The organism is Maribacter sp. R86514 (genome assembly GCF_044597005.1).
Classification (GTDB): Bacteria; Bacteroidota; Bacteroidia; order Flavobacteriales; family Flavobacteriaceae; genus Maribacter.
In genome coordinates this window covers 3,986,827-4,044,497 of record NZ_CP138999.1, presented here as the reverse complement: position 1 = coordinate 4,044,497, position 57,671 = coordinate 3,986,827, and the positions used below count along the sequence as shown (strand labels likewise).

The window sequence follows — 57,671 nt, the reverse complement described above, 5'->3', positions numbered from 1 at the left end:
ATAATCTTATTTTTTATCAATTCGGTTCTATGCTTTTTCTTCAACGCAAAAACCTGAAACATCCTGTTCTTGTTTTCGATAAAATAAAGATACCTGTCGATTTCTATGGTCGTAATGGCGTAAAATGCAATATTCATTACGCTAAATGTAAGCCATTGATAATCGCCTATCAGGGTGCAGACGGGAAGCAATGCAATGCTTGATGCGCCAATTAATGAAAGTTTGTTCCTTCTCAAGATAACGGGCTTAGGATTATTTGGTATTGATATTCGACGATAGAAAATGACTAGAAAAATGAAGGCAATTATCGAAATCGGAATCGTAAAAAAAAGTCTTGCCGTATCAAGATTGTCCGTTAGCAAATAAGGAATTATAAATAATATTAAAAAACAGACTGCTACCATTATAGCAACATTCCGAACAGATGATTTGAAGGATAGAACTACTATATCGTATTCTTTATATAAGTGGTATATTATGAAAACGCAAAGAGTAATGGCCACGCTGTAGGTAACGATATATTGAAGAATAATTGGATCTGGTAAGCTATCTACAGGAAGTAAACCGCCTGTAATATTGTATGTAATAAAAAGTAAGCCAAGACTGATAAAACGTTTAAGGCTCCTACAGTTCTGTTTTCTGGAAGCGTAAATTGCAAACAATACAATGAACGTATCTAGCAATAGATAGAAAAACGTTGTCCAATGTATAGATGTCCCAAACATTTATAATGTTACTATTCATTATGCTCAAATTTGTTGGTTTCTAAGTTTTTTGAAACATTGTTCCAATGAAATACTTTTCCGTTCATAGCAATATAAACATCTGGCTTTAGAAATTGTAGTGAGCTAATTGCATACCCTAAATTAAATGGGGCATCCGTATTAGCAGACGACCCTAAAATGAAAGACCCAACTAAAACTATAGTTTTGCCAATATTGAGCTTTCCTATATAGTTTGCGGTAGCTTCCATCGTGAAAGTACCGTGTGTAATTAATACTTTGGTCGCATTAGTTCCAATTATCTTACTGAGAAGCAATTCAAGGTCATTTTCAGTAATAGCTCGACTATCCTTTTTAAAGATACTTTCGATGGTATATTCAAAGTCAACATTTGCACTATCTAAAAAGTCTTTAATTGTTATATTAGTTTCTGTAACACCTTGGTCATTTTCATAATCCAAACCTTCGATTGTGCCGCCCGTTGTGAATATATGTATCATAATTAATTGTCATTGTAATACTTTTAAAGTTAACCGAAATATTTTATAATGGTTTTGAGGGGATTTAATGTAGATAAATTTTAAGATTAAACATACAAGTATGATTAGAAATTAATGACACTATCAAGCGCATCATCAGTATCTTTATTGATGAAGTTTGCTTGGTAGCGTATTGTTGTGGTCACCGAAGAATGACGATATAATTTTTGTAACATTTGAATTGGTATTTTATCCCCAGAAATATTTCCGAAACTATGTCGAGCTATATGCATACTTATGTTTTTAGTTATGCCTAGTTGCTTTGCTGCAATTTTTAGCCTTCTGTTTAGGTTTCTGGTAATGGATTGTGACCTTTTTGAAACTTCCTCGGTATTATTTAGGTCTATATGATTCAATTGAGGAAACACCAATCCGTTGCTTTCTGATTCATCCTTATAATTTTCGAATATTTTAATTGCTTTTTCAGGAATTTTTAGAGAAACCAGTTTGCTATTTTTATTCATTCTATAAAGTAGCCTACCATCATTAAAATCCGACCATTTTAGTTGAAGTACATCCCCAACTCGTATGCCAGCGAAATAAAAACTAATAAGCCAAATATGAATTGCCTTTTGTTGGGCTTCCGTTATACCTTGCGCATTTTCAAGTTTTTGTATTTCATCGGCGGTAAACCCTATTTTTTGAGATTCAGGAATTCTAATGGTCATCTTACCTTTCCCAAAAGGATACAACCCCCTATCTACAATAGATTCTGAAATAGCTAAATTATAAATGGTTCTTATAAGAATCAGATAATTTACAACAGTTCTAGGCGATAGGTTTTTGCGATGCAATAAGTGTGTTTCAAACTTCTTTAGAATTGTAACGTCCAGCTTATTAAAAGGAAGTGAATCCTTACCTAGAAACTCTTTAAACTTTTTCAATCGACCAAATTCGGTATCGTACTGATGGTGTTTGTTTCTGTTCTTAAGATTTTGAAGATGCATATCCGCAACCGTAAAAAAGTCTAAACCCTTCTTCTTAATTATTTTATTTCTTATTTCTGATACAGTTTCATACTCAGATTTCATTTCCGATTTGAGAACCTTGTCATTTGCTTCGGCCAGCTTACCTATTATAAAATTGTTGAGGACTTTGGAGTTAGGGTGGGATTTTCTTACATTACGATTCCTTTCATCCCAAAATTTTTCATCGATGTATTGACCCGTATTTAGAAAAGTACTTTTACGGTCTTTTGTGATTCGAATAGCAATAGGAAGCTGTCCAGCTTTGTTTTTTTTCTTTCTCGTAACTGCTCTAATTGTTGCCATATCGAATTTATTAAATCTTCAGTATAAAGGTAATCATTTTGGGTACAACATAGGTACAACATTTGTTGATTTCGTTTGATATTATTTGATACCAAATTGTATTAATTTTTAATTAAATAATTGAATATCAGTATGTTTATATTATTACGATGCATTAGTATCAAAAACTCATAACCCGAAGGTCGCTGGTTCGAGTCCAGTCCCCGCTACTAAGAAAAAAGCCACTGAAAATTCAGTGGCTTTTTTGTTATATTCTAATTGAATAAAGTAATTACAAATATAGATAACCCCATATTATTTAATCTTCTTCTAGTTCAAAAGTTCCATTAAACTTTGCCATTTCTTGTTCTTCCCAATCTTTTTGCAACTCTTCTGGATCAAACCATTGCGGTTCCGTATGGGTCTTGCTCCAGTTTTGAGCCTTTGAAACCATTTGTCTTAACTGCTCTGGGTAATCGTTGCTAAGGTCATGATTTTCTCCCAAATCATTTTCAATATTGAAGAGTTTCCATGGGTCTTTATTTGTTTTTAAAGCCTTCCATTCATTTTGCCTTATGCCTACATCACTATACCCAGCTCTATGTCTTAGCACAAATATGGGTTCATCTTTTCTTGGATTATTGCCATGAATTAAATCTTGCCAAATATCCTTACCATCTAACTTTTTATCTTTTGAAATAGTGGTTTGTGCCAATGTGGCAAAAGTAGGATATAAATCTAGTGCCGATATAGGGTAATTGAACTTTTTGCCGGCAGCAATTTTACCTGGCCAATGGAAAAACATAGGTACTCGATAACCGCCTTCGGCAGTGCTACCTTTTCCTTCTCTTAAAGGATAGTTTGTTGCTCCCTTTGAGAGTTTACCTCCGTTATCACTTAAGAATACTATAAGCGTATTCTCATACTCTTTTTTTTCCTTGAGCGCTTTTACCAATTCACCCACTCCTCTATCAACCGCATACACCATGGCAGCATAGGTTCTTCTATCTTTATCTTCAATATACTTAAACAACTCTAAATCTTCTGCTTTTGCTTCAAGAGGTACATGTGGGGCATTATAAGCCAAATACAAAAAGAAAGGATTCTCGTCAGTACTGGCATTCATTACAAAATCGAAAGCTTTTCTAGATAGCTCATCTGTTAGATATTCTGTAGGGTTTGCTACATTTACCCCATTATGCTCTAAAGGTTTTAGGTAATCGAAAATAACCTCTCGCCCTTCTGCTTTTTGCTTATTATAGGTTGCCGTATATTCCTCTGGAAAATACTTATGACCACCACCTAAAAATCCATAAAAATCATCAAAACCTCTTTTATTCGGATGGTAATCTGCAACCGCACCTAAATGCCATTTGCCAATAGCACCGGTGGTATAGCCAGCATTTTTAAGCATTTTACTCATAAAAACCTCTTGTAACGGTATTCCTTTACCAACACTAACCTCGCTATTTGCGGGCAAGTTAAATTGAGACCCTATCCTATGCGGATATCTACCGGTCAACAAGGCCGCCCTACTTGGACCACAGAAAGGATGGGCAACATAACCAGAAGTTGCAATAGTACCATTGGATGCCAGTTCGTCTAATTGCGGAGTAACAATATCTTTGGAGCCATTAAAACCAACATCTGAATATCCTAAATCGTCTGTGACAATGAGTATTATGTTAGGTTTAATTTTTACATTTTCCAACTTTGAATTTTTTTTCATCTCGGCATCTTTACACCCTGTAACAACGAGTAATACCAATACTGCCTTTATACTGAGACTTAAATTTTTTATTCTTTTAAACATAAATCTTATATTTTTTTGCTGTTCTTTTTCTTAAAATTTTTGAGTTCTAATTCTGATTCTTCAGATAAATTTTGCCCTGACAAATACCAGTACACCCTGCGCGACATTAAAAAATTAGTGTGCTGCAATATCGAAATCAAATCATTATGTATTGGCGGATATGTTATGGATTTCGTTTCTAATATTGTAAGAAACACTTCTAATTGTTGGTATGAATTTGAGTTGATAACGTATTTACCAACCGATTGTAAAAACTCATTTGGCATTTCATGAGCTGAATTTAACATAGACCGCAACGCCAGGTGTGCAAACTGATCGTTTCTTTTTTCCAATAGATACCCTATACCTATCATATAATTTTTTTTTGAAACTTGACTTAAGTATTTTATGACAAGTTTTTGTAATCTTAAGTTCTCGCCCGTTCGTAAACCCAAAACAGCATTTTGTATTTCCATACCAAAATGCTTTAACCGAATAAGCTGTTCTAAAGCAAATATTTTATTGATAGGCGACGTGTCTTTTAATAATGCTACCAGTTCTTTTACGGTCATTGAATTTCCCGTTTTATTTTGAATAATTGGAACCACCTCTCCATTTGCCCAATGCCATAACGTATAGCAGGTCCAAACCGCACCTTTAACATATGATTTCGTATTCAAGGCTATAGTCTCGCCCGCCATAGCATCTACGCCCTCACTGGTCTCTGAACCAGTAACTTCATATTTTTGAACATCTTTTAAACTTGACTTTTTATTACATAAAATACGGTTTAACTTTTCATAATCTTCTTTTGAAAATGATATACCTCCCGCCTTTTCTAAATCTACCCCAGTTGGCAATTCTATTCGCTTAAAAACCCCAAAAGCATCCCAATACATTCTTATTACATCAATTCTACATTGAGAATCGCCACAAACTACAGATTCCACATCCATATAAAACAATACCGGCTCTAAGGAACTACAAGTTGACCTTACCAATACTTTCTCTGCAGGCTCACTACTTTCCATACCGGAGTGATGCACTTTTACACGATACTTTTTTTCACATACAACCGTCCGATCCGAAATCGACCATCCAAAGAAAAAAAACGCTATAACTATCTGTAATCTTAAAAAATTCATCAATCTTGGTAAGCTCTTATCTCAAATAATTTTGCATTTTCATGACCATAAGTTTCTTTTAAAGTAACTCTAACGGCTGAGGTTCGTACCTTATCAATTGTAAATTTCACAAGTCGGGTTTTATTTTTATCAAGCTCGCCAATGTTCACCCACCTACCACTTATTCGAGCTTCTAACGATATTGATTTCATTAACTCTTCTGGAATATTATTTCTATATATGCCTTCGTTACTAGAATCTTTACGCATCATAATATTTCGTTTTACATTGGTATCGCATTTCAGTTCTACCGTTGACAACAAAACCGGCTCTTCCCATTCGATTTGTACCGTTGCAGGCAAACCGTCTGACTGCCAGTGATGAATATTACCGGCTATATCTCTAGACATACCATCTGTCAAAAAATTGGCATCGCCAGACAATGTTGACGAAGCAAATATCAAACTTGCATTTTTAGCTAGATCATTTGAGTCTTTCGCAGGTCTTTTAGGTATAAAGACATCGTCACGCAACAGCTGCTCCTGTAGCTCATCAATATATTTTTTACCAATTTCCCTAGGGTTTGCCTCATGCTTTAAACAAAGTGCGGCCGCCGTACCTACCGCTTGACCTTCAAGCGCACAGGTAGCCATAATTCTAGATGAGGATAAAGCCATATGGGTCTGACTTATATTTCGACCGGCAAATAATAGATTTGATACATTTTTTGAGTACAAAGAACGAAATGGAATCTGGTATACCTCTGCAAACTTGGAATGAAAATAACTTGGCGGTTCCGATAAATTTTCGATACCACCAGGGTTGTGCTCATCTAAAGACCAACCACCATAAGCAACGGCATCATCAAAATTACGATTGTTCAACAAATCACCTTCCGATAAAATGAAATCACCGATAAACCTTCTTGATTCTCTTTTACCAGGTAAAGAACATACCCAGTCTAACGCGTAATTTTCGGCTTCAGGAAATTTACCCGAATTTTTTACGTGGTCCCATACACCATAGGCATACCCCATCAACTTATGCCTATTTTCTTCATAATCGCCAATAATATCATCATCACTACCCAATTCTACCCACCAAAACCCTTCTACAAATGGTATTAGTTTTCTACCTTTATGAGATTCTTCTGCATTATATTCCCTAACGAACGAAGGCGGTTCAAATGGCATTGGTCTGCCCATGTCTTTTGAAGATAGTAAAACCGTGCCGCCCATTTGCCAACCGTCTGCTTCCTTAGGGGCATATTTCTCGTTGAATTCAGCAGCTGCTTCACGACCTGTTCTATATAATGCACCTGCCGTCGCCGCTAATAAACCATCGCCAGAACAGTCAATAAACTGTTTTCCTTTGATAGTGAACTCCATCTCTGTTGTCAGCTGAAAACAATACGCAGAAATAATTTTTCCATTTTCAGTATTGGCTCGCATTGCCGTTGTATTCAGCATTAAATCTAAATTCGGCTCTCTTGTTACGAAATCATACAATACATGATCCCAAACGGTAAAAGATTCTTGAGGATTCTGAAATCTGTTTAACAACAATATTTCTTCAATGATTCCTGTTTCTCGCTCCGGAAGTCCGTCTTTTAGATGATTTACCCCATTCAAATGCACTCGTATTTCACTAGATGCGTTACCACCAAGCACAGGTCTATCTTGTACCAAAACAGTTCTTGCACCGTTTCGAGCTGCTGCAACCGCTGCACAAATACCCGCTGCACCACCCCCAATAACCACAACATCGTAATCAAGATCTTTTTTTCTATCTGGTCTTGGTCTCTTGCCCGTACCCATCTGATGCCATTGCTCTGGATTTTTATCTGTAATAGTAGAATAATGCTCTTTTGATATGAGATCACTATCTTCAGAAATAGTTTTTGATATACCGGTCATTGGTAACATACTAGCAGCTATGGCTCCTTTTGTTCCTTTCTTAAAAAAATTTCTTCTTTTCATACCGCCTTATTTATCTTTATTAGTGAACCAACTTTCATAATTTTCATTGAACTGTACCAAGAGCTTATCGACAATTAACGTATTTTCTTTGGCTATATTCACACTTTCGGCAGGGTCTGTATTATGGTCATAAAGCTCAATGAAAAGGGGATATTCATGAGGTGTTTTCCTATTTTTCCAAGCTACCAATCGATATTGTTCTGTTCGCATAGCATAGCCTACCAAATCATTTTCGAATAACTCTCTGTTCCATTTTTCTTTTTGTTGAATTATAATTCGCTCTTCTACTTCTTTTAATAAAGGCCCGAAATAAGTTTCACGCATTCCCTGACGTAAAGGAATAGATCCCCATTCGCGTAATGCGGGAGAAGGAAATTGACTAAATACCGCTGTTTTCCAAGGCATATACGGCTGCTTTATAAGCGGCATAAAACTGGTTCCGTCAAGGTAATTTGGCTTATCCAAACCAGCCAATTCACATAAGGTCGGGTACATATCAACCAGTTCTACCAAGGCATTTGTCTTTGTACCTCGATTCTTTTCTATCATATTGGGTGTCCAGATCATCATAGGCACCCGGGTTGCTATTTCGTAGTTGGTGGCCTTGCCCCAAACACCCATGTCACCTAAATGATAACCATGATCGCTCCATACTATTATAATGGTATTGTCACGTACGCCAGCTTCTTCCAAAGCTTTAATCATTCGCCCTATTTGTGCATCAACATAGCTAATACATGCTAAATATGCATGCATAAGTGTACGCTCTAATTTGGGGTCTAGGTTTCCTTTTTTAGGAATACCGTCACGTACACGAAGCTCAAAAGAAGGATGCAACCCCATTGCCGCACCATCTTCTGGCCCAAGTTTCTGATTTGTCAACACAATATCATTTGGGTTGTACATGTCCCAGTACTTCTTAGGAGCGATCCAATTTAAATGTGGCTTGTTCATGCCTAAGCCTAAAAAAAAGGGTTTATCTCCCTTATTGACCATTTCTTTCATAGTCGCTATGGCCAAATCCGTATTATATCCGTCCACATAAGTATTATCAGGTACATCGGCAGACTCATATGCTGCACCCATAGCCAGACCAAACTTTGCTACATCGCCATATTTAGCGAACATTGCTTTTCTTACCTTATTCTTCTTATCTCTATTTTCCTGTAAAGCAAAACCACTTGTTCCTAAAATTTCTTGTTTTCCTTTAAGTGGATGAACTACCGGTCTTCTGCTCCAAGACAGCTCTTCATCTTTATCCCCATGGTGAAAAATCTTACCTGCATAGACCGTCTCATAGCCATTATTTTTGAAGTGCTGCGGCAAGGTTACAACATCAGGAAATTGATCGCGAATTTTTATGTAGTTATGCGTTACACCACTACTTTCTGGTCGCATTCCCGTTAAAACACTTGCACGAGATGGCCCGCAAATAGCTTGTTGACAATATGCATTATTAAACTGTAAACCTTGGGCTGCTAATTTATCTAGATTGGGACTAATAGCAATTTCAGAACCGTAACTACCTAGTTCAGGTCTTAGATCATCTATTGCGATGAATAATATGTTTGGTTTATTAACCTCTTTTGCATCTTTATTCTGCTTTTGCGCATACATGCTAACGGAAATTAACATCAGCAGCAAACCGATGGCTGTTCTACAGATAGATTTTATTTTTTGGTAATCACTCATATACATATCAAGGGATTAAATTTCGACAGAACCTTATGATTAAAACCACCTCTATTCTGAACTACTAAGTATTATTTGGCTTTATTACCTTGCCAACCCTTATTAAATTGAACCAAGAGTTCTTGTACTATCTCAGGATTGTCATTTGCTACATTTACCGTTTCCTTGGGGTCATTTTTGTGATCGTACAGTTCAAAAAATACAGGTTCAGATTCTTTGTCGGTATAATCTTTCCAGACCGTGAAACGATATTCGGCAGTTCTCATAGAATACCCCATAAGTCTATTTTCAAAGAGGTCTCTATTCCATTTATCACCTTGCTGTGCTATAATTTTTTCTTCAACCTCTTCTAACAAAGGACCAAAGGATGTTTCTCTCATTCCTTTCGATAGTGGATTAGCTGCCCATTCTCGTAATGCCGGACTAGGAAATTGGGTAAATGCAGCATCTTTCCATTCTCGGTCGGGATTACTCAATAAAGGTTTAAAACTTTGTCCCTCTAAAGTCGTAGGAATTGATACTCCCGCCAAATCACATAATGTTGGATACATATCAACCAATTCTACTAAAGCTTTGGTTTTGGTTCCTCTTACCGCTTGGGGCATGTTTGGCGTAGAAACAATTAATGGCACCCGAGTTGCTATTTCATAGTTTGTCGCTTTTCCCCAAATACCCATATCACCTAAATGCCATCCGTGATCGCTCCACAGCATAATAATTGTATTATCTCTTAACCCTTCATCATCCAAAGCTTGCAGCATCTTCCCTATTTGTGCATCAACATAGCTTACCGTTGCCAAATAAGCGCGTTTTAGATTTTTAGCCTGCTCTTCATCAATATCACCTTGGTTAGGAATATCGGCTCTTGCACGTAATTCGAACGAAGCGTGAAGGCCCATTGCGGCACCATTTTTCGGACCTTCATGTTGACCTGTCAATTGCAAATCTATACCCTCATACAAATCCCAATATTTCTTTGGTGCAATCCATTCTAAATGGGGTTTTAAAAAACCAAGCCCTAAGAAAAAAGGCTTATCGTTTTTTGCCATTTCTTTCATGGTCTCAATCGCCAACTCTGTATTATGACCATCTTCATAAGTATTATCCGGTGCATCTGCGAATTCATAAGCCGGACCTTTGCCTAAACCATTTCTTGGTGCATTTTTACCGTATTTAGCAACAACCTCAGCTCGGTTTTTCTTGAACATCTCTTGATTTTCTGAAAGTACATACCCTCTTACCCTTTCTGGCATTGCCGCCACATTAGGTCCTGAATATGCTTTTCTACTCCATGAGAGTTCCTCATCAGTATAACCAGGATGAAATATTTTACCTGCATAAACGGTCTCGTATCCTTCTGTCTGCAAGTGCTGTGGCAAAGTTACGATGTCAGGATTCAAATCCCTGAAATAAGAGAAATTCTCTATGACCTTAATAGTCTCTGGTCGGGCACCCGTCATTACACTTGCTCTAGACGGGCTGCAAATAGCTTCTTGACAATAGGCGTTATTAAATAAAAGGCCTTGAGCCGCAAGAGCGTCCATATTTGGGGTTATTGCAACTTCTGACCCATAAGCGCCTAATTCTGGACGAAGGTCATCTATCGCAATAAAAAGAATATTCGGTTTATTAACAGAGTCGTCTGATGGTTTTTCTATTTGAGCCTTACAGCTTAATAGTAATATATTTAATAGAAAAAAGAAGGTTATTCTTTTCATAATACTTCAGCTTTTAGATATTTTTTCTACTTCTTCCCTACAAATACCTTAGTATTCGTTTGAAGATCTTTACTTACACTTTCTCCATTGGTCCACGTGATTGTAACATTTACCTGTGCATTGCACTTTCCTAATCCGAAATGCAGATACGGATTAAAACTTGAAGAATAAACAGAACCTGTTGCACCAACTCTTTGTAGTTGTTTGTTTTTACAGCTAACCACACTTACCAGTGCACCTAAGGCAGTGGCTTTACCTGAAGGAGAATTACCTACCTCTATAGATATATTTTTTTTATCGGAACTTGATACTATATCATTCTCAAACAGATGCCATTTACCACGCTCATTACCGATTACCACATCAACATCGCCATCAAGGTCATAGTCCAATACCTCAACCGCCATACCCAAAGAACCTATATCTATGGTTGAGATACCATGATGACGCAACTGCTTAAATGTCGCATCACCTTGATTCAAATAGATAATGGCGTTATTTTCATATACCAATTCACCTCTTCTTATCATCAGTATATCTTGATGCCCATTGTTATCAAAATCGGCGACCGAAACGCCTACAGTGTGATCTTCTAGTAAAAGGTTCGCTTTTTTCGTGACATCAATAAACTTTCCGTTTCTATTTTCCAATAAAACATCGGTCAATCCTTCTGAATGTTTATATGCAGGATATTTTTTAACACCTACGACAGTCCCTGTAGTGGGCGACCATGTACTACCTGCAACACGCCAACGATCATTACCTACATACCCTACATGTATACCACCCTTTTCATTTAAAACATCGGGGAAACCCAATGCATTACTGTTTACCAAACGTATGTCTTTGCCTGAATGTGTTTCGCCAAGAAATTCATACTGATAAGCGGACTCGCCAATATAATAAGCATCGTTAAACGGCCATTGCGATTGAAAATTTTTCATATTCAACACATTGCCTGCCAGTAAATCATTAAACTGAAAATCGCCTCTTTTGGTAAAAAAGCCCCATGTTTCGGTTTCCTTATTAAAAAATGTTTCTCCTATTTCGAATTCTTTTCCCCTGGTCATAATTAAATCGAAATCTCCATCATTGTCAAAATCGATTTCACTTATTGCCGTAACATCTTTTAATTCAAAAGGTAATAGTTGCGATTTTTCATCATAGGTTAAATCACCATTACCTATATAAAGTCTAACCTTATCGTTACCAAATACTAGTATATCTATAATACCATCATTATTTACATCTGTTAAAGTGGTTTTTTGACCATTTGCCTTAATCATAGGCAGCGTAGCTTTTAAAAGAAGTTGGCCTTGGTTATCATTTTCATAAATGTAATTTTCAGATTGACCTTTTTTTTCTTTGGATGGAAAAGCGAAGTTCAACAGATCTAAGTCCCCATCTTGATCACCATCATAAAATTTTAAGGTTCTGCCTCTCATCATTTCAAAAGGCACCTTAAAATCTGGCATAGCAATGAACTCTCGTTGCTTGGTAACCTTGTACATTTTTGAATTACGTGCATTACTGCCCGAACCGCCACCTCTTGACAATACCATTTCATTAATACCATCAAAATCAAAATCACCAACGGCAACACCGTGTAAATCACCCATGATAACATCATAGGGTTTTTCGAATTTGCCTTGATTATTCCAACAAACACTGATTCCTAGACCATGATCATTTAGAATTAAATCAGGATAACCATCTTTATCCAAATCAGAAATAACCGGTGCATCCCATTTTCTTAGATCTACATCTTTTCTTGGGAAATCCTCAAAATTTTCTTTAAAAAAAGTCGTTGTATCCGATTTATCTTGTGACCATCCGCATACCAAGCATCCTAAAAAAATTAGACTGAAAACTACTTGCACTTTGGTTCCGTACCGCTTCATATCGCTCTTCATTTTAACACCGGAAACCCGAATTAATTCCAAATCATTGGCATAAAAACCGTCATTTCTCCAATACCTCTATTACTCCAAGCATAGTATGGTATTAGATGGGTTTTATATGTATCGAATTTTGGCATACCTACCTCTTGATACATACCCAAAGCTTTATCTTTACGAATCATAAGCTCACCATCTAATGTGGTCATACCCCCAAGGTAATCTGGTCTGTAAGTCGGTTTCAATTCGTTACTACCTTTCACATACACATCAAATATGCTAGTGTCTTTTGGTAAATCGGCAGATTCTACACAGTAAACCACTGGACCTCTTTTAACGGCAACTTGGTTACGTACTTCTTCAATTCTAGGATGCCCTTCAATAAACTTTACGTTCATTGGCATATCTAACGTAATAACATCACCTGCTTTCCACTCGCGTTCTATTTTAGCAAAACTGCCAGCTACTACATTTTCAATTGCTTTGCCATTAACATTAAGCGTGCTGCCTTCTGCCCAAGCCGGTATTCTCAATAACATTTCAAAGGCTTCTGGCTTACTTTCTTCTATCGTAATCTTTACTTCACCATCCCAAGGATAATTACTTTTTTGATTCAGTTTTATTGCCGAACCATCTAACAGGGTAGTTTCTAATTTGTTACCACCATATAAATTTACCGCAATACCATTTTCTGATTTACTATAGGCCCAACCTGGAGATTTTGCTATGGTACGCACTAAATTCGGTGGACAACAAAAGCATTTTAGATAAGGTTGACGCTCAGGAAACTCAACATTCATCTTTTCATAATCCAAGGCACCATCAACTTTTCGCAAAGGGTTGGAGTAGTAATAATCTTTTCCTTCAAGACTAATACCTGAAAGTCCGCTATTGTGCAATACCAACTCCATAACATCGGCATGCTTGGAATCGCCACTTAAAGTCAACATTCTGTAATTAAACATTGAATTACATATGTTGGCGCATGTTTCGTTATATGCGGTCATATTTGGCATCATATACTCATCAATGAAACCTTCTTCAATTTTATCTAATCGAGATGACCTACCATAATGTGTTTGCCCTACCGCACCGGTAACATACATTTTTTTATTTGTCACATTATCCCAAAGTCTGTTCAAGGCATCTATCAGCTCTTTCTCGCCCGTTTCTGCATAAACATCTGCGGCACCGGCATAGTAATACAGCGCAAGTACTGCATGACCAACTGCCTCTGTCTCTTCTCTCAACGGTACTCTTTCTTGAACCATATCACCAATAGGGTAACCCTTTGTCGTAGAATCTTCAACAATATCAAACGTACCCCTAAGGTTAATAAACTGTTCTGCAAGCTCTAAATAGCGTTCATCTTTTGTAGTGCGATATAGTTCTACCAAGCCCATTATTTGAGTCTGATTGAACCCGAATCTTTTTAACGGGTCTTTTATTGGCACGAATAACTCGTATAGATAATCTGCATGTTTAATTGCGATATCTAAAAAGTTAGTTTTTCCGGTAACACGATTATGAATACATGCCGCAGTCATTAAATGACCACTGTTATACAGCTCATGATACCTTCTATTGGTAAAGGGATTAATAGTGTCATTTATGATAATCGGGGTAGACAAGTAACCATCTTCTTTTTGCGCCTTGCCTATGACCTCTATAATCTCATCAAGTTCGTTAGCTATGGCTTCATCTTTATTAACGGCATATAGATATAAACTAGCTTCCATCCATTTATAAAAGTCACCATCGTGCCACCAAAAACCTTTATGTTTACCCTCTTTTAGCCCAGCAGCTATTTTAAAGTTATTATACCCGTGACCTACATCTCCTTTAAGGATTTCGCCCATATGCGGAATCATAACTTCTTCGGCGACCCTCCATTTATCTGCCCAAAAACCTTCGGTCCAACGGCATTCGCCTATGTCAATGCTTTTAAGTTTAACATGCGGACTGTTTGTATTATTGACTATACCACCGTTTTTATCTAGTGCTAAAACTTTGTTGTCTTTTATAATATCTATTGATGCCGTTTCTTTATTTTCTTTGCAAGAGAAGAATAAGGCAAATAGACATAAGCTGAGTAAAGTGATTTTTTTCATTTTATTGAGTGTTGAAATAAGGACTACAAGTAACGTATAATCACAGTAAAACATAATGTAATTATTAACTAAGACCTACACTATTTTACCCTTTTATTAAATATTTAGAATTATTTTTCAACCATTAAGGTTTACTCCCAAACAACTGGCATGAACACGGTCATTTCTGCTTGCCCCCTATTGCTCCATGCAAAATAAGGAACGAACTGCGTTTTACAAACATCCCACTGGGGCTTTGTGACCGTTTGGTACATACCATTCGCTTTATCTTTACGTACTAAAATCTCGCCTTTTATAACAGATACTCCGCCTAAAAATTCAGGTCTAAATTCCTCTTCGAGCTCAGTATTACCATTAAAATATACATTTAACACTTCTGTGTTTTTAGGTAAATCTGGAGATTCTACACAATACACAACAGGACCACGTTTTATCGCAATTTGATTACGAACTTCTTCAATTCTAGGATGACCTTCTACTAGATTAATCTCCATAGGTAAATCTAAAAGAACAACGTCGCCTATTTTCCAAACCCTATTAATTCTAGCAAAAGTCCCAGAATCTAGTTGTATTGAAGTAGGCTCTCCATTAACTTTTAATGTAGCAGATTTAGCCCAACCTGGTATTCTAAATGCAATTTCGAACGATTCAGCTTTACATTCCTCAACAGTGATTTTTATGCGACCTTTCCAAGGATAATCAGTTTCTTGACGAAGCCCAATGGCAGTTCCGTCAGATAGCTTTGTTTTTAAGTGATTTGACCCATAAAGATTTACGGAAACCCCGTTATCAGACACACTATATGCCCATCCTGAAACTTTTGATATAGTCCTTACCAAATTTGGAGGACAACAAAAGCACTCTAAATAAGGTTCCCTATTAGGTGTTTCTGTTATATTTTCATGGGCATCATAGTCTCGCGTATTATTGATCATTCGTAACGGATTGGCGTAGAAATACTCTTTACCCTCTACACTTATACCAGATAGCCCACTGTTATAAAGCACCAATTCTATGATATCCATATATTTAGATTCTCCATGTATACCAAACATGCGATAACTGAACATTGCATTACATAAATTGGCACATGTCTCGTTGTAAGCGGTCATATTAGGCATCATATATGCATCTATAAATCCCTCTTCAATCATATCTAAATTTGTAGAGGCACCGTAATGCGCTTGACCGACTGCACCGGTTACGTACATTTTCTTTTGGGTAACATTATCCCAAAGTACATCTAACGCATTTAATAATGACTGCTCCCCGGTTTCTGAATAAACATCTGCAGCACCGGCATAATAATACAAAGCTAATACAGCATGACCTACAGCTTCTTTAGATTCGCGTAAAGGAGTACGCTCTTGAACCATATCACCTATAGGGTACCCTATTGTGGTAGAATCATGTTTTACCTCATACTTACCACGGTTATTTATGAATTTTTCTGCTAACCTCAAATACTTTGCATCACCAACTGTTCTATACAACTCTACCAAACCCATAATTTGAGTTTGGTTAAATCCAAATCGTCCAAAATGTTTCGTTTCGGGCATGAATATGGTATAGAGTAAATTGGCATGTTTTATGGCGATATTCAAAAAATTATTTTGTCCGGTAACTTTATGATGAATACACGCACTTATTAATAAATGCCCTGTATTGTACATCTCATGATATTTTCTGTTTTCATAACGATCAGCATCTTTACGAAGTTGTATTTGTGTTTGCAGATAACCATCTTCTTCTTGAGCCTGTGAGATAATAGAAATATACTCATCTATTTCAGAAAGTAAGCCGGCATTTTTAGTATACGCATAGATATATGTTTTTGCCTCAATGAATTTATAAAAATCACCATCATGCCAAAACATCCCTTTATGCTCACCTTCTTTAAGACCAGCGGCAATTTTAAAGTTGTTTAAGGCATGCCCAATATCACCGCATAGTAAATCTCCCATGTAGGGTACCATAATTTCCTCTGCAGTCTTAAACTTATCTGCCCAAAAACCTCCTGTCCAATTACAATCTCCAATACCAATGCTTTTCAACTGGGTATTTGCATTAAAAGTCAAATTTCTGGCTAGTTGCTGATCTATTTTAGAAGTGCTCATATTCAAAGGATATGTTTAATTACGATATTAAATTTATTTTTTTAGAAGTGCCAATTGTATTTCTTCAATGCTCATATTCTTGGTTTCTTTTAAATACCTCCATATAATAATCACACCTACGGTAACGGTAGCTGCATAAAAAAGAAAAATAGCACTACCACCCATTGTGGCTAATTGCCACGGAAAAAATTGTTGTACTACATAGTTGGTTAAACTTGTAATTATAGTAAAGAAGGGTATGGCAATACCCCGTATAGAAATTGGGAATATCTCAGAAAACAAGACCCACATGATCGGTCCGACAGAAAAATGGAATGCCGCAATAAAACTTAAAAGACCAATTAGAATTAAAGTAGCGTTTAAATCTGCCGCTTTTTCCAAGAGCATGCTGCTATTATTACGCGCACCCTCTTCCCCTAACACTTCTTTTAAAGCGCCTTTAAACTCAGTATCACTACCAAATTCTTTACCCACAAGTACATGAAGTTTATCAACACCCACCATATCCGTCATTTGAGAAATAGCATCTTGGGTAATAGTATAGCGGGCACTTTTAAATCCGTAAGAACACATACCTAAACTAATGATAATCCATATCATGCCAAAAATAATCATTGGTTTACGCCCAATCCTATCAATCAACAAAATGGCAAGTACGGTAAATATAATACTGGTTAGTCCAATCCAAATAGCTTGAGCAAATGCAGCATCCGTTCCTAGACCTAACTGTTCAAAAACCGTAGGTGCATAAAACAAAATTGCATTTATTCCAGTAGATTGTTGCACAATGGCTATCGTTGTAGCGATGATTAAAATATTGCGCATTGGTTTACTGAAAATCTCCTTAAACTGAGCCACCATTGAACGATTTTCATCTCCCTTATCCAAACTCTTTTGAGTCTCTTGAATATGTTGGTCAATTTCATTAGAAGGAATAATTTTTGACAAGGTTCTTTTGGCATCGGCGATTCTGTTTTTATACACCAACCAAGCAGGACTTTCTGGTATAAAAAATAAAAGTACCAACCATACCAAGGCAGGTAATATTTCGGAAGCAAGCATCCACCGCCATGTATTTTCATTAACACCCCAACTTATTGCCCATTCTGCCCCAGACCCAATAGCTTGCAAAATCAAATAATTAATAAAATATGCCATTGATAAACCTACCACTATATTAATTTGGGTCATGGATACTAGTTTACCACGTAATTTTGGAGGTGCTATTTCACCAATGTACATTGATGCCAATGAGATGGAACTAAAAGCTAAACCACCTATAAAACGAGCAATAACCAAAGTCCAATAGTCTGGTGCCAATGCCGAAACTATAGCAGAAAAGAGATAAAGAACGGCCACAATCTGTAGCGTTCGTTTACGACCAAATTGATTACAGGCATAACCTGCAAAAGGTAATGCCAATAATACGCCTAGTGCAGGTGCACTTACAGCTGTACCTAGTTGTAAATCTGTTAAACCGAATTCTTGAGAAATAAAGTTTACCGTCCCCGATATTAATGCAGCATCTAACCCAAAAATAAATCCACCAATTGCAACTATTACAGCATAGGTAAATGCTCTATTATTCTGTGCTTTCATATGTTATTAATTAGCGATTTTGTATCTTTTTCTACTTAATATCCATCCGTTTTACATCGACAAATAGCGGTCCTGTTGCCAACCTTCCAATTTTGAAATAGGCATGAAAATTACCTTCTCCTTTTGGTAATGGGACATCGCTGAAAACAACGTTTTTTTGACCTTTACGAATTGGTTTTTTAAGATGCATGTCATTATATTTTAGATGAGCGACACCATCTGAAGTCACCTCTGGCAAATCTAAGCTTACCGAATACGCCCCTAATTCTGTGGTTACCCGCCAATGCCCCAATTCGTTTTTAGAAATTACTCGTGGTCCGCCCCAATCGAACCTCGATAGATTTACTTCTAATTGTTGCGACGTGCCTAAATGTATTCTTTGAATGCCTTTGGCGTCTCGTTCTTCTGTAACCTCATCGAACCAATTTTCATATTCAGCCAATAGCTGCTCTACCATTTCAGGATGTTTTGCAGCTAGATTGATTCGTTCGCTTGGATCATTTTCAACGTCATAGAGTTCTAAATTTGCAAGTACTTCTTGCAATTCTTCATCTTTAGGCTGGTACAAAATACCATGTGGAAAATCGTGCGGACTAATCAATTTATATTTTTGTCCCCGTACAGCAAAATGCATGTATTTAAAAGGCGTGGGCCCATAATGCATTTGGGTAAAGAACAAACTATTCTCAAAAGCATCTGCTTCTCCTTTCCATAATGGCAAAAGAGATTTACCATCTATATTCTCTGGAGCAGCTACGTCACAAGCATCTAATATGGTAGGTAAAATATCAATGACGGTACCCATGGTTTTTGAGGTTTGATCAGGATTTATTTTACCCGGCCACCTTACAAAAAAGGGCACTCTTATTCCGCATTCATATACACTTGTTTTAGTCCCTCTTAAATTAGCCGTCCAACGGCCAGGATATACGTCGTTTTTAGTTCTTCTATTTCTTGGACCGTTGTCAGATAAAAAAATTACAATGGTATTTTCCTCAATCCCCAACTCCTTTAATTTTTCTAATACACGACCTACATTATAGTCTATATTATCGATCATTCCATAGGTTAACGCATTGTCTTCATGCAATCCTTTTTTACGATATGGCTCAGCACGTTCATCAGGAACTTGTAATGGAAAATGCGGTAAATTGGTCGCTAAATAAGCTAAAAAAGGCTTTTTATTCTCTTGAGCAATGAAATCTATAGCGGCATCGGTAAAAATATCATCGCAATAGCCTTCATACTTTTTAGACACGTTATTATGCTCTAAAACTGGATCGAAATACGTGTTTCCTGCAGGACCTGCAGCCTGCCCTATTCCGCCGCCTTTATGCACCAAAGCTTCTTGAAATCCCTGATCTGTTGGTCTCATTGGAACATTATCGCCTAAGTGCCATTTTCCAAAAATGCCTGTTCTGTATCCGTTTTCCGCAAGAATTTCAGCCAAAGTTTCTTCAGAGGTATTCATGAAATGATCTACTTGAGTTACCGCGGTTACCCCGGTTCTATATGGATACCTACCTGTTAGTACTGCTGCACGAGAAGCAGAACAATTAGGGTATGCAAAAAAATGGGTCATCTCTACACCTTGCTCTCCAATAGATTCCATATTCGGAGTTTTTAAATACGGATTACCGTGAGCACCAATATCACCGTAGCCCTGATCATCGCTCATCATAATAATGACATTTGGGCGATCTTGTGATCGTAAAATTGAACCTGCAGCAATAATTGTTACCACTAACAATATTCTTGACCATTTGAACTTTAGGTGTGTACTCATAATTCTATTTCTTTACCAATTTGTATAAGATCCGTCTCTCTTTTTTAAACGAGGGGTTTCTACCGGAATAAATTTTTTGGACGAGGCTAATTCTTCATTAAACTCAACACCTAACCCTGGCACATTTGGGATAATATATTTGGCACCATCTAATTGGGGTTGTATCGGATAAAATTCAGCATCATTGGTACCCGGTTGCTCTGCAGGTGTATTAATTTCTTCTAACCATGCTACATTAGGGCATGCTGCCGCCAAATGAATAGAAGCCGCCGTACAGATCGGACCTAACGGATTGTGCGGCATTAAGTCAATATAATGGGCTTCTGCTATAGCAGCAACTTTCATCGCTTCTGTTATACCGCCCACATTACATACATCTACCCTAGCAAATTGTGTTATACCTCTTTCTATATACGGCAAAAATTGCCATTTACTTGCAAACTCCTCTCCTATGGCAAATGGTATATCTATCATATTACGAAGACTTTCATATGCTTCTGGCGTTTCATCTCTAATGGGCTCTTCGATAAAATCTAAAGTTCCATGCGGCATTTTAGATAGAAACGAAAAAGTCTCGGCGGCAGATAGTCGATGGTGATAGTCGATACCCACAACTGGATCAGGCCCTATTACTTCTCGCAATTTTGTAATCCACTTAGAGATTTTGGCGATAGATTCCCTTGGTTCAAAAAAAGCCCGACTGTTCTCTTCATATTCAGCTGGTGCCAAACGAAGTACTTTCCACCCCTCTTTAATTAAAACCCGAGCTCTATTGATCAGTTCTTCTTCTGTAGTAAATCTTAAAGAGGCAAAACAATCTACATGGTTTCTTTGTTTACCACCCAATAATTCATAAACAGGCACACCTAAAGATTTACCTTTAATATCATATAAGGCAATATCTATAGCAGAAATAGCCGCAGTTAACACACGACCTCCTTCAAAATATTGACCTCTATACAAATCTTGCCAAATGGCTCCAATTTGATTTGGATCTTTACCTAGTATATTAGGTCTAAAATGGTCTACTGCACCCATGACCGCTAGTTCTCTTCCTGACAAACCAGATGCACCCCAACCATAAATACCGGCATCAGTCTCCACTTTAATAATCAATTGGCTACCAAAACCTATATTGATCGGAAATGTTTTTACTGCTGTAATCTTCATATATTATTTTTAAACTTGGGATTTTACCACTTCAATTCTTTTTACTTTACCAACGATCAACAAAAAGGATAGGAAACCAAGCAGAGTCATTGCGCCTATAAAATATAATGCCGGACTAAAATCTCCATCCTTGACAAGTAACCCTATTACTACCGGAACTACCACTGCAGACAACCCGCCTATTAAATTAAATACGCCTCCAACCAAACCGATCAAATGTTTTGGCGCCATTAACGAAACAAATACCCATGTGATCGAAGCAAGTCCATTACCGAAAAAAGCAAGGGTCATAAATAAAATGACGTAAAAGGTATCATCTGTAAAATTGGCTCCGATAATACTGACCGATAACAATAAACCACATAATACCGGTGCTTTTCTTGCAATCTCCTTAGACTTTCCTTTTTTAATCAAATAGTCTGATGTGAAACCAGAAAGTAAAACACCTGCAAATGCAGCGAGAAAAGGAAGCGATGCCAAAAAGCCCGACTTTATAAAATCCAACCCTCTATATTCTACCAAGTAAGTCGGAAACCATGTCAAGAAAAATATGGAAACAGATCCAACACAAAATTGACCTAGATATACTCCCCACAATTTTCTGTGTTTAAAAGCTTGCGCTAAATCTGACCAACTAAATTTTGTTTTTTCGACAGATGTATTACTGGCTTTTACTAATCCGTCCCCTTCTCTAATATGCGCTAATTCTTCGGTACTTACAGATTTATGTTTCTCTGGGTCACGGTAAAATACATACCATACAATAGCCCAAAGTATACCTATAATACCTGATATTATAAATAACCCTCTCCATCCCAATTGATCTTGAATTACCGTAAGAACAGGAAATAAAAATGCCAAACCAATAAATTGCCCCGAAGTATAAATAGCTATTGCAGAAGCCCTTTCATTCTCGGGAAACCACTTTGTAACGATAGCATTATTTGCGGGATATGCCGGTGCTTCGAATATTCCGATACTTGCACGTAAGCCCAACAAGATTATAAATGAATTCACAAAACCTTGCAAAAGGGTAGCTATGGACCAAAAGAAAAGCATAAGACCATATAACAACCTAGCACCTATTTTATCTACAACAATACCACCTGGTATTTGCAGCGCAACATAGGTCCACCCAAAGGCAGAAAATATTAACCCTAACTGAACCGATGACAGATCTAAGGCTTCTTTTATGGCAGGGGCGGCAACAGATATATTGGTTCTATCCAAATAATTGATAACTACACTTCCGAAAATTAAAGCAAGTATGTTATAACGTTTCTTGGTCATAAAATTGACATTCTATTTTTGAGATTCTCCATTTAAATACTTTGATTGATCTCTGTACTCGTCCATACGATCTATATCGACTTTTTCAAAAGATTTTTTAAGCATCCATCGGGGTCTTTCTAAGGTAAGTTCCCAAGCAAAAAGCTCTTTGAAAAGTTCTTTCACCATTTCTGGATGATCGGCTACCACATTATTAGTTTCTGAAATATCTAACGGTATATTATAAAGTTCTGCAGGCCTATCTGGATATCTTATAAGTTTCCAATCTCCTTTACGAATAACACCTCTTGCATCTTTCTTCCAAAAAAGTGTTTCGTGAGGTCTTGCTTTATTATTACCATTGATAAAAGGCATAAGATTTACACCGTCAATATCTTTCAATTCCTTTTCATTACCACCTGCGGCTGCATAAAAGATAGGCAACAGATCCAATGTACTTATAGGATAATCATATACCGTATTCGGTTTTATTTTTCCTGGCCACTTCATTAGAAACGGCACTCGTATTCCACCTTCTAAATGACTAGACTTGGTTCCGCTTAACGGATAATTTACACCTGCATTCTTATCGGTAGGTCCGCCGTTATCATTCGTAAATATTACAATGGTATTGTCTTCAATACCTAATTCTTTTAATTTATCTAAAACCTTACCACAGGCACGGTCTAGTGCCAAGGTCATAGCGGCAACGGTCTTTCGCTTACCTTGTAAATTCGGAAATTGTTTTAAATCATCTTCCGTAGCATCCATGGGCGTATGAACCGCATTAAAAGATAATATGGTAAAAAATGGTTTTGATGCTTTTGCATTTCTTTCAATAAAATCTAGGGATTCTTTGGCAAGGGCATCTGTCAGATAATTTTCTGGCTCTACAAAATTCCCAAATCCGCGTTCCATTAGATCCAATTCACTTGCAGGTGCATCTGAATATGGAAAATAACTTCTTGCACCGCCTCTAAATCCATAAAATTCATCGAAACCACGCTTTGTTGGGTGAAATCTATCATCTCCCCCTAAATGCCATTTACCATAAAATGAAGTGGCATAGCCTTGTTCTTTCAAATAATCTGCAATGGTCACTTCTTCTACAGGTACGCCCATTTCTCGGTCATCTGCAGCGGAAACGGCACTCATGTAACCAGGCACATTATTTTCTTCAAAACCGAATCTTTGTTGATATTTACCTGTAATCAAACCTGCCCGTGATGGACCGCAGGTTGGATCAGATACGTAAGCTTGTGAAAAACGTACGCCCTGTTTTGCCAACTTATCTAGATTAGGGGTCTTCATTATCTTACTGCCATGAAAACCAAAATCGGCATAACCTGCATCATCTGAGAACAATAGCACAATGTTTGGTTTTTTCTGTGCCGAAGAACATAAAGCCATAAGACAAATTGCTACAACAACTATTTTTTTCATTACATTTTTTTTAGAGTTCTACATACTTTTTAGAAGGAAAGCCGGAGACATGCTCCGGCTTTGAACCTCTTAAATTAAACAAACTACTATTAATTAATATCCTTCATTTTGCACAAGTGCCTCAGTTCTATTTATTTCCGATTGCGGTATTGGTAAATAGTACTGCTTTTGATCAAATGGTCTTGTTTCAATCGTAAATTCTTCATATGAAACATTTTCGTCAAGCTCTTTTGTCCAGGCCAAACCTTTCACATCAAAACCAAGATTATCTTCATTTAACCAACGTCTTTCGTCAAAGAAGTTATGACCTTCAAAGGCAAGCTCAACCCTTCTCTCTCTTTTAATCGCCTCTAAAAGTTCTGGACCGCTTGCGGTAATGGCAGGTTGTAAAGCTCTTTCAGAAACTCTACTTACATACCTTCTTGCCGTCTCTTCATCTCCAGCTCTATACGAAGCCTCTGCATAATTTAAATAAATTTCTGCGAGTCTATATATGATATAAGGTCTTCCAGGACTTGCTTGTTTTACGTCTGTACCCAATGCCTCATTTTGAAATTTACGCATTGCATAACCTGTTGTAGAACCATGTCTAAAATTCCCTAAAGTTTGTTGGTCTTGCGAAAAAGAATCCAAACCATCTGGCACCACAGTGTTATCTACAGAAATAGAATAATCAATAGGTCTTCCTCTAAAAACCGCCCCTTGATAATTGATGTTGGCATAAAAACGCATTTCGCGGTTCTCGTAAGGGTTGGCAGCATCAAAAGAAGGACTTTCAGTAGTAGTACCATCTTCCATATTGTAGATCATAGTATAGTTGTGCAATGGTGTTGAAAGACCCCATCCATCAAAACCTCTAGGCGACTGCGCATTGTCTGGCTGTGTCGTAACATCTGTACCGAACCCAAAAACAGTACCGCCAAAAGGTCTAGCGAACAAAATATCTTGATTTGCCGATAAAAACAGTTCTTGGTAAGCCTTTGCATTTGGTGTGCTAATCAAATCTCTGTCACCGACCAAATCAATTACGGCTGCGGCAGCATCTGCGGCATCTTGCCATTTATTTGGCTTATCATATGTATACAACTCTAGATTAGATGATTGCGGTGCCATAGCCGGGTCGTGCAAATCACTGGCCGCATATAACAATGTCCTAGATTTAAGGGCCAATGCAGCTAATCTTGTAGCTCTACCAAATTCTCCACTATCTCTAGTCAAAGGTAAAAGGGGTGCAATTTCATCGATTTCACTTACTATAAATTCTACAACCTCTTGATAGCTGTTACGTGGTATATTAAAATCATCATCTAGTGTGGCAGCAGAAGTCAATAATGGTACACCGCCATAGAATTTTAATAATTTTGAATACTGATTGGCTCTCAAAAATCGCATCTCTGCCTTAAGTGCTTCAATTTCATCAGGATTATTTTGTTGTGCCTCACTTTCTTCGACCAATTCCAAAAATACATTTGCTTGCCTTACATAGGTCCAAAGATCTTGCCACTTTTGACCCAACTGACCTACATTCGCAGAAGTCCACCCTCTAACTACATTGAAACGATCTAGTGCTTGCGTAGCCGCGTTAAAATTCATTCTTGCTTCAAAAGAGGCAATTTCCACATTCATATAGCGCGCCCAAAACTGACTACCGGCCCCAAATGATTCTGTACTATTATATGTGGTAAGTAACAATAATTCTACTTGCTCAGGCGTACTAAGTACCAAATCACTGGCAAAAGAATCCCTCACATCTATTTCCAAACTATCTTCACAAGCACCCAAGCTAAAGAGGATGATTGTTAGTACCATGGTACTATATCTTTTAATCGATTTATATTTTTTCATGATCATTTTTTTTTAGAAACTAAAATTAACACCCAAAGTATATGTTTTTAGAGGGGTATATTGTGCTCCTCTAAAGTTGTTATAACCCGTAGCTTCCGGGTCAAGACCCAAATCCCATATATCCGAGAAGAAAGTGGCTAAGTTAAAGCCTCTAGCAAACAGGCGAACATCAGCAAATTTGACAACATCGCTTTTTAAAGTGTACGACAGTTCAACTTCTTTAAGTCGCACAAAAGAGGCATCAAAATAATATATGTCGGCAAAACCATCAACTCCGTCTACTTGTCCTCCACTAATTGCATCACCTTGCGCAAAGGCTCTTGGATAGATTGAATTTGTGTTGCTCGGTGTCCATCTTTCATTGAATACAAATTCTGGTTTCGCACCTGATTGATCAAAGAATACCAGGGTTTCAGCTTCAGCTTGTCCTTGGAACAAGAAATTCAAGCCAAAAGATTTATAATTAAAGCCCCCGTAAATACCATATTGTACCTGCGGAATGTTAGAAGTCGATGTTCTGATAAAATCATTTCCATCTACTATACCATCTTCATTTACGTCTACGTAAATTGGTTCTCCTGGCACAGTACCCTCTCTTTTTATTGCAGTAGCATCAACTTGCGCTTGATCTCTAAAAATACCATTGGTAGGGAAAACTCTATTATATGAATCTATAGGCTTACCGGCTTGTTTTTGGGAATCTAGAATATTATCACCTTCTGGTAATGAGATTACCTCGTTACGAGCGTTCGTAAAATTCATTCCTAAATTATAAGAGAAGTTATCGCTTACTTGATCATTCCAAGCTAATTCAAATTCGTAACCCCAGCTTCTGGTCTCACCTATGTTTTCAGCCGGAATTTGACTGTTCTGTAGTCCAATAAACCCAGGGATAGCTCCTGATCTGTTCACCAAAATATCTGCCCTATCTTGTTCATAGTAGTTGAAATCACCAGATAGTTTATTATCGAACAAAGTAAAATTCAAACCAATATTCCAAAGTTTGGCCGTTTCCCAGGTAACATCGGTATTTGCCAATCTAGAAAGGTTATAGGTATTGAAAAAACTTTCGCCTCCTTCACCCAAAACGTAGTAATTTGGAAATCTCGTCGCCAATGGGTTGTTTGCATTACCTGTATTCGTTCCAAGATCGAACAAGGAAAGGAATTGGTTTGGACCAATACGATCGTTACCCATTTCTGACCAAGAAGCCCTAAGTTTTAACCCGTCGATCCAACTTACATTCTCTAAAAAACCCTCTTTGTCTATTGCCCAGGAGCCTGCTACACTAGGGAATGTACCATAACGATTGCCTTCTCCAAATCTACTGGACCCATCATAACGCATGGTAAAATCAATGAAGTATTTTTTCTTGAAATCATAAGATAACGACCCAAAGAAATCTTGTCTCTTAAACTCAGAACTTGTTCCCCCAGACGACTGTCTATCATCATTGTTACCTTGAAACAATTCGCCTCTGCTAGCATCAGGAAATCCACCGACTTTCGTTGCAAAGAAATTATTAGAATCGTTGGTCAACCTTTCCATTCCTACGAAGGTGCTTATGGAATGATTACCAAAAGTATTATCGTAATGTAAACGTGCATTGTAAATTTGCTCATCAAACTTGCTAAAACTTTCCGTTAAGATACGTTCTGTTCCTTGCTGGTTAGATCCAATTCTAGGTTCAAAAGTACCATCATCCAATTGAGCATAAAACGTCCACGGAGAATACCAAGATTTTGAATTGGTTTCAATTTTTCTGAACCCTGTAAATCCTTTTATACTTAAACCCTTTAAAACTTTATCCAAGTTCCAATCTGCCGTGAAACGACCTGTTGTCGTGTTCGTGAAATTATCTTCAAAACCAGAGGCATTACTTGAGGTTAAAATAGGATTACCTTCATCCCCTCCTCTTGCCGGAAGACCATTAGGGTATCTTGCTATTTCGTTTGGCGGTAGTGCAAAAATTAGCTTATAAATATTATTTGCGTTAACACCTGGCGCAGTCCTTTTACCAAAACGTGTAGCCAAATCCACTCCTAGCTTAAAGCTATCCGTTAAATTGACATCGATATTAGAACGTAATTGATATTGCTTAAAACCCAAGTCTCCTGATTTATACAAACCCTTTTGGTCAATAAAATCTCCACTGACAAAATATTTAGCCTTTTCGGTTCCACCAGAAACAGATAAAGATGTTCTTGATTCTGGAGAAGTCTTTGCCAATACCTCATCGGCCCAGTCTGTATTTGGAAAACCTGCAATATCCCCAGGTGTAAATACAGGGTCTGCATCGGCACCATTAACTCTTGCATTTATTTCATTCTCGTAAGTTGCATACTGGTTTACATCCATCAACTTTGGACGCTTTGTAAAAGACGAAACGTTATAAGCATGCGAGAAATTTATTTTCGGCTTTCCGCTCTTACCTCTTTTTGTGGTTACTAAAATAACCCCATTGGCCGCTCTTGAACCATAAATTGCCGCCGAACCATCTTTAAGAACTGTAAGTGATGCAATGTCTTGTGGCGCCAATTGCGAGAACGATCCCGAAGGAACACCATCTATAAGTATCAATGGAGTGTTATTACCTAAGGTAGATTTTCCCCTGATCAAGATCGTAGTGGCATCATCATCTGTACTGCCACCACCGCCGTTGCCTGCACCTGGCACACCACCACGGTCACTAATAATTAGACCAGAAGCTCTACCTGCCAATGATTTGGCAACATCTTTACTTGATGATTGTTCAATTGCCTTACTATCAATAGTACTTACCGATCCTGTTACTTCTCCCTTTTTCTTGGTGGTATACCCTAAAACTACCACTTCATCTAATTTTGAAGCGTCTTCTTCTAAAGTTACGTTGATTACTGATTGACCGTCAACCGTAATTTCTTGGGTTGCATAGCCGATATAGGAAAAAACCAAAACCGAACCGTTAGCTACGGTCAAGGAATAATTTCCATCAAAATCTGACTGGGCTCCTGAAGTAGTACCTTTTACCACAACACTTGCGCCAGGCAAAGGACCTTGAGCATCTGATATAATACCGGACACCGAAACATCTTGAGCCAATGCATTAGTTACACTCAAGAACATAAATAGAATAGTGCAAAGCCATATTCCATGAATTTTTTTAAAATAAAAACAACTCCCCATAAGGTTGTTTTTATTTGCGACTGCTTTTTTCAATTTTTCCATAAAGCTTTCTCTTGTTGATTTAAGTTTAGTTTAAGTATTTCAATGTGTTTACATGTTTGAATTTGAGCTAGATACGCAATACCCTTAACCCACCTTTAACATTTACTTTACAAAAGAAGCGGAAGCTACGCTGTTTTAACACCAAAAAATTACCTAGTACTAGCATTATTTTAACCCTTTTGATTTCTTGTTAAATTTTAGGGTAAAATTTTGCGAATATAATATTATGATATGTGCGTTTTAAGCACATACTTAAAAAAAGAGCTATAAACAAAGAATAGTGTAAACAGAGGGTTTGAGAACCAGGTATTTATAGCCTTACCTAAAAAAACCGGTTTACTAAAAGTAGAAATGTAAATAATGTATAGTCTAACCTATTCGCTAATCTCCATGAATTCGACAGGTGAACCGTTATGCTTGATGAAGGCTACACGAACGCCATCAGCCGGAGAGAATGTTTTTACCAATATATCTTTACCTGATAATGCCTCATCAATATCATCTACCAAATAAGCCACATGAGGGACAGTACGCATCATTTCGGGCATTGGACTATCAGCATCGAATTTCACCCACTCTATCGCATACTCATCATTATTAAAATTCGTATAATGTATTTTACCGGGCTCATAATAGCCATCCCAGTCTTTCTCTTCTTGTGTTGGTATCCCTATATGACTGAACTGATAATTCATAATACTAAATTTTTGTAAATAGTTCGATTTCGTTTCTTATTGCCGTAAAATGATTCTGCAAAGCTTCAAAATCATTGTTTTTGATCATTTTCTTATCAAACAAAGAACTTCCCATACCAGCACCTACCACACCTGCTTCAAAAAAAGATTTGATATTATCTTTAGATACGCCACCTGTTGGCATTAACTTAATTTGATTTAATGGTGCCAGAACATCTTTTATGAATTTCGGACCTAATTGGGTTGCCGGAAATACTTTTACTGCAGATGCCCCTAAAGACCAAGCCCTATAAATTTCTGTTGGAGAATACGCTCCAGGGAAAATCGGAATCTGCATTTCTACACATTTCTTTATAACTTCTTCATCAAGTATTGGAGTCACTATAAATTGTGCTCCCGCAGCAATTGCAATATCTAAATCTGCCAGGTTACATACGGTACCCGCACCTACATTTAAATCAGGATAATTTAAACGTAACTCTGTTATGATCTTAGCCACATTGGGCGTATTCATCGTTATCTCTATCGTATAAAACTTAGCGGCAATATAGGCGTTGACAATATGCTTAACCGTATCTAAATCTGAACCTCTAACAATACCAACAATGGGTGTGTTATTATATCTCTGCCAAGAAAAAGCTGTATTATTCTGCATGAAGTTGTATTATTTTTTTCTGACCTATTAACAAAGCTTTTTCTAAAACCTTATCGCCAAAACATATTACTTGTGTTGCATTTAGAATAGTTTCTAACGCCAACTTGTACATACTGTAAAAAGGCTCGGTCGCCGCTAGAAAAACTTTCTGATCTTTGTTTTTTAAATAAGAAAGCTCATCTCCTATAAGCATACCGCTCAGTAGATAGAAGTTATCTTTTTTATTGGAATCGTTCAGTATATGCTTAGCTCTTATAGAAAATAGATTTGCACTTAATTCATCAGTAAAGCCAATTTCCAACCCTTGTTTAAATGCATCATGCCTTTTATTGATCCAATGACATTTCTCTACACTATTAGACAAAATGCTATGACGACTTAACAACTCAAAAACCTCGCCTGTCATATAGCTTTTTAAACCATTGAACTTGACTTTTTCATAGTTAATATGCTTACTATGGGTACCTGGCAATATGAGAATACCAGATTGATAAGACTCTAAATATTTTGTGAGCCCGAATGCTTGAATCTCTTCTCCACGCATCATCCCGGTTTCTGTTTTTACTCCAGAAACCAATACGATATCTAAATTTTCCTTAAACGATAATATTTCCCAATTTAAACCATCTCCCTTCTCATTAAAAGGTATCTCGCCATAAGACAACTCCTTCATTCCAATATTTGAAGATGCCATACCAGCCGCAATAATCAAGCCCGCCTTATGATGCTCATCAAGATTATTGATTTGGCTTTCGAGGTAATTCTTGAAAAATTGAGTTTGGTTTATATCATTTTGCTTTAAAAACTTTTGATAGACCACTTTTACACCTTGATCTGTTTTATGCTCGACCAAAACATTTAATGTATCTGTTTCTACCAACCTAAGCCTAAAGTTAGAGGTACCCCAATCGCAACTAATAAAATAATCAGGTATTTTCATGTATTCAAAGCCAGGGAGACTCTCTTTTTAATCAAATAATCATCTAATGCATATGTAGAACAGTCTACACCTATGCCACTATTTTTTACTCCGCCATGAGGCAGGTAAATATCATATTTAACTCCGTTTAGCTGCACCTCTCCAAATTCTAACTTTTCAGCAAAATAATTTAAGGTTTCTCTATTTTCTGAAAAAACATAAGAAGCTAGACCGGCGTCTGTATTATTTGCCAATTCTATTACTTGCTCTTTAGTTTTAAAAGGAACCACTATGGCTACTGGACCAAAAATTTCTTGTTGCAGTATTTCAGCATCATTGTTTTTCATGCGAATAAGCGTTGGCTCAAAATAAAATCCATCGCCTTCTATGGCCTTACCGCCATATATAAGTTCTCCACCTTGATTTACAGCTTCTTTTACTATACCCAGCACTTTTTTAACCGAAGCTTTATTTGCCAAAGGCCCCATATCGGGCTTATTTTCACGTCCAAATCCAATCTTGGTATTTCCGAACTTATTAGCCAAACCTTCAATAAACTTATCGATATTAGATTCATGAACGTAGAAACGATTTGGCGCAACACAAATTTGACCAGTATTGTCTGTTTTCAAAGCAGCGCCAAGGTTTATAGCCGACTCTAAATCAGCATCGTCCATTACAATAAACGGTGCATTACCGCCACACTCCATACTATATCTTTTGATAGAGGTTCGGGCGCTTTGAACTATAAGTTTTTGTGCCGTTTCCGTAGAACCGATCATGGTAATAAGTCTAGGTATTTTACTTTCACACAAAGGAATACCAACATCTTTTAAGTCGCCACAAATTACATTCACCACTCCTTTTGGAAAATTGATTTCCGCACAAAGCTCACCAATTATGTAGGCGGATAATGGTGAAAATTCAGATGGTTTCAATATGATACTAGATCCTGATGCCAGTGCCGGTCCCAGTTTAAAACCTAAATTTAATAGCGGAAAATTATATGCCAAAAATGCAACGGCAACCCCTAGTGGCTGGGATACCATTTTATGTTCATGACTACCCTCTTTATCTTCAATAGGAATATCTTTTCTTAATTGAATTTCGTCAGAATAATATTTTAACGAGTTAACGATACTGGTAAGATCTTCTTCTGAGCCTTCCCAAGTTTTACCCATTTCGTACATGATACTTTCACGCAAAAAATCGCTATTCTCTATTATTTTACTTCTTAGTTTATCTATCCAATTCAACCTTGTTTCCAAAGGCATTACTGACCAGGTTTCAAAACCTTTTTGAGCTGCTATTAACGCCCTTTGTGTATCTTCTTTGGTTGCCCACGCAATTGTAGCGGTAGCTTGCTCATCTGCAGGGCATATTACATCAAAAGTCTTACCATTAGAAGCCTCTACTAGCTGCCCGTCTATATATAATTTCTTATGACCAAATTTTAGTACTTTCTCCATTTTGTTCAATATCTCTATTCCTTATATTCTTCTAGTGCCTCAATATTTACATCTACTCCCAAACCTGGCGAATTAGGTACGTTTATTAAACCATTCACCACTTTGACATCGCTTTTCGTAACGATATCCCTTAGTGCATTTTCGGTACGATCTAGCTCCATTGTAGGCAATTCACAGTACATTCTACCTGGGTTCATATCTAAATTACCCACAAAATGTACGGCGGCACTTATAGCGATCCAGGTACCCCAAGTATGTGGAACAACATCTTTACTGTACGCTTGTGCTAAAGTTGCTATGCGCTTTGCCTCTGTCAACCCACCCGTTGCACAAATATCTGGCTGAGCGATATCTACGCACTCATTCTCTAACAAGCGTTTGAAACCAAATTTTAGATATTCACATTCACCGCCTGCTATTGGGATAGTAGTACTCTCTCGTAGCCTTCTATAGCCTTCGTAATCTTCTGGAGACACTGGCTCTTCAAACCAAGAAATATCAAATTTTTCTACTTTTTGCGCGAGCTTTACAGATTCACGGTAATTATAGGCGTGGTTAGAGTCGATCATCAATCTCATATCTGAACCGATAGCTTTTCTAATGGCAGATATATATTTAATGTCCTCATTAACCCCAAGACCAACTTTCATCTTTATGGCCTTAAAACCTTGACTTTTATACAATAGCGCCTCTTCAACCAAAGTTTCTTCGAGATTCTCTACCCTAGTAAAGTAAAGCCCGGTGGCATAAGGTTCTATAATCGGATTCTTTATTCCTCCCAACAACATAGAAACCGGCTGATTCAATAATTTACCTTTTAGATCCCATAGCGCAACATCTATTGCACTTATTGCCGCTTGTAGACTTCCACTACGAGCATAATCTAATGAACGCCTATACATTTCTTGCCACAATATCTCATGACCCAAAGCATCTTTACCTATTAAAAATGGTGAAAAGAATTCTATACCTGACTTAATAACACCTGCCGGACCATAGCCTTCTCCCCAACCATAAGTACCATCCTCTAAAGTAACTTTTACAATACAAATTCTACGCGTATCATATTGCCATTGAGAAAAATAAAAAGGAGTGTCTAACTTATGTACTATGATATAAGGTTCGATTTTTGCTATTTTCATTTTATATATTGTTTACTTCTTGTGATCTATATGATTTTATCATCTAACCCTATCTTCTTCAATAATTTGCATAGCCTAATATGCATATGGCCAGTATTAGAACAAACAGCCCCATTAGAAGTATTGAAAAAGGCTTTTTCGCATTCTTCCATTCACCTGCCCTATATGCCCATATATTACTTATTATCAATGCCAAACCAAGCAATATCGGCCAACCGATCACCGGCCCCATTTTACCCATTAATGCCGCGCCTTGCCCGTAGACCCCTAAGGCACAAAACCAAAAAATACCTGATGCAATAGCCCATGTGTAAGCTTTACGGCTATCAACGGTTTTGAATGAAGACCATGAATTGTTTTTCGATAATTTAAAGATGGCATAACCACCATTCATTATAAACGCTCCTATTAATACTACCACCCACGATGCCAAGCTTGCATTCTGAGCGCCTACTCCATAAAAGTCGGTGGCCGTATTCGCCACAGGAGCAGCATTCGCAAAACCTACATTTAAAAAAGCAGAAAGCACACCCGATGCTACAGCAATAAGTACCCCGGTTTTTATAGCTCCCTTCTTAGCGTCTTTAGTAATATTCAGTTGATCCCTTTTAACACCGGCAACGGCGGTAATTGCCACGCCTACCAATAATAATGCTACTCCTAATAATACAATGGGAAAAGTAGGTTGTGCCATTGCCCCCTCTATTTGGAACAACGGTATAATCGATCCCATTGAGGCCGCAAGCCCCATTACAATACCGTATGTAATTGAAATACCTGTTTTTTCAACGCTAACACCAAAGAGAATTCCACCAATACCCCATAAGAATCCATAAAAAGCAGCTAGTAGCAATACACTACTTTCTGTACTCATAATGACACCGAACAAATCTGGTATCACCAAAAAAGCCCAAAGCATAGGCACAAATATCATTGCAACAAATGCATGTACCAACCACCATGCCTCCCATTTTAAAGGAGCCATATACTTCATGCCCAAGCCAAAGGTTCCTTGAAAGAAACTTGCCAAAAGCACCAATACCAACGGAAGAAATTCAATATTCATAGTTCATCTTTACACAAAAAAAGCGCTACATAATGCACATATATGACATAGACCAACCATGTACAAACACTATATTACCCTAGATTTAATTTTATATACCAATATGGATATTAAGCTGATTTACCGGCATCTTTAATCAATTGACCGATGTATTAAGCGGTAGGAATTCGCAAATAAAACACGGCAATATTTCTCAAGTATTACCGTGCTTATATGCAACTACTAACTCAACGACTATAAAAGTCTTAATTCAACTAACGATTCAAAGTACGTGGTTAATGAGAAGAGCTACTATGCAATTATTAACTTAGGACTGCACAATATTATCAATTTGACAAAATTTCAATAGACAAATAGATAATATCAATAAATTTTTATGATTTTAAAATGTAATTCAAAGATATCTAGGCTTTTACTAAGATTATTCTTAGTAAAAAAACCAAAATAGTAACATAACCAGCATACCTCCACTAATGGCCACCACGCCAGATAGTACGCTAAACGACCTCAATAATTTGGTCACCGAAATATCATGGACTTCTTTAAACAACCAGAAAAAGCTGCTATTTACATGAATAATACCCAAAGAACCTGCACCAATGGCGGCGGCGGTTAATTCCGGATTCAATACTCCGCCTGTTACCAAGGGAGCAGCTATTGAAGCTGTAGTTATTAAAGAAACGGTAATAGAACCTGTAACCGTTGTAAAAAGAAAGCTCAATAAAAATGGTATGATAACACCTAAAACAGAAAGACTAACCGTATTCACTTCTGTAAACAATGAATTGACTATTTCGGTATCTTTAATTACTTGACCAAAGGCACCACCTGTACCAGTGATAAGTATAACTATGGCACATTTGGCTCCTGCAGATTGAAAATATGTATTTAAGCGTGATGAGAATTTTTTCTTACCAATTAAAGGAAGCGCAAAACAAACCCCGATCATTAATGCCCAAACCGGATTTTTAATAAAATCAACAAGCGGATTATCTGCCGGAAAAATATTCCCCACCGACATTAAAAGCAAAGGAACCAGTAATGCTGCAAAAGGTAATATTCGCTTATACCCAATTAATTCTTTTTTATTTATAATTTCGGTATCACTTTCCAATGAATTTGAGCTTTGCAAATTCAGCTTTTTTGCATTTAGCTTTATCCATACCAACCCTCCAATAACCGCTACTAGCGCAACCATAACATTAAACGGTATCATATCGCCAACATTAATATCAAGTAGCGCTGCTACCGCCAATGGACCCGGTGTTGGTGGAATAAGTGCATGTGCCACCGTTAAACTCATTGCAAGCGACAAACCTAATACCAGAATAGACTGACCAGATCTCTTTGACAACGCTACCATAGTTGGCAACAACGTCAAATAGGCAACATCCATAAAAACAGGTATACCTACCAAAAAACCGATTACCGCCATGCCCAATGGTAAACGATTGATTCCGAAAAGTTTTATGATACTTTCAGCAATGACATCGGCGCCGCCGGTCTCTGCCAATATCTCACCCAATAAAGTACCGAATAAAATGACCAGACCTATCCATTTCAGTGTATTGCCAAAGCCACTCAAAAGACTATCAGTAACAACTTCAACAGAATTACCTGTAGCAAGACCTAAAATTAAACCAGCAACCAATAGCGCAGGGATAGGGTGTACTTTAAAAATAGTGACGGCAACTATCAATAGTACAATACAGGAAATTAAAATAATAAGCGAGGTCATATTCTTTTAAAATATTAAGAAGTCAATATCAATTATTACCTAATCAATATTCATACTCTTACAAACTTAACTGAAATATTATTTAGGCTTAGTTTCATGATTACCCATTACAAACACAATATTACCATAAGCTTAACCAAGCTCAATAAAATGCATCAGTTATAAAAAATAAAAGAATTTTTAGTGTAAGCACATTTACACATCTTCCAATTCTACCACCTTATCTTGAATATAAGGCTCCATATACTCGGTGGGTGTCATATTCATCAATGCCTTAAATTGACGGTTAAAATTTGTTACCGTATTAAAGCCAGATTGATAACAAATCGTTGTAATCTGAAGTTTACCTTCTATCAGCAGCTTACAAGCATGACCGATTCTAATTTCATTTAAAAACTGAACAAAGGACTTTTGAGTCCGCTTTTTAAAGTACCTACAGAATGCATTTGGTGCCATATGTGCAATAGATGCAACGGTCTCTAACTCTATTTTATTCTCGAAATTTTCGTTGAGATATGAAATTATTCTTGCCATACGTTCTTTCTCGCTTTTCTTATACGAATTATCAAAGCCATTGGAACATAGAAAACTAAAATTCTCACTTATGGATAAAATATCCAATATCTTCAATAACCCTACAATTCGAGAAAGCCCTTGCCCACGTACAAGACCCATCATATGAGAATGCACTAAATAGGTAGCTGCCTTTGAAAATATCAATCCTCTATTTGCATTATCAAAAAGTGTTTGTATTTTTTTTGCTTCGGGTAATTCCTTAAAAGTCTCCCCTAAAAAATCACGCTCAAATTTTACCACTATAAGATCTGCAGAATTGTTTTCATCAACACCATCATAATATTCGCGATGGTTTCTAAATAGGTGTGGCACATTACTACCAATTAGATATAATTCACCTTCCTCAAAATTACCGATGGAATTACCCACATAACGTGTACCCGTACTTTTCAAAAAATAAATAAGCTCTATCTCTGGATGAAAATGCCAATCTTGTTCAATACATGGTATTGTATCTTGTCGTGCTAAAAAGGAATTTTCAGGTTTTCTATCGGTTTGTTTATAGGTTAATTTCATAATGTATAGTTCTATTATATAGGAGGTCAAAAAATTAAAGCTCAAAAGAAATAAGAGCTCTAAAATTAAATATATAACAATATATTCACTTAATTTTTATCAAATATACAAATTATAGATAATTTACTACTACATCTTAATTTAATTGATTTATCCCTGATTCTAAATACATTTATAAAAAGCAGAACTTCAATATCTTTTCCTATATTACCAATTAACAAACAGAAAACTAAAACTGCATACGTTTTTGCATACGATTTTATAATTTGATAGCGGCTGAGCCCAATAAAACCGTTGGAAATTTTCCATACGAGGAGCCCGTAACCCGAAGGTCGCTGGTTCGAGTCCAGTCCCCGCTACTAAGAAAAAAAGCCACTGAAAATTCAGTGGCTTTTTTGTTATATCTGTCCCGTCCTGAAATAAGTTGACACAAATTCGACTTATTTACGAAAAAACCTTTCTAGTATGTAATTAAATATTTATAACCGAGCGTATAAGAAGTGTGTTTTTCTTTATAAAATGCTATTACTCTAACTCTATAACAAGTGCGCTTTTACCGGTAATAGTTAAGCTGCTTACATCTTTAAAATGTTTCTCTGTCAATATATCTCTTCCTGTAAGGTTTCCCTTTAGAACTTCTTCATACTCTTTCATATTTATGGTCATGCTATCATCATCTTTATTCAACACCACCATAATCTTTTCATTTTCTATATATCTAAAAAATACGTAAACATTATTTGTAGTTGCAAAATGAATCAAATTGCCTTCATGAATAATAGTATTATTTTTTCGCCAATTAAAAAGTTTAGCTATATAGTTCTTTATTTCTAGCTGTGACTTGCTTAGACCATTACCAGTAAATGAATTAACTTGGTCGTTTGACCAGCCACCTGGAAAATCTGAACGAATTACACCATGATCTTCCGTTCCTTTATTCTTCATCAAAACTTCTGTACCGTAATAAATTTGTGGAATCCCCCTAATAGTGGCTATATATGTAAGTGCAAGTTTTAATAATTCTTTATCTTCATTTAACTGTGTGAATATGCGGCTCATATCATGATTATCAGGAAATACAACCAAATTTTTAGGATCTGGATATAAATAATCTTGCCCTAACTCTTCATACACCGCATTCCAAGATTCAGTATCGTTTAAAGAATTTACCAACGCGTTTTGTAAAGGAAAATCCATTACACTCTTTAGCTCTGATGTGTAGCCATTTGCATTTTGCTTTCCTTTTTGCCAATAAGAAACGATAGTTGGTCTCAACACCCATTCTTCACCAACTATATTAAAATTTGGATATTCTTTCATTACTGCCTTGGTCCAATCATTCATAAAATACATATCTGGATAAGGATAAGTATCCATTCGTATACCAGAAATTCCAGAATATTCAATCCACCATAATGTGTTTTGTATTAAATAATTCGCCATAGATTTATTACGCTGATTTAAATCTGGCATCGTTGGTACGAACCAACCATCAAAAAAGATCTTCTTGTCTTTTTTTGTTGCGTATGGATCTAAGATCACGGTCTTTTTATGGTTAGTTTGGGTGTATGTATCCCAATGATTAATCCAATCTTTAGAAGGCAGGTCTTTGATCCACCAATGCTCTAAACCAGAATGGTTCGCAATCATATCCATAATTACTTTCATTCCTTTTTCGGAAGCCTTATCGCACATTGCCTTAAAAGATGCATTACTACCATAACGCGGATCTACTTTGTAAAAATCGGTAGTAGCATAACCATGATAACTATAACTAGGCATATTATTTTCTAAAATAGGATTTGTCCAGATTGCAGTAAAACCTAGGTTCTTTATATAATCTAAATGATCAACCATACCTGCTACATCACCTCCGTGCCTTCCTCCTTTATCATTTCTATTTAACTTTTCCTTCAATCCTGCTACCTCATCATTGGTAACATCACCATTTGCGAAACGATCAGGTGTTATTAAATAAATGGCATCAGATGAATCAAAACCTTCTATATTTCTTCTATTTAATACACGATTTTTTATAGGATAAGAATAGGTAATTACATCTGCATCAGCCTTACTAAATTTTAATTGTAGCTCTCCAGCAAGTGCTTCTTTAGATATATCAAGCGTAATAAAGAGATAATTCGAGTTTTCGACAGTTTTTATAGTTTTAAGAGATACACCCTTATAAGCATCTAATGTTACTTTATAACTTGCTATATCTTTACCATACACCAATACTTCTATAACATTATATTCCATATCGACCCACCAATTTGGTGGTTCAACCCTCTCTATTGGGTCCTGTGCCCAAATTTTTGAAAGTGTAAAAAATAAAATAAGGATAAAGCTAGTTACGATTTTCATATTATAATTTATTGAATAGGACCTAAATTATCGATAAATAGAGCCTAAATCGACTTAAATTATAATGTGATCTATATTATACCGAATTATGTTACGGTCGATCCATAATCTAGCTTTTCTGAAGATCATTAAAGTACTCTCTTGGAGACTTATTCGTTACTTTCTTGAATGATCGATTAAACGACGACTTTGAGTTAAAACCTACCGCCAAAGCTATGGCCAAGTAGGTCTGGTTTTTATACTTCTCATCTTGCGCCCGCTCAATAAATTCTTCAACTCGGTAATAGTTAACAAAATCTCTGAAATTCTTTGAATATCCTGCGTTAATAGTTTTGGATAAGGCATGCACACTAGTATTCATTTTGGCAGCTAATTCTGGTAAACTTAATTCTGGATTCAAATAAATTTGCTCTTGAGCCATTATTTCGTGAAGTGCATTTTTCTGCTCATCCAAATCAGTAGTGTTGATTTTAGCTTTATCAACTTCTAGTTTCAATTCTTCATCGATAACTGCCATTCTAAAAATTTCGGGCTGTTTAATTGCAAAATAACCCAGCAAATAAACTACGACAGAAAATACCACCCATACAATATCTATTAAAAGATTAGTAGTATAATTTATAGGAATCTCACTATAGGCACTATAAATATCGGCTAAAACAATCACTGTCCAAAAAAACAAACAAACGCCTAGAACCATCATTATAACATTCAAATACTTAATGTTTTGATCGGTAGAATAGTTGAGTTCAATATTTTGAAAATATTGTTTTATCTTCTTCTTGATATTAAACCAATAAAAGATATTGAACACCAATGCCAACAATACCACAACTTCATAAATAGCATATGGTGGCGATTCTAATGATTGAAACAAATTTCGTTCAATAAACGTATGGGTAGGGTTTAATGAAATACTGAAATACACTACCACTTGTAAAACAAAAGGCACAAAATGATACCAATAGGTCAAAAAAGACCTTTTACTTCGTTGTAACAAACGTTCAATATAAATTAGGAAAACCGGACCGTACAGGAAAAAGACCAAATCTGTCAATAACGATAGCTTAGGGTTTTCTGTATAAATTACACGATCATATATTACTACTCTCGCTATTAATGTGATTGATATAATAAAAATCAGCACACTTAATGCTTGATTGGCAGATTTGTTATTGTTGCTGTTGGAATTGATAATAAAAATGAGGAAAAAACCTTGTAGAGCTGTCAGTATCAGAATCAAAGTATAAGGATTGAAAATTCCGTAAGATTGATCTTCCCAATAATCAATAGCATTTTTTATAGGTTTTTTCGAAGCCAGATCCTTATCGCTCAACATACGATTGGGCCTAGGTCTACCGTAACTTTTACCCTCAACAGTCAACCAATTACCTCGTGTAAATTTATATTCCACAGGTTCTGAAAATACCGGAATCTCCACTTGATATATTCCGCTGATCAACTGCTTCATTTTATAGCGCTCATCGCCAGGTACCCAACCGTTGAAATTACCACAAACGTAAAAAGAAGAATTAGGAGGTGTATTTTTAGGAACCTCTGTTAAAATTATAGCAACTTTTTTCTTTTGGTCTTTTAATTTTAATTTGTCTGACCACCCTGCCACTTGTAAGACCAAGGTTTTTTCTGTAGTTCGATTAAAAGAAATTTTTCTGACCGTAAGGGGTGCGCCATCATTTTCAACCTCTACTTTAGACCAACTACCTCTGGTAATTTTGAAGGAAATCCAAGAGGCGTCAAAAAATTTGTTCTTCAGCTCATATGTACCGTCTGCCTGTTTTGTAAATCTGTAATACGGATCCTTAGGATTCCAGTTATTAAACGACCCTGTAAGATATAGGGTATCTGTAATTTTTGTGCTTTGTGGCACATAGTCCAAAACAAAACTGGTTTGAGCGTACAACCCGAATGTGCTTAGAAATACTGCAGCTATCAAAAAGAACATCTTATACTTGCCAACATAAAAAATTGGCTCATGCATTTTACTATAATTCATTTAGTCAACCCCCTTTTTAATTTTATACGATAAGGTTTATAAAACATATTTTTTAAAATCGCCTAAGTTTTGAAGCTACTGTTTATAATTTATTTACTTGTTTAAACTACAAATTATTTTTGCCTTTTTTAATATAAAAGATCGGATACCTAATTACAGTGTACATAGTGTTTGACACCTATGTTGGTAAAAATAAAAAAAGGGTCACCAAAATGGCAACCCCGTGCAAAAATTAACTCAACTAACAACTTAATTTAAACTAATACTATATGTATTCATCTCGGTATTCAATAGAATCGTATAATTTCCTTCTGTGGTTATAACGATATTATCACCATTTTGTTCCAATACACCATCGGCACTATTATCACCTAAGTTAACATCCCAAGAATCTTTAAATCTAAACTTCATTTCGCCAGGTAAAAGAACGACCGATATTGTCCAAACCTTGTCAACGGCATCAAATTCCATATTTGTATCAGGATCATCCCATCCATTAGGTGTTGCAGAACCGATAATGGCCCAATTACCTAAACTAAACGTATTGTTTTCCAAATCAAGATCTACCTGATAACTACCTGCCTGAACCGCAATGTTATCTCCGCCATCATCTAAAACCCCATCGTTGCCGGTATCGCCAAAATTAACATCCCAACCATTGTTGGCCCTGAATTTCAATTCACCATCGGTAAGATTGGCCGTAACTGTCCAAACATTTCGATCAAAATCATAGCTCATATCCGTATCTGGATCATCCCATCCGTTTGGTGTACCAGAACCAATAATCGCCCAAGTAAAGGCAGACCAGCTATTATTGATCAAGTCTACGTTTATTTCATAATCTAAAGGACCAGGCAATATTATATTGTTACCAGGAGCCTCAATACTACCCGATGTACCATCTCCTGCATCTCCATAAATACCATTATCCCAATTGGAAGCATCTGTGAATTTAAATTCATTTGAATCGTTCGTAAAACTTACATGACCTCTATAGGCACCTGTTAAATTAGGAACTTCAAGTGCCGCAAGACTAACGGCAGCACTAGGATCCCAACCTTGGTAGTCACCTGGCACGAACAATTCTTCAGAAAAAGCCTGTTGCTCATCATCAGTAGCCGACCAAATCGCATACCCCATTGCCGGAGCCTTTACATCTACAAGACCACTAGAATCAGATTTTTGAAAGACGATATATTCTTCTGTATAATCTTTAATATTTGCATTGTTCCAATGCGTTTGTATTTCTTTGCTTACTTCAGTATCACTGAGATTGATGTAAAGAACCAATCCTGGTTTTTCACCGTCACCACCCCTTGTCGCTACAAATTCTTGATTATCTACGTAGTTTATTGTCCAATCACCAGCCGCTAATTGCGCACGGATCTGAATCAATTGATTTATTTTATCTTTTTGATCTTCACCGCTATCTTCGTAATGGGAATAAAAAACACATGGATACCCAGGGGCACTCATGATATACGCATAAGCATGTGTCTCAAATTCGTCAGGAAATTCATTACTGCCATCTCTTGACTCCGTATCATGATTACCTACGAACGTAACCGCTTTTTCTGGCATAGTGGATATTAAATTCGGGTTTGTTAATTCATTTAAATTTCCATTTAAAAATGCGTTTCGCATATTGAAAAAGTTTGGAAAATCAAAAGCATTTGCCCCTGTAGCCTCTACCCATGGACCTACAACATCAGAAACGTTACCATCAAAATTTTCACCAACGCTATAACCACCTACAGTACCGATCCATTGTTTTACCACTTCTGGTGAAAACCCCTTTACAAAATCAAATCGCCAACCATCGATTTTAAGCGTATTCATGTAATAGCTTGCAACAGATTCTTCTGATCGCCACAACCAATCCATCACATAATCGTTCTTTAAGTCTAAATCTGGAAAGCCACCGAACCTACCTTCATCTTCAAGGTTTACCGCATTGGGTAAATAATTTAACCAGGTTCTGTTAAAAAGGCCCGATGCGGGTTCAAACAAAGTATATGTTTCTATCTGTCTAAACTCATTATATTCTAGCGCACCACCAGAATTATGATTTAGTACTATATCTGCAATTACGGCTATTTCATTCTCATGTGCCGTGCCGATCATTTTCTCTAGTTCTTCTCTATTACCAAAACGGGTCTCGGTGGTACCATGCTGCTGAAAATCTCCAAAATCAAAATAATCAGCTGGGTCATAACCCATAGAAAAACCTCCACTTTGACCTTTAGAGATCGGCGGTATCCAAATAGCGTCTACGCCATTTGCTGCCCAAGACTCTAGCTTAGAATCTACATTGTCCCACCAAATACCACCTTCGGTAACATCCCAATAGAAAGCTTGCATCATTACACCGCTACCCGGCGTAAGTGCGGTTGTTCTAGCTTGTGCAACACCTGTTGGCGCATCTTCGGCATCATTACTTTCGGTAACTTTTAGCGGCGTAAATTCATCATTGGTACAAGAAGTAACCAGCATAACCAGTGACCCTAGACCAATTTTAATATAATTATTGATTTTCATATTCTTACTTTTTATTCAATGGTATAGGTTGGATTTTCTGTATCTGACAGTAATAGCTTAATCGTATAATTACCCGCACTAACAGGAATATTCGCTCCGTCTACTTCTAGTGTTCCATCATTACCATCATCACCATAGTTAAAATCCCATGCATCGTTTGTTCTAAACTTAATTTCGCCATCTAATAGCGCTACGTTTTTCAATACCCACACTCCTTCATTAGCATAGTCAGGGGTAAATCTCATATTAGGCCCGTCCCAACCATTTGGTGCGGCATCACCAACAAGACCCCATATATCTATAGGTTCAATAGTGTATAAATTATTATTAAAGTCTACGGAAATTAAATAGTTACCTGCTTCAACCGAGATATTAGGACCATCTAGCTCTAAAGAAGCGCTCAACCCAGTACCGCCATAACTTATAGCCCACTCATTGTTCTGCCTAAACTTTACATCACCTGCGGTCAAACTTAACACCGCTCTCCATTGATCAGAAGTTGCATCATATGTTAGCGGAACATCTGGACCATCCCATCCATTAGGAGTAGCATCACCTACTACACCCCAAGAAAAAGGTTCGATAGAGTAGGATAAATCATTTAAACTAAACATAATCCTGTAAGTGCCGGCAGTTACCTGAATATTGTCTCCTTCTAAATCTAATGTGCCGTCTGCCCCTGTATCACCATAATTAACACTCCAGTCATTATTCTCTCGAATTTTCATTTCACCATCAACCAAGGTAACATAAGCTACAAACTCATTCGCAACAGCCGTACTGTACACCGGCACATCGGGTCCATCCCATCCATTGGGAGTCGCAGATCCAACCAGACCCCAAGATGAATTCAAGTCAAACGTGGTCGCGTAACCAGTTATCGATAAAGTTTGAATACCAGAGGTAGCTACAACTTCTTTACCCAATACGGTTTCAATCCAAATATTGATCTTATTTTCAAGTCCTGAGAGTGCACCTGCATCATTAATGGCCTCGTTAAGTTCTTCTGCAACAAATTCTTTTGTCAACGTATTACCTACAGTAACTTTTTTTGGTTCAATATCAGAAACGCCATCTACACCTAAAACAACATTATAACTAGGTACCGCGCCTTCAAAACCAAAATCAGGTACCGTCCAATTTAAAGAAAGAACCGTCTCACCTACCATATCTCTGGACAACACTAGAGCATCGCTCGAAGAAACCGTAAGTTGTGTACTTGTTGTTTCGCTAATTCTTATATTCTCATCGTCATTGCTACAACTACCCAAAACAAGGGCCATTACAATAAAAAAGGAATAGATATATGCTATATTTTTCTTCATCATTTTTATTTTTAATTAGTGTATCCAGGGTTTTGCTCAAGTAAAGGATTGGCTTGTAAAGCTTCTAATGGAAATGGAAACAAATCATAATTTTCAGGTATTGACGTACCCTCTAAGACATTACCTTTCCAAGGCCATATATATGTATCGCCCGTGAAACGGTCAAAACGAATAAGGTCTTGTCTTCGATGACCTTCATAATACAGTTCTCTAGCTCTTTCATCAATTAAAAATTGCTCATTAAAATCCGCTTCCGTAATATTTCCGCTCGTATCTCCGAAAGCTCTTTCCCTAAGCGCATTGATGAAATTTATAGCTTGACCGGTTGTACCGCCCCCACCTCTAAGGTGTGCTTCGGCATACATTAAATAAGCATCGGACAATCTGAATAAGGGAATATCAGTGTCAGAGAAATTACTTTCTCCAGAATCACCTGTTGAATACTGATTTTGAAATTTGAACGTAGGATATCCATTCTCCCAAGTTCTATAATCGGTCATTTCGTAGGTATGACCCTCTGTCCAAAATAGCGCACGGCTATCTTTCGTAGTTTCTAAATCTCCGAACAAACCATATATAGCAGGTGTACAACGGTGACCGAACCAACTATCAGAATTACCGAAATCAGAGATAGGCATAGTCGTATCTCCCATACTACCATTGGTAAGGTATGTAGATGTACCAAAGCTTTGAACCGTATTTCTATCGGCTATTATCGGAAAAATGATTTCGCTAGAAGTATGGTTGTCGCCTTGAAATATAGATTGATAATCATCATCTAGTGTAAAAGAAGACTCAGAAATAACCTTTTCGCTATACATCAATGCATCTGCATACCTAGCTGATCCGGTATATACCTCGGCATTTAAATAAATTTTTGCCAAAAGAAATTGAACAGCGGTCTTGTTCGCCCTGCCATATTCATTTACAGATGGCATTGTTTCTTCTATAGACAACAATTCATTTTCGACAAATTCAAAAACCTCTGTACGTGAATTTTTAGCTCTACGAACCCCAGTGACACCATCTTCTTCGGTAACGACAACAACCCCACCAAACATATCCATTAAATAATAGTAAGATAAGGCACGTAGAAAGCGAGCTTCGGCTATGAACAACTCTGCTTCTGGCTCATCTGCCTTTTGCACATCTAAAATAAAGTTATTGGTCTGCGCTATATTGAAGTAGCTTCTATTGTAGAGGTAACCAAAAAACTTATTCGTTGGCGCCCAATTAGATGCAGTTGTCAAAGGATCTAAACCACCATCACCCCATCTATTTTTCGCGATATCGGTCGTTAATTCTTGCATGTTCCACATACTTCTAAAGAAAACAGTTTCCCCAGGGTCATCACCTGCAATATCAGACTGTTGATTACCACTACCGGGTATTCCTATTCCGTGCAATGCCAGACCTCCATATAGCTTTCCAAGTATACCTAAAGCTGCATCAGGTTCAGACTCCAAAAGGTTCTCTAAGCTCTGCTCTATTCTAGGTTCTGTATCTAAATCGTCAGTGCAACCTATAAAGAGAGCCACGGCGAAAACGGTAAATATTATATTTTTTATCATAGCTTTTTTTTTAAAAATCAAGGTTAAGACCTAAAGTAAATGTTCTTGGACGCGCATATGGAGAAGCTTCGATACCATCAAAATTTTCTGGATCAAGACCTTCATAGTCGGTTATTACGAATACATTGTTTGCCGAACCATATATTCGCAATCCAATCTTTTTATCATCAAAAGGTTTTAGATTGTACCCTAGGGTAATGTTATCTAAACGCAAAAAGGATGCATCGGAAACATAGAAATCTGATAGTGCCTGCAAATCTGAAGGAATATTAGAGAAACCATTATAACGAGTACCATCGTATAAATTCAAGGCATTATTGATGAAGCCAGTATCGGTAAGCGGAATTACAGATTCTGTAAAACCTCTATTCAATAAATTGCCATTATAAATTCGCCCTCCTATTTGCCCTCTAAAATTAGCGGTCAAGTCTAAGCTTTTAAATTGCATATAAGTACCGAAACCATAAGTCCATTTAGGCTCGAACGGAATAAAAATACGATCACTATCAGAAATAACACCATCTCCATTTTGATCTACGAAAGCATCTTCTATAGGCGCACCATCTGCCGTATAGATTTGTTCATATAACCAAAAAGTCCTGTTTCTTTCCCCAACAGCGGTTTGCCCGATATTTACGCCTGTACCACGCCCTATACCGCCACCACTGGCAAACTGTGTTATATTATCTAAATCTTTAATGTATGTTTCATTGAAACCGACATTAGAATTGAACTCCATTCTAAAATTATCTGTCTGTATTGGCCTAAACTGTAAAGCTGCCTCAAAACCTTTACTTTCGGTTTCACCTACATTACTTACAAATCGGTTTCGCAAAGCTCCTTCTGACTGGGGTACTTCTGCCAATAAATCGGTAGTATTTCTTGTATATGCATCAACGGTACCGCTCAAAACACTATTAAATATATCAAAGTCAATACCTATGTTGTAAGTAGATGTTTTCTCCCAAGACAAATCTGGATTAAATGCATTTGCCCTGTAAGTGGTAACGGTTCTATCGCCAAACACATAACTTACAGTTGGATCACCATCGTCATACAATGCGGTATTCGGGTAATACCCAACCGGACCCGTTATATCTTGCTGACCTGTAAGACCCCAACCTATTCGTAATTTTAACTGGCTAAGCCATTCCGCATCTTTTAAGAAATTTTCATTATCCAATTTCCACGCCATCGCTACAGCTGGAAAATACCCCCAACGCTGATCTTTGGCAAATAATGATGAACCATCTGCCCTTAAAGATGCCGTTACTAAGTATTTATCAAAAAAGTTAAGATTGGTTCTTGCGAAATACGATTGCAAATTCAATTCCGTATAATACTTAAATGGTTGTTGTGACTCTCTAAAACCGTTTTCGGTAGTCGTTGGGTAAGTTATACCTTGCGTGGTAAAATTTTGATATGCATAACCCGCTTGTATATCCATTTTTCTAAGCGCCCCGTCCCATGTCTTTTCATACGATAAGTAAGCATCTAACAGGTGGTCGCGTTTTATCTGGTCTTCGCTATAATTTTCACTAAAGTTGTTAAAAATCGGTAAACCTTCGAAAATACTGTATGAGGCAACTGCACTAGGTAAAAAGTATTCGTTTATAGTAGATTCTGAATAATCTATACCCGTATTTATAACCGCCGTCAAATCTTCTAAACCATGAATTTTATAGCGTAACTCCATATTACCAATAAAACGATCTGCATCTTCGTTACGCTCTCTTTGCTTTAATAAAGCCAATGGGTTAGCTGGTCCAACTATACCCTGATCATCGGTCATCTGATAAAATCCACCGAAAATACCTCCGTCGGGATCGTAAACCGGTAAGGTCGGGTTTGCTGTTAATGCACTGCCGATGGCACCACCATCTGGCTGATCCTTTTCTGTGGCAATACCTTTAGCGTTGATAGTCAATTTTAAATGTTGATCAAAAAATTCAGGTGAAATATTTAAAGATGCGGTATATCTGTTTAGTTGCGATTCTTTAAGTATACCATTGATCTCTGAATGCCCGAACGAAGCTCTAATTGGAATTTTATTGAATAAGTTTCCTCTTGCCGTTAAATTATTATTAAGGGTATAGGAAGTTCTATAAATTTCATTTTGCCAATTGGTGTCGTAAACTGTACCGTTAAGACCCAAAAGTCCAGAACTATCTGGAAAGCTGTTCTGAATAAAGTCTACATATTCTGAAGACTCAAAGATATCTATTGTACGACTCAAGGTACCTACCTGAATATTCGAAGAAAAATTAAACTGTGGCGCACCCTTAGTACCAGATTTAGTCGTTATTATAATGACACCGTTAGACGCCCTAGAACCATATATAGCGGTTGAAGATGCATCTTTAAGTACTGAGAAGGACTCTATGTCATTCGGGTTTATAAGTGTTAACGGATTTGCCTGCCCTGCCGGGTTCTGATTAGATAACGGCACACCGTCGATTACAATTAGCGGACTGTTGTTCGCGTTAAGCGATGAGCCCCCACGAATTCTAATGTTAATTCCTGCATCTGGATCCCCGCCATTATTAACTACACGAACACCTGCAGACTTACCCGCTATCATTTGATCTGCAGTAGTAATAGCACCTTTATTAAGGTCTTTGGATGTCAATAATTGAACAGAACCAGTTGCATCTTTTTTCGTAGTAGTACCGTAACCAATAATGACTACTTCATCTAGTTGAGCGACATCATTTTTTAAAGTTACATTGATTACATCTGTGGTTACCTCTTTTTCTACCGGTTCAAAACCGATATAAGAAAAGACCAGAACACTGCCTTCGCTGACTTGAATTGAGTATTTACCGTCAAAATCTGTAGTGACACCGGTAGAAGTTCCTTTAATGACGATTGTTGCACCTGGTAAGGGACTATTTGTTTCGCTATCTGTAACGATACCAGAAATGTTATTTTGAGCCATTAAATAAAAAGGAGCGCACAATAACATCAGCAAAATCATCGAGATTTTCTTTTGCATAAATGAGTTGAGTTTAAGTTAATTGTCAATAGTCGATTATCTACTTTTAGACCATTTAAAACTACTTTAGGAAGCTCCCACATTCGCTTCATTTTATAAAATGACCTAAAATTAACTTATGACACGTTGATTTTAGCGAATTAAACCACCGCACTACACCCAGTTAAAAAACTAAAAATCAGTTATTTAACAACTAAACCTGCCTAAATTCGCTACTAAGAACAGAAACCAAAAAAAATTATAATGCCAACGCTACAAAATGAGAATTCCATAAAAAAAGGTGCAATAATTTACTATTTGAAAATAAAATATCATTTAAAAAATGAATTTCGAAATGAAAATTCAATCAACATATACGCACGATAGGTATTTGTTTTAGTGGTCAGAACATGTTCACTATAATGAAGATTACCCATTCAAATTGTTACGAACGGCAGACCAAAAAGACAATAGTGCAGAGGTGTTTTTCTTAGAAAGATCGGCGAGCAAAGTCATATTGGTAATAAAGATTTCTTTAGAATCATAATACTCAGCATCATCAGCCGGTGCATATAAGGCCATATCCCAATTCGGAAAATACCTTTGTCTAGTAGAACCTTCCCACAATAGATCTAAAGTATGATGTCTATTATCACTTTTGATTTTATCAAACAACTGATATACATTACGCTTCTCACCTTCCAAAATCTGAACAATACTTTCTTCAAAGTACACTAGACATCCGGTTATTCCTCGTGCGTTATTTCTTTTCCGTGCATCAATGAGAATATTCTCGATTTCAGCTACAGTTAATTCTGGTGATATCTTAGAGCGGTAGGTTAATTGGAACATTTATTCTTGTACATCTATTTATACAACTTTAAGTTAATGAAAAAGTTGATTCTTTTAACTCTTTTTATCAAAAATAGTTGTTTTATGATTTACCTATCGTCATAAGTTCTCCCCATTGTGTAGTAAACCGCGGACTGCGATGTTCTTTGATAAGCGCCCATTCTTTGCTGCGATTGCCAACCGTAGCGACCTTGATTTTATTTTTGCCGTACTTGCCATTTAAATTATCGATTAGATCGGTAATTACATCACTCTCACTCTTATGAGGATCATAGAACATATTTGTCTGCACCTCGTTTCGGTGTACCAATGAAGTCAAGTTTACGCCAACCTTTTTATACCGGTAGCCTGGTTTGAATATCTGTCTCAAACCTTTTAATGCTTCTTTTGTTAGTTTGATGGTGCTATCTGTCGGTGTATCTAGGTTTATGCTGATGCTGTTTCTATACTGCTTATCAATCGCACTATGTTGATTGGTCTGCAATGAGATTTCCAATTGAGCGGCTAGACTATGTTGCTGCCGTAATAAATCTGCTACTTCGGCTACATAATAACTACAGGCTTCCTCTATAAGTGAATAATCAGAGAGCTTGAATCCGAATGATTTGGCTGTTCCTATTCCTTTTTTCGCATTTGCTTCTGTCTCCAGTTCTAAACAAGGCACATTGTTCAATTCTCGCCATAAACGCTCTCCTATCACCGTCATTTCTTTGCGCACCCATGCAACGGGCATGTTGGCAAAGTCTAAAGCGGTGTGTATACCGTTGTTTTGAAGTCGAATAGCATGCTTCTTCCCTATTCCCCAAATATCCTTTACTTGAAGATTTCGCAATAAATGTTGTCTCTTTTGTTCGTTATCAACCACATACACATTATTGTTTTTAGGTATTTTCTTAGCAAACTTATTCGCCAACTTCGATAATGATTTTGTCTTTGCAATACCCACACCTACAGGTATGCCCGTATTTTTATGGACCGTGTTTTTAATTGTATGGGCAATTGCATTGTAATCATCCACCTTAATGCATCCTAAATCAACCCAACTTTCGTCAATACTATATTCCTCGACCCTAGGGGAAAATGTCATCAAAGTATCCATCACCCTTCTTGACATATCACTGTACAAGGTATAATTAGAAGAAAAATAGGTGACATTATTGTCGTCTAGCAACTTCCTTATTTTAAAAATGGGCTGAAACATAGGTATATCGGTCAAGGCTTTTGCTTCTTTGTTCGCCGCAATGACGCAACCATCGTTATTACTTAAAACTACAACAGGTTTGCCCATCAAATCTGGTCTAAAGACCTGTTCGCAAGAGGCATAAAAACTATTACAATCAACCAATGCTATCATAATACCGACTTAATAATATAGGTTATGGTTCCCCAAATATTTAATTCAGCGTTTTGAGTATTATCTATTCTAACAATTTTAAAACTATCGTCTACAGCAGCTAATACAAGTTGATTTAACTTCGGAGTCAACGATTTGTCGACAATTAAAACGTCGTTGCTAAAAACACCGAACTCCTCAAATTCATCATCTACTACTCTTATGAAAAATGTAGACGAAGAATTAGAAACTAGTACTTCGTTCAAATCGATTCGTGGTTCACTATAATGAGTTGCCGGACTGGAAAATCCTGTTTGTGTCGGACTTTTAACCCTATGGTTATTATCAGATTTTTTAATCAAATGTTTATCACCTACAATCATAACTAATCGTATTCCTATTTTTTTCGTTCCCTAACCCAATGGTCATGCGGTACGTTCCAAAAGCCTAGTACCGGCATTATAAAACAAACTACTCTAGATGGGTATTTATAATACAGGTTAACATCTTGGGTATCGGTTTCGTACTCCACAAAAAAACCATCCATTGCTATTGGCTTGCTTTCAAAAAGCCCATTATCTTTTAATGCAGCTTCATAGCGCTCCTTCCCTATCTCTTTAAGAAGTGCTTTTATACACTTAAGATCATAATTTCTAAATACTGTTTTGGACATTGTCCAAATTTCAGGATATTATCCAAATAATTTAATGTAAATTTGAAAATATTATTAACAATGGGCAGAAAAGAGATAGATTGCTCCAGAAATAAGATATAGGAACACTTTTATATTGAGGACTTTGTGTAAAAAATCGAGGCTAAAAAACATTAGTATAGTCTACATAAAGAAAATATTATAACTATTAAAAATACCAACCACAACTACTGCTATTTTTATAAGGTTAATCATTAAACAATTAGAGTTATGCTTTTAGGCAAGACCGCAGTAATTTATAAACGATTTAGAATCTCATTCAAACCTTAATCATTAGTAATGAAGCAAGTAATATTAGAACTCTATTTAATATGAAGACTACATGAGTTTAAAAGAAGAACTTAACAAACAACAGTTAAGAGCTGTTGAATTTTCGGGTAAACATCTTCTGGTACTTGCCGGTGCGGGTACTGGAAAAACGCGTACCATAATTGCGAGGGCCGCCTATTTGATCGAAGATGGTGCAAACCCGGCTAAAATACAAATACTCACATTTACCAAAAAAGCCGCCAATGAAATTGTTGAGCGTGTAAAAGCAAGCTTACCACAATCTAGCGGGCGTACGCTTAACGGCGCCACATTTCACTCATGGTGCAATCAACTCATCATTAAGTATCCTAATTTGTTCGGTGCCGCTAATTTTACGGTAATCGACCCAGATGATCAATTAGGTTTAATGAAAATGGTTTCTGGCAGCCATAGCGATGTTTATGGTAAACTTCGTATAAAACCACAGCAGTTATTAGATGTCTATTCTTATGCTAGAAACACCAAAAAGAATTTGACCGAATCTATACGTACCCTAGTTTATAAGGGGAAAGAAGATAAGGATACGGAGTATGAAATAACCGCCATGAAGCCTAATGTAGAGATATTACTTAGGGCATATCAAAAGAAAAAAATGGAGCAGCGTTATTTAGATTATGATGATCTGCTGTTAGTGGTATCTACTCAACTAAAATCTAACCCCGAGGCAAGAAAGCTATTATCTCAAGATCTCGATTATCTTCTTGTTGATGAAATGCAAGATACCAACCCCTTGCAATGGGAGCTACTTTCGCCATTTATCGATATCTGCAGTTTGTTCTGCGTTGGTGATGATGCACAATCGATCTATTCTTTTAGAGGTGCGGATTTTAGAAATGTGCATCAATTTAAAGAACGTGTACCCAACTCTGAGGTTTATAAACTTGAAAAAAATTACCGCTCTACACAAGAGATTTTAGATATTTCAAATTGGTTGTTAGACAAGTCGCCCATTGATTATAAAAAACAATTACAGTCAGTACGAGGAAGCGGAGAGGTACCTATATTATTAAATGTAAGTGATGAGTGGCAAGAAGCCAATTGGGTAGCCGATGAAATTTTAAAAAACTATACAGATGAGGACCGTAAGTTTGCCGATCACCTTGTTTTATCACGCTCTCAGTATTACACCAAAACACTACAGGCAGTATTTATAAGAAGAAAAATACCCTATGTCACTTATGGCGGACGTAAATTTCTACAGGCTGCACATATAAAAGATCTGGTTTCATTATTACGAATAGTCAACAACCCATACGATGAAATTGCGTGGGTAAGATTCCTGACTTTTTGGGAAGGAATAGGAGAAGTAAGGGCTTCTAGAATTATGGCGGTAATCTTGGCAGATGATGGTAAAACCGATATCCCTACCCTTTTGCAAGGTGCCATTCCCGGTAAAGACGGAATTAAAATTGCAGAACTTTACAATGCCGTTCAAAAAGAGAAGGGCAAAGTGGGTAAAATGGTTGACATTGCTTACGATGCCATGTCATTAGGGCTGGCTTTTAGATATCGAAAAGATTGGATAGAAAAGCGTAAAGGAGATTTCCCCGTTTTAAAACTTTTGGCCAATAGTTACTCAAGCTTAGGTGAATTTATTGGTGAAGGGCTATTAGATAATGCCGAAAAGATGAACGGTGCACCTGTTTTAAGTGAATCAAAATTAGAGACCGATGAAGAAAAAGACCATGTTGTTATATCTACCATCCACTCTGCTAAAGGACTGGAAGCCGATGTATGTATTGTTTTAAATGTATCGCCAAAAGCTTTTCCTTCCGCTTGGTCTTTAGATGATGTAGATGCCATTGAAGAAGACCGTAGGGTATTGTACGTTGCATTGACACGTGCCAAGAATAGATTGATCATTACTAGAAACACCGCTTCCATATCGGCAATTCATGGTAAATCAATTCCCACAAATTCAGGTCAGCAAGCAGATGACGCAGAAACCTATTTTTTAACGGCCATACCTGACGGATTGGTAAAACAAGAAACCGTAGGCTATGATTTTAAGCCAGTGAAAGATGCCGCAGAACCGAACAAAATGGATTTATCTTCAGGTATGGATTTTAGCTAAACACCAAAAATGCGAGAGAGAAAATTTGCGATTATTTCGATGACCACTTTTGGCTACAAACCAAATCCCTTAAGAATAGTTCAACTGACTATAAGTAAACTTATGGGTGATTATTACGAAACTATATTTCGAACGAACATTAACCCAGAAGAACGCTTACCAAATTACATTCAGCAAAAAACAGGATTGACCGATACCATGTTGTTGAAGGCACCTACCTTTTCAGAAATTGCCCATAATATATTAACAGAACTTGAAGACCATATATTGGTTGGTCATAACGCATCATTTCTACATTATGCCTTACAATCTGAATTTAAATACTTAGGATATTCATTTAAAATTCCACAACTATGTACTGTGCGGTTGGCAAAGAAGCTAATACCGAATATGACCAGTTATGAATTACCTTATTTGAGCGGTGTTCTCAATATACCATACATAGAATCAAATGATTTAGATGATGATAATGCTGCAGTTGCCATACTATTTCAAAGATTGATTTTACTTGATGATGACGAAATGGTCATCTCTAAATTCTTAGAACCTAAAGTTGAGAAAGAACATATAGCTCCTAAAAACATAGCCTATCAAAAACTAAACTCATTACCGAACTCCCCGGGCATTTACAAGTTCCAGGACCAAAGAGGTGAAGTAATTTATGTAGGTAAGGCCAAGGATATTAAAAAAAGGATATTGAGCCATTTCTATAACTCGAGCGAGAAAGAAATAACTCTTTGTGATGCTACTTACCATATAGATTTTGAAACTACCGGTAGCGAACTCATTGCTTTATTACGAGAAGCAGACCTGATCGATAAATTAGACCCACCGTTTAATTACATTCAAAAGAAAAGTTATATCACCTACCACATTGTACCGCAAAAAAACAGAAAGGGCATTTTGCAATTAAAAATAGAAAGAAGGCCTTTTCAACACTCCCCTACCGAAATATTCTTAAAAAGAGGTGATGCCGTTAAACGCTTACTAGAACTGACTAAAAAGTTTAGATTATGTCCGTTACAAACAGGCTTGAAAAGTAAGTTAGGTAGATGTACCCACGGGGAATATAATGAATGTGATGGTGTCTGTGCTGGAGAAGAAGCCATAGGATTATATAATGAGAAAGTTGAAAATGCCTTGGACTTCCTCAATAATGAAAAGGACAATTATGTAATTTTTGAAAAAGGACGTACAAAAGACGAACGTAGTTTTGTGTTAATCCTTCACGGTGTTTATCAAGGATTCGGATTTCTTGATAATTCTCAATCCGTATCAAGTCTAGAAGATTTAAAGGATATGCTTGACCCTAAAAAACATTCGTACCATACCGCTAAAATTATTTCAAGTTATACTCAGCGAAATCCATGGAAAATTAGAACACTAGAAAAAATAGGGCTTTTTTGAAATCATAACCCGAAAATCACCGGACGGAGTTTTGTTATCGATAAAAAACTATTTGGAAAACTGACGGATATTCTTATGCTCCCCTAAATATTTGAAAAACCAAATCCTTGGTCAATTGCTGACCATTTGCTTTTTCTCGAATAGTTTCAAAGCTAAACCTA

39 protein-coding genes (2 of these 39 only partly in view) are annotated in these 57,671 nt (G+C 36.9%); 2 read left to right on the top strand and 37 right to left on the bottom strand.

Annotated elements, in window-relative coordinates; all coding sequences use genetic code 11:
- The 36 genes from SJY30_RS17545 to SJY30_RS17370 all read right to left on the bottom strand — a co-directional run.
- Positions 1-236, bottom strand: partial view of a response regulator transcription factor gene (locus SJY30_RS17545; RefSeq protein ID WP_396633412.1) — the 5' portion only. 190 nt of this gene lie to the left of the window's left edge; the window shows 236 of its 426 coding nt (coding positions 1-236); it begins with the start codon at positions 234-236; the stop codon falls past the left edge of the window.
- 500 nt (positions 237-736) lie between these two features.
- Entirely contained in the window at positions 737-1,222 is a 486-nt protein-coding gene (locus tag SJY30_RS17540) for an asparaginase domain-containing protein (protein WP_396633411.1), read from the bottom strand.
- Between the two features lie 104 nt (positions 1,223-1,326).
- Positions 1,327-2,532 (bottom strand): tyrosine-type recombinase/integrase, encoded by a 1,206-nt coding sequence (locus tag SJY30_RS17535; RefSeq protein ID WP_396633410.1) that lies wholly within the window; start codon positions 2,530-2,532, stop codon positions 1,327-1,329.
- A gap of 298 nt (positions 2,533-2,830) precedes the next feature.
- Positions 2,831-4,240: a sulfatase-like hydrolase/transferase gene (locus tag SJY30_RS17530; RefSeq protein ID WP_396633409.1), complete on the bottom strand. Its 1,410-nt coding sequence runs from the start codon at positions 4,238-4,240 to the stop codon at positions 2,831-2,833.
- 89 nt (positions 4,241-4,329) lie between these two features.
- Positions 4,330-5,448, bottom strand: coding sequence for a hypothetical protein (locus tag SJY30_RS17525; RefSeq protein WP_396633408.1), 1,119 nt, complete (start codon positions 5,446-5,448; stop codon positions 4,330-4,332).
- Positions 5,448-7,406, bottom strand: coding sequence for an FAD-dependent oxidoreductase (locus SJY30_RS17520; protein ID WP_396633407.1), 1,959 nt, complete (start codon positions 7,404-7,406; stop codon positions 5,448-5,450). The genes SJY30_RS17525 and SJY30_RS17520 overlap by 1 nt, the downstream gene beginning before the upstream one ends.
- Before the next feature lie 6 nt (positions 7,407-7,412).
- Entirely contained in the window at positions 7,413-9,098 is a 1,686-nt protein-coding gene (locus SJY30_RS17515) for a sulfatase (RefSeq protein WP_396633406.1), read from the bottom strand.
- 71 nt (positions 9,099-9,169) lie between these two features.
- Positions 9,170-10,816 (bottom strand): sulfatase, encoded by a 1,647-nt coding sequence (locus SJY30_RS17510; protein ID WP_396633405.1) that lies wholly within the window; start codon positions 10,814-10,816, stop codon positions 9,170-9,172.
- A gap of 26 nt (positions 10,817-10,842) precedes the next feature.
- Positions 10,843-12,717, bottom strand: coding sequence for a CRTAC1 family protein (locus tag SJY30_RS17505; RefSeq protein WP_396633404.1), 1,875 nt, complete (start codon positions 12,715-12,717; stop codon positions 10,843-10,845).
- Positions 12,718-12,749: 32 nt separating this feature from the next.
- Positions 12,750-14,825: a glycoside hydrolase family 127 protein gene (locus SJY30_RS17500; RefSeq protein ID WP_396633403.1), complete on the bottom strand. Its 2,076-nt coding sequence runs from the start codon at positions 14,823-14,825 to the stop codon at positions 12,750-12,752.
- Positions 14,826-14,956: 131 nt separating this feature from the next.
- The gene (locus SJY30_RS17495; protein ID WP_396633402.1) at positions 14,957-16,942 is read right to left on the bottom strand and encodes a glycoside hydrolase family 127 protein; all 1,986 of its coding nucleotides are present in this window, start codon (positions 16,940-16,942) and stop codon (positions 14,957-14,959) included.
- A 33-nt stretch (positions 16,943-16,975) separates the two neighbouring features.
- Positions 16,976-18,541 carry a sugar porter family MFS transporter gene (locus SJY30_RS17490; RefSeq protein WP_396633401.1) on the bottom strand — a complete coding sequence of 522 codons (1,566 nt, stop codon included), beginning with the start codon at positions 18,539-18,541 and terminating at the stop codon, positions 16,976-16,978.
- 31 nt (positions 18,542-18,572) lie between these two features.
- Positions 18,573-20,327, bottom strand: a complete 1,755-nt coding sequence (locus tag SJY30_RS17485) for an arylsulfatase (protein WP_396633400.1) — start codon at positions 20,325-20,327, stop codon at positions 18,573-18,575.
- 12 nt (positions 20,328-20,339) lie between these two features.
- Positions 20,340-21,497 (bottom strand): mandelate racemase/muconate lactonizing enzyme family protein, encoded by a 1,158-nt coding sequence (locus SJY30_RS17480; protein ID WP_396633399.1) that lies wholly within the window; start codon positions 21,495-21,497, stop codon positions 20,340-20,342.
- Between the two features lie 9 nt (positions 21,498-21,506).
- The gene (locus SJY30_RS17475; protein ID WP_396633398.1) at positions 21,507-22,787 is read right to left on the bottom strand and encodes an MFS transporter; all 1,281 of its coding nucleotides are present in this window, start codon (positions 22,785-22,787) and stop codon (positions 21,507-21,509) included.
- A 12-nt stretch (positions 22,788-22,799) separates the two neighbouring features.
- A complete protein-coding gene (locus SJY30_RS17470) occupies positions 22,800-24,209 on the bottom strand; it encodes a sulfatase (protein ID WP_396633397.1) in 1,410 nt (469 codons plus the stop codon).
- Positions 24,210-24,302: 93 nt separating this feature from the next.
- Positions 24,303-26,054, bottom strand: coding sequence for a RagB/SusD family nutrient uptake outer membrane protein (locus SJY30_RS17465; protein WP_396633396.1), 1,752 nt, complete (start codon positions 26,052-26,054; stop codon positions 24,303-24,305).
- Between the two features lie 12 nt (positions 26,055-26,066).
- Positions 26,067-29,261 (bottom strand): SusC/RagA family TonB-linked outer membrane protein, encoded by a 3,195-nt coding sequence (locus tag SJY30_RS17460; protein WP_396633395.1) that lies wholly within the window; start codon positions 29,259-29,261, stop codon positions 26,067-26,069.
- A gap of 374 nt (positions 29,262-29,635) precedes the next feature.
- The gene (locus tag SJY30_RS17455; protein WP_396633394.1) at positions 29,636-29,956 is read right to left on the bottom strand and encodes a hypothetical protein; all 321 of its coding nucleotides are present in this window, start codon (positions 29,954-29,956) and stop codon (positions 29,636-29,638) included.
- 4 nt (positions 29,957-29,960) lie between these two features.
- Positions 29,961-30,611 (bottom strand): bifunctional 4-hydroxy-2-oxoglutarate aldolase/2-dehydro-3-deoxy-phosphogluconate aldolase, encoded by a 651-nt coding sequence (locus SJY30_RS17450; protein WP_396633393.1) that lies wholly within the window; start codon positions 30,609-30,611, stop codon positions 29,961-29,963.
- The gene (locus SJY30_RS17445; RefSeq protein ID WP_396633392.1) at positions 30,601-31,551 is read right to left on the bottom strand and encodes a 2-dehydro-3-deoxygalactonokinase; all 951 of its coding nucleotides are present in this window, start codon (positions 31,549-31,551) and stop codon (positions 30,601-30,603) included. Before SJY30_RS17445 ends, SJY30_RS17450 begins: the two co-directional genes overlap by 11 nt.
- Complete coding sequence (locus SJY30_RS17440; RefSeq protein ID WP_396633391.1) at positions 31,548-32,999, bottom strand: aldehyde dehydrogenase family protein; 1,452 nt, start codon at positions 32,997-32,999, stop codon at positions 31,548-31,550. The genes SJY30_RS17445 and SJY30_RS17440 overlap by 4 nt, the downstream gene beginning before the upstream one ends.
- Before the next feature lie 14 nt (positions 33,000-33,013).
- On the bottom strand, positions 33,014-34,141 hold the full coding sequence (locus SJY30_RS17435) for a mandelate racemase/muconate lactonizing enzyme family protein (protein WP_396633390.1): 1,128 nt from the start codon (positions 34,139-34,141) through the stop codon (positions 33,014-33,016).
- A 58-nt stretch (positions 34,142-34,199) separates the two neighbouring features.
- On the bottom strand, positions 34,200-35,207 hold the full coding sequence (locus SJY30_RS17430; RefSeq protein ID WP_396633389.1) for an L-rhamnose/proton symporter RhaT: 1,008 nt from the start codon (positions 35,205-35,207) through the stop codon (positions 34,200-34,202).
- A 427-nt stretch (positions 35,208-35,634) separates the two neighbouring features.
- A complete protein-coding gene (locus SJY30_RS17425; protein WP_396633388.1) occupies positions 35,635-36,945 on the bottom strand; it encodes a GntP family permease in 1,311 nt (436 codons plus the stop codon).
- Between the two features lie 195 nt (positions 36,946-37,140).
- The gene (locus tag SJY30_RS17420) at positions 37,141-38,037 is read right to left on the bottom strand and encodes an AraC family transcriptional regulator (protein WP_396633387.1); all 897 of its coding nucleotides are present in this window, start codon (positions 38,035-38,037) and stop codon (positions 37,141-37,143) included.
- A gap of 525 nt (positions 38,038-38,562) precedes the next feature.
- On the bottom strand, positions 38,563-40,401 hold the full coding sequence (locus SJY30_RS17415) for a glycoside hydrolase family 13 protein (protein ID WP_396633386.1): 1,839 nt from the start codon (positions 40,399-40,401) through the stop codon (positions 38,563-38,565).
- 109 nt (positions 40,402-40,510) lie between these two features.
- Positions 40,511-42,415, bottom strand: coding sequence for a helix-turn-helix domain-containing protein (locus tag SJY30_RS17410; protein WP_396633385.1), 1,905 nt, complete (start codon positions 42,413-42,415; stop codon positions 40,511-40,513).
- Positions 42,416-42,664: 249 nt separating this feature from the next.
- Positions 42,665-44,953: an alpha-amylase domain-containing protein gene (locus tag SJY30_RS17405; protein ID WP_396633384.1), complete on the bottom strand. Its 2,289-nt coding sequence runs from the start codon at positions 44,951-44,953 to the stop codon at positions 42,665-42,667.
- A gap of 11 nt (positions 44,954-44,964) precedes the next feature.
- Complete coding sequence (locus tag SJY30_RS17400) at positions 44,965-46,278, bottom strand: SusF/SusE family outer membrane protein (protein ID WP_396633383.1); 1,314 nt, start codon at positions 46,276-46,278, stop codon at positions 44,965-44,967.
- Between the two features lie 11 nt (positions 46,279-46,289).
- The gene (locus tag SJY30_RS17395; protein ID WP_396633382.1) at positions 46,290-47,849 is read right to left on the bottom strand and encodes a RagB/SusD family nutrient uptake outer membrane protein; all 1,560 of its coding nucleotides are present in this window, start codon (positions 47,847-47,849) and stop codon (positions 46,290-46,292) included.
- Between the two features lie 10 nt (positions 47,850-47,859).
- Positions 47,860-50,844 (bottom strand): SusC/RagA family TonB-linked outer membrane protein, encoded by a 2,985-nt coding sequence (locus SJY30_RS17390; protein ID WP_396633381.1) that lies wholly within the window; start codon positions 50,842-50,844, stop codon positions 47,860-47,862.
- A 408-nt stretch (positions 50,845-51,252) separates the two neighbouring features.
- Complete coding sequence (locus SJY30_RS17385) at positions 51,253-51,675, bottom strand: BLUF domain-containing protein (protein ID WP_396633380.1); 423 nt, start codon at positions 51,673-51,675, stop codon at positions 51,253-51,255.
- Positions 51,676-51,757: 82 nt separating this feature from the next.
- Complete coding sequence (locus tag SJY30_RS17380) at positions 51,758-53,029, bottom strand: Y-family DNA polymerase (protein WP_396633379.1); 1,272 nt, start codon at positions 53,027-53,029, stop codon at positions 51,758-51,760.
- Positions 53,026-53,391 (bottom strand): S24 family peptidase, encoded by a 366-nt coding sequence (locus SJY30_RS17375; protein ID WP_396633378.1) that lies wholly within the window; start codon positions 53,389-53,391, stop codon positions 53,026-53,028. Before SJY30_RS17375 ends, SJY30_RS17380 begins: the two co-directional genes overlap by 4 nt.
- 14 nt (positions 53,392-53,405) lie before the next feature.
- Positions 53,406-53,681: a hypothetical protein gene (locus SJY30_RS17370; RefSeq protein ID WP_396633377.1), complete on the bottom strand. Its 276-nt coding sequence runs from the start codon at positions 53,679-53,681 to the stop codon at positions 53,406-53,408.
- 361 nt (positions 53,682-54,042) lie between these two features.
- On the opposite strand from SJY30_RS17370, the gene SJY30_RS17365 reads away from it, so the two are divergent.
- Together SJY30_RS17365 and SJY30_RS17360 are read left to right on the top strand one after the other, a co-directional pair.
- Positions 54,043-56,103 carry an ATP-dependent helicase gene (locus tag SJY30_RS17365; protein ID WP_396633376.1) on the top strand — a complete coding sequence of 687 codons (2,061 nt, stop codon included), beginning with the start codon at positions 54,043-54,045 and terminating at the stop codon, positions 56,101-56,103.
- Between the two features lie 9 nt (positions 56,104-56,112).
- The gene (locus SJY30_RS17360) at positions 56,113-57,510 is read left to right on the top strand and encodes an exonuclease domain-containing protein (protein ID WP_396633375.1); all 1,398 of its coding nucleotides are present in this window, start codon (positions 56,113-56,115) and stop codon (positions 57,508-57,510) included.
- Between the two features lie 73 nt (positions 57,511-57,583).
- Here SJY30_RS17360 and SJY30_RS17355 read toward each other — a convergent pair whose 3' ends face one another.
- On the bottom strand, positions 57,584-57,671 hold the 3' portion of the coding sequence (locus SJY30_RS17355; RefSeq protein WP_396633374.1) for a DNA topoisomerase 3. The gene runs 2,213 nt beyond the window's last position; the window shows 88 of its 2,301 coding nt (coding positions 2,214-2,301); its start codon lies beyond the right edge, outside the window — the gene reads right to left on this strand; it ends in the stop codon at positions 57,584-57,586.

Coding starts and splice junctions, on each gene's coding strand:
- SJY30_RS17540 (WP_396633411.1), bottom strand. CDS start 1,222: ATGATACATATATTCACAACGGGCGGCACAATCGAAGGTTTGGATTAT.
- SJY30_RS17535 (WP_396633410.1), bottom strand. CDS start 2,532: ATGGCAACAATTAGAGCAGTTACGAGAAAGAAAAAAAACAAAGCTGGA.
- SJY30_RS17530 (WP_396633409.1), bottom strand. CDS start 4,240: ATGAAAAAAAATTCAAAGTTGGAAAATGTAAAAATTAAACCTAACATA.
- SJY30_RS17525 (WP_396633408.1), bottom strand. CDS start 5,448: ATGAATTTTTTAAGATTACAGATAGTTATAGCGTTTTTTTTCTTTGGA.
- SJY30_RS17520 (WP_396633407.1), bottom strand. CDS start 7,406: ATGAAAAGAAGAAATTTTTTTAAGAAAGGAACAAAAGGAGCCATAGCT.
- SJY30_RS17515 (WP_396633406.1), bottom strand. CDS start 9,098: ATGAGTGATTACCAAAAAATAAAATCTATCTGTAGAACAGCCATCGGT.
- SJY30_RS17510 (WP_396633405.1), bottom strand. CDS start 10,816: ATGAAAAGAATAACCTTCTTTTTTCTATTAAATATATTACTATTAAGC.
- SJY30_RS17505 (WP_396633404.1), bottom strand. CDS start 12,717: ATGAAGCGGTACGGAACCAAAGTGCAAGTAGTTTTCAGTCTAATTTTT.
- SJY30_RS17500 (WP_396633403.1), bottom strand. CDS start 14,825: ATGAAAAAAATCACTTTACTCAGCTTATGTCTATTTGCCTTATTCTTC.
- SJY30_RS17495 (WP_396633402.1), bottom strand. CDS start 16,942: ATGAGCACTTCTAAAATAGATCAGCAACTAGCCAGAAATTTGACTTTT.
- SJY30_RS17490 (WP_396633401.1), bottom strand. CDS start 18,541: ATGAAAGCACAGAATAATAGAGCATTTACCTATGCTGTAATAGTTGCA.
- SJY30_RS17485 (WP_396633400.1), bottom strand. CDS start 20,327: ATGAGTACACACCTAAAGTTCAAATGGTCAAGAATATTGTTAGTGGTA.
- SJY30_RS17480 (WP_396633399.1), bottom strand. CDS start 21,497: ATGAAGATTACAGCAGTAAAAACATTTCCGATCAATATAGGTTTTGGT.
- SJY30_RS17475 (WP_396633398.1), bottom strand. CDS start 22,787: ATGACCAAGAAACGTTATAACATACTTGCTTTAATTTTCGGAAGTGTA.
- SJY30_RS17470 (WP_396633397.1), bottom strand. CDS start 24,209: ATGAAAAAAATAGTTGTTGTAGCAATTTGTCTTATGGCTTTATGTTCT.
- SJY30_RS17465 (WP_396633396.1), bottom strand. CDS start 26,054: ATGAAAAAATATAAATCGATTAAAAGATATAGTACCATGGTACTAACA.
- SJY30_RS17460 (WP_396633395.1), bottom strand. CDS start 29,261: ATGGAAAAATTGAAAAAAGCAGTCGCAAATAAAAACAACCTTATGGGG.
- SJY30_RS17455 (WP_396633394.1), bottom strand. CDS start 29,956: ATGAATTATCAGTTCAGTCATATAGGGATACCAACACAAGAAGAGAAA.
- SJY30_RS17450 (WP_396633393.1), bottom strand. CDS start 30,611: ATGCAGAATAATACAGCTTTTTCTTGGCAGAGATATAATAACACACCC.
- SJY30_RS17445 (WP_396633392.1), bottom strand. CDS start 31,551: ATGAAAATACCTGATTATTTTATTAGTTGCGATTGGGGTACCTCTAAC.
- SJY30_RS17440 (WP_396633391.1), bottom strand. CDS start 32,999: ATGGAGAAAGTACTAAAATTTGGTCATAAGAAATTATATATAGACGGG.
- SJY30_RS17435 (WP_396633390.1), bottom strand. CDS start 34,141: ATGAAAATAGCAAAAATCGAACCTTATATCATAGTACATAAGTTAGAC.
- SJY30_RS17430 (WP_396633389.1), bottom strand. CDS start 35,207: ATGAATATTGAATTTCTTCCGTTGGTATTGGTGCTTTTGGCAAGTTTC.
- SJY30_RS17425 (WP_396633388.1), bottom strand. CDS start 36,945: ATGACCTCGCTTATTATTTTAATTTCCTGTATTGTACTATTGATAGTT.
- SJY30_RS17420 (WP_396633387.1), bottom strand. CDS start 38,037: ATGAAATTAACCTATAAACAAACCGATAGAAAACCTGAAAATTCCTTT.
- SJY30_RS17415 (WP_396633386.1), bottom strand. CDS start 40,401: ATGAAAATCGTAACTAGCTTTATCCTTATTTTATTTTTTACACTTTCA.
- SJY30_RS17410 (WP_396633385.1), bottom strand. CDS start 42,415: ATGAATTATAGTAAAATGCATGAGCCAATTTTTTATGTTGGCAAGTAT.
- SJY30_RS17405 (WP_396633384.1), bottom strand. CDS start 44,953: ATGAAAATCAATAATTATATTAAAATTGGTCTAGGGTCACTGGTTATG.
- SJY30_RS17400 (WP_396633383.1), bottom strand. CDS start 46,278: ATGAAGAAAAATATAGCATATATCTATTCCTTTTTTATTGTAATGGCC.
- SJY30_RS17395 (WP_396633382.1), bottom strand. CDS start 47,849: ATGATAAAAAATATAATATTTACCGTTTTCGCCGTGGCTCTCTTTATA.
- SJY30_RS17390 (WP_396633381.1), bottom strand. CDS start 50,844: ATGCAAAAGAAAATCTCGATGATTTTGCTGATGTTATTGTGCGCTCCT.
- SJY30_RS17385 (WP_396633380.1), bottom strand. CDS start 51,675: ATGTTCCAATTAACCTACCGCTCTAAGATATCACCAGAATTAACTGTA.
- SJY30_RS17380 (WP_396633379.1), bottom strand. CDS start 53,029: ATGATAGCATTGGTTGATTGTAATAGTTTTTATGCCTCTTGCGAACAG.
- SJY30_RS17375 (WP_396633378.1), bottom strand. CDS start 53,391: ATGATTGTAGGTGATAAACATTTGATTAAAAAATCTGATAATAACCAT.
- SJY30_RS17370 (WP_396633377.1), bottom strand. CDS start 53,681: ATGTCCAAAACAGTATTTAGAAATTATGATCTTAAGTGTATAAAAGCA.
- SJY30_RS17365 (WP_396633376.1), top strand. CDS start 54,043: ATGAGTTTAAAAGAAGAACTTAACAAACAACAGTTAAGAGCTGTTGAA.
- SJY30_RS17360 (WP_396633375.1), top strand. CDS start 56,113: ATGCGAGAGAGAAAATTTGCGATTATTTCGATGACCACTTTTGGCTAC.